Here is a 57,671-nt window from a genome sequence, read left to right as displayed (position 1 = left end):
ATGATAACATCGGTCTCTTCACTGTCAATCTCCGACGTGATCCTCACTCTGTCAGGCTTTATGCCGACAGCTATCTCGCAGTTAAGAAGCGGTGTGAACTTCCTGATCTCATGTTGCCAGTTGTACACAAGTGACGCCGGACACACAATCAGACTGCACCTGTTCTTTCTTCCCTCTTTTAGCGCACATTCTTTTGCACTGAGAAGATATGCAAGAACCTGAATTGTCTTACCAAGTCCCATGTCATCGGCAAGAATGCCGCCAAATCCGTTATGTGAAAGAGCTTTAAGCCAAAAAAATCCTGTCTTCTGATAATCCCTAAGAACATCCTCAAGACTCTCAGGTACCTTAAAGCGCTCATCCGTAGGCGTTGCAAATCCCGACACAAATTCCTTAAAGTTCTTGCTTCTTCCGATGGAAGAACCGCCCTCTTGAATATTTTTTTCCGCGATATCATTGATAAAAAGAGCTCTGTATCTCGGTACCTCTGCGTGACCTTCGACAATCTGCTTCGCCGTTATTCCAAGTCCGTCCTTAAGCGCAAACAGCATCTTGGCGTCATCACTCGCAACGCTCACCACTTCGCCGCTCTTTAATTTATAATACTTTCTCTTTTTGTCGTACTGACTCAGTATCTCACCAAGCTCATCAGGCGTAAGCGTTTCAGGCACCATCGAAAGTTCCAGAAGGTCCGAAACAACAGAGACGCCAAGATTCACCTTGAGCCCCTTCTCGATCCTTACCGCCTTGATCGCATCCGATACGAATACATCGCCTATGGTAGAAAGATATCCCATCTTTTCCGCAAGAAAAACGTAAAGCTTATCATCCGTATATGAATCCGTCGTAAGTACCAGCGCTTTCCTGTCGGAGTCAAGCCTGTCAAAATACGGGCTTATCAGTTTTGCAGTTCTGTTCTCCAGATAACTGTTCCTCTTCACATCGGTCGCCGGCTCATCGCCAAACTTGTCAATGTCCCGGGATTCAAAGATGTCGAAGCTCTCTTTCATTCCGTTTCCCGCATCATAAGCCGCTTTTACATTACAGGTTATGCTATTTTCATCCGGCATATCGATGTATATCTCGAACTTCGGTATGTCGGGCGCGTATCTCGAAGCCTCGAAGCCGTCCGTGCTCACATTGAAGAACTCATTGATCACAGGGAAAAGACCTTCCGAAAAAAGAGGCAGATCTTTTTCAGCTATAAAGAGCTCGTTCTCAGTTCTTCTAGCCGCAAGGAACTTGAGCACCGGAATGATCTCCGCGCAGTCACTTCGGGGAATCATGTGAAGCTTTCTCTTTCTTTCGAAATAAATATTTGAATATCCTTCGAACATGGTAAAAGAGCCGGATTCAAAAACGACTCCAAAGTTCTTTTTCTCAATATGAAGGTCAATGTCAGGGAAAACAGGAACTATCTCAAGAAGGCGCTCTTCGCTGTACCTCGCCCTAAAATCGGAATTAAGGAAAAAAGTCTCTTTTACCGCTTTAAAAAACTCATCAATCTCATTACCACAAAGCTCGATGTTTTTGCTACGGCTCTTTGAACGCGAATAGACCTGATAAGGGTCTCCCGCTCTTCTACCTCTGAAATAGTCAAATAAGAAATTTATTATCTTCTGGGAATCCGCAGAAAATGAAGACATATCATGCGTAAACTCAAGATGCTTACCATAGCTTAAGAAGCTGTGCTTTTCTATAGCATCAAGAAGCTCGGCTATATCCTTAAGAACATAGCTGTGGCCGCCCTTTTCAGACTTTATGCAAAAAGATACCACAAGCTTTTCTCTGTTTAATACGGCATGCGGCTCCAGAACGGCAAGTGAAGTATCTTTGTATAAAAGAGGCGCCTCACTCACAGGCGCATACTCTCTAAGGAGCCTTTTTGTCTCAAATGACGTGTAGTGAAACTCTTTGGGTGCATCAGAAACAAACCGCCTTCCCGAGCCGGTTATGTATTCGCCTTTTTTAGTTTCGTTCGCTCCATTATTCATTCATGCCTTATTATTTGAGTGCTGCGACTAAGTCTGTAACGACCTCTTCCATTGTGTTATCTTTTTCATCGATAGTGATATCGGCATATTTCTCATACAGAACGCTTCGCTCATTATAAAGCGCGATCAGGGACTGTCCGGGTCTCATAACAACCCCGCGCTGTTTTACATCCTTAAGTCGCTTTGTCAGAGCTTCCATTCCGACTTTGAGATACACTACTTTACCGATATTTTTATAATGCTCCATAGCTTCTCTGCCGTACACGACACTTCCACCGGTTGCTATGACGGTTCTCTCCGTCTCAATACCTGCATTTACCTTGTTCTCGATTTCAATAAATCCGTCAACACCCTCCTGCTCTATTATCTCAGAAAGTCTTCTTCCTTCTTTTTTCTGGATAACTATATCAGCGTCAACAAAATTATATCCCAATATTTTGGCGAGTATTACTCCTACCGTACTCTTTCCGGATGTAGGCATCCCAACCAAAATAATATTGTCTTTTTTCATAAAAATCCTTTCAGACTTCCGCTATCTTTCTTACTTCCTCAAGCGCATTCAAAAAAGCCTGTGCAACCTTCGGATCGAAGTGAGTACCGGAACTCTCCTTAATAATCTTAATTGCCTCATCAAACGGGAACGCTTTCTTGTAGCTTCTCTCCGAGATGAGCGCATCAAATACATCGGCTACCGCCATTATCCTTGCGGAAAGAGGAATCTCTTCTCCCTTAAGTCCCATCGGATAACCGGTTCCGTCCCATCTCTCGTGATGGTACATGGCAAGATTCTTGGCTTCTTTCAGATAGCCCGCGTCCTGCTCGGGAAGATTGCTCATAACCTTATCGATGATCACGGCGCCTTCCTTTGAATGAGTCTTCATGATCGTAAATTCTTCGGGTGTGAGTTTACCCGGCTTATTAAGGAAATTATCGGAAATACTGATCTTTCCGACATCGTGAAGCGGTGCCGAATGATAAACATCCGAAACAAACTGCGGTGTCAAAAGATCTGTATATACGCCCTCTTTTATCATCTCATTCATGATGATCTTGGTGTATTCCGCTGTATTCTTAACATGCTCACCCGTACTCTGATCTCTGCTTTCAACAAGATCGGCAAGAGCATAGATGATTGAATTCTGAAGTGCAGTAATGGTCTCGTTTCTACTCTTAAGTGCCTTAACAGATGCAACGTGTGCCTCTATCATCTTAAGAAGCGCATCGTACATGTTTTCAATCTCATCGCCGGTTCCGATTTTGATCTCTTCAAACATCTTCGCCGTCTTTTCAAGATTCTCCTCGCTTCCGTCAGAAAACCGCGACGACGAGAGCGCCATCGTATTGATCGGAAGTATCAGATGATACTCCGACATATAGATACCTACGCCGAGAATGAATATGTATAATCCGATGAAAAGAGATATCTGTCTGGTAGCGAATTTAAAGACCTCTCTTCCCGTCTCTTCTTCCGAGTACGGTGATATTCCGGAAAGGTCAACGCCCGAATAACTGCCTATTTCCTGCGCAATGTGAACAGTATTTTTTCCCGTCTGAACTATCGCATCTCTGAACAACATCGTACTGATAAAAATAGCACAAAAAGCGACGAGTCCCGTTGCAAGAGTAAGAAGGATAACAACCTTCATTCTAAGTGATATACGACGGCTCTTTCCGCTTCTCATAGTCTGCACGGCTTCAGGCGTAAGAGGCGCCTGCTTCCAGTACTTCACATTCAGTCTGTCGCGAACACCGGCAGGAACTATAAATGTGATCAAAAGAGCTATCAACACACTTATCATCTTATCCGCAACATCGACTACATAATCGGCAATCAGAGCTGCCTGAAATGCCGACATCTTACCGGATTCATAGATTATCTTCAAAAAGTTAAGTGACGCAGTCTCAGAGCCAAAGCCGTAGATAATACCCGTGAGTATTGCTCCCAAAACGCCTCCGACAACGCCGTATATAAGTACTGCCAGGATTATTTTATAGAAATCTTTGAACCACTTTTTTTCATAAAAAATAGTGGTAAGTATAGCGATAAGAACATTTATCATGCTGTAGGAGATCGCCACGGAATCAGTAAAAATACTGTTTAAGAACGAACTGAAAAAACCGACAAATATACCGGGAAGAAATCCTCCCAGCATAGATACGGTCATAGTACCTACAGAATCCAGATATAGCGGAATTTCGAAGCGACCGACAAACTTACTTCCACAAATATTCATCAATATTCCGCCAAATACCATTAATGCAAGATAAACTCCTCTTGCCCCGGAGTTAACTTTGCGATCATCAACTATGTTTACCATATCATCCTCGTATAGGTATAATATTAACTAAAAAACGTTGCTATATATAATTTAGCACATATCTTTTAAACTAGAAAGTTCGATAAATTAGTTCATGTCGTGATAATCATCCATATCATCGGTATCAAATCCAATGTTCTGCATGCTTACAGTCTTACGGCGGATTCTTGCTGCCTCGGAAGCGTGAAGAAGGAAATCCTTGATCTCGCGGCCGTGCTTGATATTCTTCATTACGATAGTCTTATCCGTAACATCAGAGGTATAACATATGATCGTTGATAAACCAAAGATTCTCTGCATGAGAGTTCTTGTTATCTCAACATCAGATACTTTGTACATGTAACAGTCGTTTTCGCGCACTGTCAAAAAACCTTTGATGATTGTAAGGTCATTGTCTCTAAGTTCATATTTGGTAAAGGTCCACGGAAGTCCAAAAAACAAAAGTCTCTGTGTCTCTTGATAACGAATTTCGCCTTTGGCGCTCATAGACTCCTGATACTGTTCGGGATTTAAGATTTTTGCCATATTCTCTCTCCTTAAATGAATGAAATGTTACCATTTCAATTTACGCTTTTTTTCATTTAAGGTCAAATATGCAAACATCTTCAAGTATGCACTCAGGTGTTATCCTGCTCTCTTTAAGCGCATCCTCGGCGCTCATTCCATCATAGAACTTCTTGATAAAGCCGTAGTTGAGCACTCTTACATTCTTGCCGCCAAGATAAGATGCAATCTTTTGTCCGAAATGGCCGCCTATCTTGGCCACGGAGCGTTTTATATTTATTCGCGTGATTTCATGAACAATCCAACCTCATCCAAAGTCGGCATAACAGATAGTGCGCCTCTTCTTGTAGTGATGATCGATGCTGCTGCATTTGCAAATGACAGGCACTCTGACAGACCGGCCTCCGAAAGATCGTTAAGGCCATTCCTACGGATATAATCAATTGCACAGGCACAGAATGTATCACCTGCACCGGTAGTTTCTATCGTATCCGGATTCTTATAGCCTTCTTTTTTTACAACAAAGTCCTTATACAGAGCCATACTTCCCTCTGCCCCGAGTGTTGCAAATACAATTGGTATTTCGAATTCTTTCTGTATTTTCTTCGCACCTGCTTCAATATCAGCCATTCCGGTGAACAGTTCAACTTCATTGTCTGATATTTTTAAAACATCACAATTTTCAAAGCCGTATTTCATTGCCTCAAGAGCATCCTCTACAGATTCCCACAACGGCTCTCTGTAGTTCGGATCAAAAGAGATAACGGCACCGCTTTCCTTTGCAATACTAACAGCCAGTTTTGTTGCTTCTTTTGCCGGCTCATCTGTCATAGACAATGTTCCCAAATGGAAGACTTCGGTATTTTCAAGAAGATTTCTGTTTGCCCTGACATCGTCCGCAGTCAGCATCATATCTGCTCCCGGTTTTCTGTAAAAAGAAAAATCCCTGTCTCCGTTTGCGAGCTTATTCACAAAAGCCAAAGTAGTCGGTACTGTCGCATCCTGTACAAGACCTGAAGCTTCTATTCCCTGCTTTTCAATTCTTTCCCTTAGCATTTTTCCAAAAAAGTCATCTCCGACCTTTCCGATAAATGCAGTGCTGTTTCCAAGATTCTGCAGCATGGAAAGGACATTACACGGTGCACCCCCGGGATTAGCTTCAAATAAAGGATTCCCCTGAGCGCTCATTCCATTATTTGTGAAATCGATCAGTAATTCTCCAAGTGCCACAACATTAAATTTGCTCATTTTTCTTCTCCAATTCATTCATCACAACGTCCATGATTAATTCGCCGTTAGCCCTGAAGCTGATTCCTTCAGCCTTAATATCTGTAAAGATGCCCATTGACATTACCTGTTCTCCGTCATTAATGAACAATTCCATGCTGTATCTGTCAAGTATCACGCGCAGTTTGATCTCTCCGTTATTATCAGCCACCTTGCATCTTCTCTGGTGCACGATTGCCCTTCTGTTTCCGGAATGCTTGCGGTCGATCTTCACTATAGATTCAACAGGATCAAATTCTATGCTTGAATATTCTTTACCGTTATCTGCAAAGCGTATTTCAAACTTACCGTATGAAAGGTATGTGCCAGCCGATCTTACATTAACCGTCATATCGATACATCTGCCTTCTAAGCTTGAAAGTACACAATCATCGGTAACGATGACATTTTGTCTGCTTACTCTTTTACCATAGTAATTCTCTATTTCGCGAATAGGCTTTTGAATCAGCCTTCCGTTCTTTATCGATATTTCCCTGGGAAGGCTCATCTGTCCAAACCACGGAAAATCTTCACGTTTTATTGCCAAAGTATCCCAGTTCTGAAGCCAGCCTATCATAACCTGCCTTCCGTCTTTGGTCCGAATAGTCTGAGGCGCGTAAAAATCTATTCCGTAATCTACCGCCTGACAATTCTCCTCGCAGAAATTCCCTTCACCGTCGACACTTCCGATTATGCATAATGTGCCGTTACCGTTGTGAAATTCAAGTCCCTCGGGAAGCATATCCTGCGGGCTTGTGAGAAGTACATGCTTTCCGTCAAGCGCAAAGTAGTCCGGACATTCCCACATGACTCCAAATCTTTTATTATTCTTTATAAGTATTTTATCATATTTCCAGTTAAAACCGTCATCACTTGAATACTGCAAAAGCTGACCGTCGCCGTCTACCGTCTTGTTTCCTACAACAAGATAGTATTTTCCGTTTTCTTTCCAGATCTTCGGATCTCTGAAATCTATTTTTCCCGCTCCCTCCGGAAGCTTATCGCCCGTAATTACCGGATTCATCTCATATTTTTCATAGTCTTTTCCGTCTCCTACAGCAACGCACTGAGTCTGGACATCATAGAAGTTGCCATTCTCATCCTGTTTCCTAAGAACGCCGGTATATAGTATCAGATGTTTCCCATCCTCTGTTTCAATCGCACTTCCCGAAAAACATCCGTCCTTATCATAATCTGCTTCCGGTGCCATAACGGCAGGAAGATACTTCCAATCGATAAGGTCTTCACTCTCTACATGGCCCCAATGCATAGGCCCCCAGACAGTCTCATAAGGATTATATTGATAAAAAAGATGATATTTACCCTTATATATGCTAAATCCGTTCGGATCGTTCATCCATCCGCATCTTGGAGTAAGATGGAAAAGAGGACGAAATTCCTCCGCGATTGTCTTTTCCTTTTTGCACTCATATTCTCTTGCTTTTAATAACTTATCGTTCATAGTATTCCTTTCCTGCCATATATCTTTAAATTGTCTATGCTTGCTCCCTGAAGGCGCACTTTCCAATCCGCGCCCACCGCCGAATAAATGCGATTTGACAATGCTTTTTCGCCGTTAACATAAACCACTGTTATATCTTTTTCCACAACTACATCAACTTGATACTTAACTCCCGCATTAAGGCTCATACTTTGTTCATTGGGATAAGCATCATAGGTAATCTTATCTTCGCCATTGTCGATGGTTATTCTGTATTCCTCATTCTTCTCAGCATTGTTAAATATAATCTCCGACTTGCCTTCGTTTTCCATCTCAAGCTCAAATGTAAGCCTGCAGCTTTCCGGAACATTTCCAAGTTCCGATTCGTCTTTTACACTTTCTGCTTCAAAAATCTGTTTGTCAAAATAATTTATATATTCTTCAGGCATCGCTACGCCAAGCGTTCCGTCTTCCAGTTCCTTAAGTTCATATACAAGGAGATTTCCCGCCCAGGTATAAGGAAGCCTGTCACTTTCTCTTTTCTTTCTATCCAAAAAACCTATAAGATATCTTTTTCCTTTATATTCACAGGTCTTTGCCGCATAAAAACCGTTTCCGTCAAATGTATCTATCTTTGGTGTCTCCCACGGTCCGTTGATACTGTCTGACATTCTGTAATATACAACATTGTTCCAACTGAATGTCAGATAATAATGATTGCCCATCTTAAACAGATCCGGGCATTCCATAAAATATAAATCTTTGTTTGTATATAAGTCGCCTTCAAACTTCCAGTTTTTAAGATCATCGGAACGATAGCATATTATCGCGCTCTCATTCCCGTTTTCTTTTCTCGCTCCCACAAGCATCATATAGCCGTCATCTGTTCGCAGCACCTGCGGATCGCGAAAATCTTCCGTACTGTATCCTTCCGGAGCATGTATAATATTTTCAGTATCCTTGGTATAAGTCTTATTGTCTTTACTTGTTGCATGCATCAGGCACTCTTTATCCAGCCCGTATTCCTCATAATAATCATTATGTCCTGTGTAAAAACAATGATATTTTCCGGAGTCGTCACTAATAAACGATCCCGTTCCCACAGCAAGATCGGGCGCTTCCATTTCTTCCGAATACGCAAGTACCTGTCCTCTGTCTTCAAAACTCACAAAATTCCCTGTATAGAACTGATGTATCGGATGATACCCCACTCCGTTATTATCCGTTTCATAAAGATAATTGAGGTAAACTCCTTTCTCTGTCGAAAGAGCCATGACATCTCCGACGTAACTGTCTTCAGCCCTTGGGAATAAACATTCATTCATTTTTTTACCGGCACATCCTTGTATCATCATTAACGATATAAGTAGCAAACAAATTGTTATTCTTTTCATCTTTTTTAAATGGGGAGGATCATCTCCTCCCCATCTCCAATAAACATTAACCTTCCGATTACTTGTAAAACTCGTCAAAATACTTCTGATAAATTGCAAGATATTCATCAATTCCGTATGCATTAACCTGATTAAGATAAGCCTCCCAATCAGCATCGCTGAGGCCATCCATAACGAACTTACTTCTGCTTGCATTTATATAAGTAATAAGATCCTGCTGAATGGATGTGAGCTTTTCTGTATCTTCCGCTGTCATAAATACATTGGGATATACATACTCATTGTGCATATCATTGGTGTAATACTCCTTGATCCAGTCAAGACGGTACTGAGCATCATCAGGACATGTAACATATTTGCCGTAATACTCATCAAGGATTGCAAGAGGTCCACCTACACACTCTGCTTCACGTACTTCTACAGGAGACGCATCGCCAAGCGCCGCATGCTTAAGCATCTTTTCACCCTGATCATTTGTTGACAACTCAAAGATATCAAACTCATCATCCTCTCCGTATGTTCCCCAGTTATTCTGAGGTGACTGGAACGGATCGTACATCTTATCGAGCCATGCGCATACAAGTGCAGGATTCTCGCACTTTGCAGTTACAACGCATCTTCCGCGATCAAATCCGGAAGTAAAAGAGCTGTTAAGAGGAGTAACATTTTTTGTGTCTGCCTGAAGCGCTGCAAGAGGAACAAAGTCCTGAAGATTATCAATATTTGCAACGTCCCATGTGAAGCAAACGCCATATCTGTGAGACTTACCCTTTGCTACATATGTAGACCAGTCCTGTGTAAAGCACTCAGGATCGATAAGTCCTTCTTCGTAAAGCTTGTGGAGCCACCGGAAGCCTGACTTAAATCCTTCCTGTGTTGCTGTGCAGATAACCTTCTTGTCATTTGTCACAGCAATATGCTGTCCGATATCGTTATCTCCGTATCCCTCTCCAAATCCGTTGATAAGAAGACTGGGATCCTGATCGTTCATTATGCATGACATAGGAATGATGTCACCTTCAATACCAAACTCAGCCTGAAGCTCTGAAGCGTGATCCTTAAATGCTTTCAAAACCTGCTCAAATTCATCAACTGTTGTAGGAGTTGAAAGTCCGAGGAAATCCAACCATTTCTTATTGATATAAGTAAAGTTGTTTCCAACTGTCTGGATAGCAGTCTTATTGGAACCAAGCTGCTCTATCCATGGAAGTGCCCAGATATGTCCCTCCGAGTCGGTACACATCGTGCGGTACTCCGGATACTTATCGAACACGCCTTTTAGATTAGGCATGTTATTGTCGATATAATCTTCTAAAGAAATGATAACCCCCTGGTCAGCATATCTGATAAGATCTGAGTTTCCAAAACTTGCATTGAACACAAAATCAGTAAGAGCATTCTTGTTTGCCATATTCAGCTGGATTTTGTCCCCCCACTGATCGCTTGAAATAGCTGTCCAATCAACATGCACGTTTGTTTCTTCCTCAAGTCTCTTGAAGATTGTCCTATTGTTTGGTTCCGATTCCGTACCGGACGGATAACTTATCGTTCCGGTGATCGTAACCTTTTCCTGAAGCGGAAAGCTCAGATTGTCTGTTGAAACAGATGCAATATCACTTCCCGAAGATGCTTTGCCGCATCCCATAAGTGCGCCTGCAGATACTGTCAAAGCAAGCGCTGCCGCCATAAACTTAGTTTTTTCCTTTCTCATTTGCCCTCTCCTTACTATTAATACTTTATGCCTTCACAAGGATGTTATGCTCTTTTTACCCTCCAAAGTACATTTAAGCTATCCTTGAAAAAACCACTGCAATTCTTCTCATCCCTTTACAGATCCGATCATAATTCCGGAATCAAAGTATTTCTGGAAGAATGGATACATCACTATTAACGGAAGACTCGATACTATTATCGTTGCATATTTCAAAAGTTCGGCCAGCTGTGCCCTCTGTGCTGTACTCTGCATATCTGCTATCATTCCGGGATCGGGTTCGTTCTGTATGAGAATAGCCCTAAGCACCAGCTGAAGCGGTTGTTTTTCAGCCGAATTAAGATAGATCATTGCGTCAAAATAACTGTTCCACATTCCGACAAACTGCCAAAGCACCAAAACTGCAATAAGCGGCGTGCACACCGGAAGCAGGATCTTGAAGAAAAATACAAGTTCATTTGCTCCGTCAACATCGGCTGCCTCCCTAAGTTCGTTAGGAACTCCCTTATAATAGGTTCTTGCAATTATCATGTTCCATACACTGAAAGCATTCGGAAGTATTATCGCCCACATGCTGTCAAGAAGTCCCATGTTGCTTATAAGAAGGTATGTAGGGATAAGTCCGCCGCCAAAAAACATAGTTATGATGAAAATTGTGTTGAATATCTTTTTCCCTTTAAAATCATCTCTGGACATAGGATATGCACAAAGAAGAGTTATAAATACCGATATGACGCTGAATAAGACCGAGTAAAGAACTGCATTGCCAAATCCAATCCATATCTGGGAATTGGACATTACTCTCTCATATGCTGTAGTGGTCCACTTGCTGATATCAAAGACAATTCCCTTGTTCTGAAGTGTTATCGGATCCATAAAGGAGGCAATAACGATGTATACTACAGGTCCGATTATTGCTACAACAAATAGTCCCAAAAGTATATATCCGATCAAAAGGAAGATCTTATCTCCCATGGAAGCTCTTGCGAACTCACTTTTCTTAACTGTAAGTGTTTTTTCCATCTCTATTTCTCCTTATAATCCCTGACCGTCATTGAGCTTTTCAACAACTTTATTGACTGCTATCAGAAGTATTACATTTATGATCGTGTTGAAAAGACCTACCGCCGTAGAATAACTGTAATCACCATTCAAAAGACCTTTCTTATAAACATAAGTTGCAATGATCTCCGATGAAGCGAGATTCATATCCGACTGAAGAGCATAAGCTTTTTCAAATCCGATGCTCATTATGTTTCCGGCCTGAAGTATGAACTGTATAACTACCATATCCTTTATGGCAGGCCATTCAACCGCTTTGATCTGCTGCCAGATATTTGCTCCGTCAATCTGTGCCGCCTCTTTTAACTCATTGCTTGCATTTGAAAGTGCCGCAGTGTACATGATGGATGCCCATCCCGCGCCCTGCCAGATACCGCTTATGATGTAAATCGGTCTGAATGCTGCAGGGATGGTAAGGAAGTTTATGTTTGTTCCCAAGAACATATTGAAAGGTCCTGTTACCGAAAGCAAAATCCTTACCATACCGCAAAGAACGATTACTGAAATGAAGTTAGGCATATACAGGACCAACTGAATCTTCTGCTTTATCTTGCTGCTTGTTATTCTGTTGAGAAGAAGTGCCAGGATAATAGGAATCGGGAATCCCCACAACAGTCCGTATACACTTAACTTAAGCGTATTCAGCAAGTACTGCATAAAATCCGGCGAGGATAAAAATTGTTCAAAATATTTAAGTCCTACCCACTCACTTCCAAGTATTCCTCTAAATGGGTTGTACTTCTGAAACGCGATCAGGATTCCTCCCATAGGAATATATTTGAAAATAATGGTGAGTATAAGTGCAGGTCCTAAAAAGAATACATACAACTGCCAGTGCTGCCTGATATATACGAGTGTGTTATGCAGCGTATTATCCTTCGTTTTAGCATTCATATTAGTTCCTCCATTACTTTTACATTTGTAACATTCATTTTGTATATGTAAAAATTATCACATATATGTTTATATGTCAACAGATTAATTTTGTCATTTGCACAATTTTAATTTACATTTGACACTTTCTCTCTGACATCTTATAATCTAGGTATTCTTGGATGAAATTGCAGAAATTCGTATTTGCTGCAAATCTAATATCCAAATGTGCTAAATGTGCAAATGTAACATTTGTGCACAACATTTTTACCAACGGAGAATAATTATGGCTACAAAAGTTACTATTCAGGATATAGCCGATGCACTGGGATTATCCAGAAATACAGTATCCAAAGCAATCAATAATACCGGCGTGCTGGCTGAATCCACCAGGCAGAAGGTTCTTGAGAAAGCACTGGAAATGGGATATAAACAGTTCTCATATGCCAATTCCATTGCGGATATAAAGAATCCTTCTTTTACAAAAAATAAAGTTTCAGGCGAAATAGCTCTTTTCACCGGAAACTTCCTTAATAATTCACATTTTGCATCAACTATGCTTGATAAGTTTCAGCATGAGATTTCTCTTATGGGATATAGTCTCACCATACACAGAGTCGATGCCAACAATATAGAAGACCTTAGTCTCCCACTAACATACAGGCCAGAAAATACTAGAGCAATCGTATGTATAGAAATGTTTAATCAGCAATACTGTGAAATGATCTGCAATCTCGACCTCCCCGTCCTGATGATAGACGCTCCGGTTGCCAGTTACTGGCGTAAATTGAATGCCGACATTTTACTGATGGACAATTTTTCAGATATATACCGCGTAGTAAGCGATATGAACAAAAAAGGCATAACAAAGATTGGCTTTGTCGGACAGGTAACCCACTGCCGCTCTTTTTACGAACGCTTTATAGCATTTAGAGAAGCAATGTATATCAACAATCTTACATTTGAAGATAAATACTGCCTTTCAGAGGTACATCCTCACGGCTCGGATTACAAAGACTACTTATTTAGGGCTCTTGAAAAAATGAAAGAACTTCCCGAAATGTTTATTTGTGCAAATGACTTTGTCGCACTCGATCTATTGTACGGACTTAGAAAAATAGGCGTTGAATGTCCCAAAGATATAAAGTTGTTTGGCTTTGATGATTCACCGGAATCAAAAATAATGACTCCTTCATTATCCACGAGCCATATTCACAGTCAGATAATCGGATATTCCGCAGCAAATCTTGTTATTTCACGAATAGAACAGCCCAATCTGAACTATCGTACCACATACACCGAAACCGACCTTATTTACAGGGATTCAACAAGTTCGAAGAAATTTCCTCAATAAAAACCGCTCCGCCACCGATAGCTTCGGTAACAGAACGATTCTTTTGATCAGTTGTTATCATAAATATCTTCCGTAAATGTAAGGCTTCCTCTGTAACCCGCATAGGTTCTGTTAAAAATAAGCCTTTCATTTATGGGAAATGCTCCGAGGATGAACTGAATCTCTTTTTCAAGCGCAATTTCTCTCTCGTTGCTACTTCCTACAAGAAGTGTTATCTCTTTTTCCTCCTCACGGATTGCCTTGTTGATCTCGTACTGATCCGTCAGGAAAAGAACTTTCGGAGGCTTTGCGTATTCAAGGTCCCGGATTTCTTTTTCTACCCTGTCCTTGTCCTCCTGTCTGAAGATCGGCTCGGATACTATCACCAGAACAGGCGTAAAGCTGTAATCGTTCGCAAGATATCTTGTGTATCCGACAGCACTGTTTGCATCTGCAACAACAGCAAATCTTTTCCAGCTCACAACACCGATTGACTGTCCCAGATAGCTGTAGACATAGTCCTCTTCCGCCTCGATCACATCCTCTACAAGTTTTTCATCAAGATTAAGTGCTTTCTGCACTGCTCTGATAAAATTAGTGGTATCTGTCGCGCCGACAAAGAGTCCCGGAATCCTGATACTTGGAACGCCGAATTTCTCCTCATACTTCTTGGCAGGCCCGTTGAAGAGCCACGGATTTACAATGATATTGAGCGCCGCACCGGAGCTCTTTTTAATATCTTCAATTCCCTGATGTTTTGTAAAAAAGGTATTGACCTTAAGTCCGAGCTTCGAAAGAATCCTATCGATCTCTTCAAGCGTGCCGCTCCAGAACGGATCGTGGTAGGGCACAATTCCAAAGATATTCACAAGCTTATCGTCCTTTGGAACATCTTTTTCAATAACCTTATCGATAAACGTGTTCCAGATTACCTCATATCCGAGGTTACTGTCGCCCGCAAATCCGGGCGTATCAATCGCATAGACTTCGTGACCTTCTTCCCTAAATTTACTTGTGACGCTTTCGATATCATCTCCGATAATACCTGCGGTACATCCCGTCAGGACAAAAAAAGCATCGGCATCCATTATGTCAATCGAGCCCTGTATTGTTGTTCTTAATTTATTAACTCCGCCGAATACTACTTCTTTTTCAAGCATATTACTTGACGGGATTGACACTCCGCTTACAAAGCATGAGTGTTTATGTCCCGACTGTCCCTGATCTGCTGCCGTAGTCTGCATGCAGCATCCGGGACCTGAATGTAATATCGGGCAGACTCTGTCTATCGCACCAAGAACGGCGTTGATTCCCGCAAGAACGCATCCGCCCTTAGGATTTTCCATAATATGTGACATTAATCTTCTCCCCCTAAAATATATTTGAATGCATTTTCTTTGTACCATGAATCCTTGTAAGGGAGTTTTACATGCTTTGCAAGTTTCCTGTTAAATCCCGGATTTTCAAGCTGATCCGCGATCTTGTTTCCAAGAAAAAGAAGTCCGTCATATCCCATCGTAGGTCTTTTTCCGTCAAGAACGTGTGTAGTCGGAATTCCAAGCTTTGCCGCCCATTCGGGAACTCCTATAAATGCATCGGGTTTAAGTTTGTTTAAAAGATTAACCTGCTCAAATGGCTGCATGTTGGCAATATCAACCACAAAATTCTTGTGAATATCGTTGAGGTACTCTATGTCAACCTGCGCATCAGCGTCATATGTCGGTGTTTCGAGTCCCACAAGTTCCATGCCAAAATCATCTATAAGAGCCGCTGCCGCAAAAGACCTTCCTGTTCCTCCGCATATGAATACTCTTTTTCCCTTTAGTCTTTCCTTAAGTTCCGCAACAAGCGGTTCTATTCTTTTATGTTCGGAAGCGATGATTTTCTCAACTTCCTCTTCCTTGCCGATAACCTTAGCTATGCCTCTGTACCACTTGTCGGTATTTCTTATTCCGATAGGCATTACTGTGTGTGAATAAGGTATCTCGTAGTCTTCCCAGAGAGTTTTCATAAACTCATCCGCAAATACTTTACAGATAGAAGTCGAAGCCTCCGCTGCCGGTATTCTTTTTATCTTTTCAAGAGAGCTGTAAAAAGGAATATAGTTGACCTTTGCACCCAAAAGATTTATCATTCGCTCCATTTCTTTCTGATCGGCGAAACTGACTGTCGTAGGGGCAAAAAGATTTATGAGTCCTTTTTCTTTTTCAACTTTCTCTTTTTTCAAAATATATTTATTGATCGAAATAAATGCCGCATCAAACCCGGACGCACAAACTTTGGATTTGAAGCCTTCGCAGTGTATCGGAACCATTATAGTGTCAGGATAATCAGTCTGAAGATCCTGTGCTATCGCGTCAATATCGTCTCCAATGATACCTGATGCGCAGGAAGCATATATAAACGCAAGCTTCGGATTGTATCTCTCGACTGCTTTCTGAACAGCCTCTCTAAGCTTCTGCTCACCGCCAAATACTACACTCTTCTGATCTATATTTGTAACAATAAGTCTGGGATTTTTGACAACCTTGATTCCTCTGTGAATCTGTCCGACGCGGTACATATCTACCGCCATGATCGCACATCCGACACACCCCTGCGGAGAATGTGAAATAAAGACAGAATCCTCCAAAGACATAAGCGCCGCCATACTGTTTATCTGCTGACACTGCAGTCCCTGTGCAAAGCTCCTGTCTGCCCTTTTAAGACATCCCTTTTTGTAGTTTTCCGCAACTTCTTTTCCGGTTGTACCAAGATCGTTTATTCTTCCCGGGATGCTCTCCCTGACTCCCGAATACTGTATGTTTGGCATTTCTTCACCTCTCCCGAAAGATGCCGACATTTTATAGAAAAACCGGAGGTATATCATAACACCTCCGGCTCACCGGTCAGCATCGCATTTCTGTGATGCTCAAATCTTATCATAGTATGTCTTTCGTGAGAATTTGAGAAAACTTATCAGTGCCAATCAGCTGAGGTTATCGCTTAGGTCAATAATCGCTGTAATCTTCTGCTCAATCTAAGACAAATTTCCTTGACGCGTTGACTAAAGCATTGCTTTCCCTATCTCTTAGTCAATTTTCCTGAAATTTCTTTAAAGCAAAAAGCGACGCAAAAGATGAAATCATCTTTTGCGTCGCCTATAAATTTTACAATAATGGCAGTTTATTCCGTAAAATTGGATGTTCTGCTCTCGCACCAAAGGTGCTCGCCGGAACAAAGTAGTACATTATGCATTAACAATCTTTCCGAAGTCAGCCTTAAGGCTTGCTCCGCCGATAAGTCCGCCGTCGATGTTGGGCTTTGAAAGAAGCTCAGCAGCGTTTCCTGCATTCATAGATCCGCCGTACTGGATACGAACCTCATCAGCTGTAGCCTGATCGTAAAGCTTAGCAATAAGCTCACGGATAAGCTTGCATACTTCTTCAGCCTGATCTGCTGTAGCTGTCTCGCCTGTTCCGATTGCCCAGATAGGCTCGTAAGCGATAACAAGCTTCTTAACCTGATCAGCTGTTACGCCGTCAAGATCCCATGTGATCTGTCTCTCGATCCACTCTTTGTATGTGTCAGCCTTACGAAGTGCAAGTGACTCACCGCAGCAAAGGATAGGTGTAAGACCTGAAGCAAATGCTTTCTTTACTTTCTGGTTGATAAGGATATCGTTCTCTCCGAAGATATCTCTTCTCTCTGAATGTCCGATGATGATGTACTCTACACCTGCATCCTTGAGCATAGGAGCTGAAATTTCTCCTGTGAATGCTCCGTTATCTACGATGTAGAAGTTCTCTGCACCTACGTGTACGTTTGTGCCCTTAACAGCGTTAACTACGGGTACGATATCGATTGCAGGTACACAGTAAACTACGTCTACAGCATCATTCTTTACAAGATCCTTGAGCTCTTCGCAAAGAGCTACAGCCTCGCTGGGAGTCTTGTTCATCTTCCAGTTTCCGGCGATTATTCTTCTACGTGCCATGTTTTCCACCTCTATATTTTGTAATATTTACTTCTTGATTTTCACAAGGAAGTTCTGCTCTCGCACCTATCGGTGCTCGCCAGAACTAAGTTCGAACTACCGACTCGAAAAAACCTCGTCGGAGTCTCACTTATCATCAGCTGCTACTACTCCGGGAAGTGCCTTACCCTCAAGGAACTCAAGAGAAGCTCCACCACCTGTTGAGATGTGGCTCATCTTGTCAGCAAATCCAAGCTGGTTAACAGCTGCTGCACTATCACCACCACCGATGATTGTTGTAGCTGTTGTCTCTGCAAGAGCCTTAGCTACTGCCTTTGTTCCTTCAGCAAGAACAGGGTTCTCGAATACACCCATAGGTCCGTTCCAAACAACTGTCTTAGCTGACTTAACAGCATCAGCGAAGAGGTCACGTGTCTTAAGACCGATATCAAGACCTTCCTTATCAGCAGGAATCTGATTTGAAGGAACGATTTCTGTCTCGATGCTGGGGTTATCGATAGGATCAGGGAATCCTGCTGAAACTACAGTATCGATGGGAAGAAGAAGCTGCTTGCCGTTAGCCTTAGCCTTCTCAAGCATTTCCTTACAATAATCAAGCTTTGTATCGTCTACAAGAGACTTACCAACCTCATAGCCCTGAGCCTTGAGGAATGTGAATGCCATACCACCACCGATGATAAGTGTATCGCACTTCTCGATGAGGTTATTGATAACGTTGAGCTTATCAGCAACCTTAGCACCACCAAGTATAGCCACGAAAGGTCTTACAGGGTTCTCAACTGCATTTCCGAGGAAATCGATTTCCTTCTGCATGAGGTATCCAACTGCGTTGTTTCCGCCCTTCTCTGTGATGAACTTTGTAACGCCTGCTACAGAAGCGTGTGCTCTGTGAGCTGATCCGAAAGCATCGCATACATAGTCATCAGCAAGCTCTGCGAGCTCTTTTGCAAAAGCATCGCCTGCCTCTTCGGGCTTTGTCTCTTCCTTTCCTCTGAAACGAGTATTCTGAAGAAGAACAACATCTCCCTCGTTCATAGCTTCTACTGCTGCTGTTGCATCAGCGCCAGTTACATTGTAATCAGAAATGAACTTAACCTCTTTGCCGAGCTTCTCTGAAAGTCTCTTTGCAACAGGTGCAAGTGACTCACCCTCGTTGGGGCCGTTCTTTACTTTTCCAAGGTGTGAGCAAAGAATAACCTTGCCGCCATCCTTTATAAGCTTGTTGATTGTAGGAAGAGCTGCTACTACTCTTGTCTCGTCTGTGATCTCACCGTTCTTGAGAGGAACGTTGAAGTCGCAACGAACGAGTACGCGTCTGCCCTTTACGTTAATATCGTCTACTGATTTCTTATTAAGACTCATTTTTGTTCTCCTTTGTAATAAAAATTGATGATAAAGAGTCGCTTGCGACTCTTTCGCGCACGAGCGGATTGCGTAAGCAATAATTTCATTTCCGCGAGTTGCGCATCCATAGCGGAGCGTTTTTATTGAATAGGGAATTTCAAAGAAATTTCCTATTCAATAAAATAGAGGGCCTGGTCCAAACGGACCGGACCCTCTTAATGGTTTCTATTAGGTTCTACTTGCTCCCCGCGAGTTTTCACAAGGAGGTTCGACTCTCGCACCGAAGGTGCTCGATCGAACTAAGTAGTACACTAGACTCGACAAAACCTCATCAAGTGATTACTTAACGAACTTCTCGAAGTACTTGATTGTACGAACCATCTGTGATGTGTATGAGTTCTCGTTGTCATACCATGAAACAACCTGAACTTCATAGAGATCATCACCGATCTTGTTAACCATTGTCTGTGTTGCATCGAAGAGTGAACCATATGTCATTCCAACGATATCAGATGAAACGATCTCATCCTCGTTGTATCCGAATGTCTCAGGATCAGAAGCCTTCTTCATAGCCTCGTTGATAGCTTCCTTAGTTACCTCTGTGCTTGACTTAACAACTGCGAAAAGAAGAGTTGTTGAACCTGTAGGAACAGGAACTCTCTGAGCAGCTCCGATGAGCTTTCCGTTAAGTTCAGGGATAACAAGGCCGATAGCCTTTGCAGCACCTGTTGAGTTAGGAACGATGTTAACAGCGCCTGCACGTGCTCTTCTAAGGTCACCCTTTCTCTGAGGTCCGTCAAGGATCATCTGATCACCTGTGTAAGCATGGATTGTTGCCATGATACCGGACTGGATAGGTGCGAAATCGTTAAGAGCCTTAGCCATAGGTGCAAGGCAGTTTGTTGTACATGATGCAGCTGAGATGATGTTGTCATCTGCTGTAAGTGTCTCGTGGTTAACATTGTATACGATAGTAGGAAGATCATTTCCTGCAGGAGCAGAAATAACTACCTTCTTAGCACCGGCATCGATATGAGCCTGTGCCTTAGCCTTTGATGTGTAGAAACCTGTACACTCAAGAACAACGTCTACACCGATCTTGCCCCAAGGAAGGTTCTTAGCATCTGCCTCTTTGTAGATTGTGATTTCCTTGCCATTAACTGTGATTGAATTCTCGCTGTAAGAAACCTTATCAGCATACTTGTACTTGCCCTGTGATGAATCATACTTAAGAAGATGAGCAAGCATCTTAGGATCTGTAAGATCGTTGATTGCTACGATCTCTGTTCCTTCATGCTCAAACATCTGTCTGAAAGCAAGACGTCCGATACGACCAAAACCATTGATTGCTACTTTAACTGCCATTTTAAGTTCCTCCTAAAATGAATATAATATTTAATTGCTGCTTAATATCACACTTATTGATAATTTTTTATCAGCAACTCTAATTCTAATAAAAAATGTAGCATAAATCAAGTAAGAATATTATGATATAGGTGTCAAAAAGTCAAAAATGCGTACATGCTTGCATGTTAAGCTTTTTGACCTTTTGACCCTAACAATCATGAGGAATTAGCGATTTGCTTTGCAAATCCGCGGTTTCCGAATGATTGTAGAATTGCGAGAATGACGTCAGTCATGGAGCAATTCGTATATCATAATATTCGCATATCATATTATAGATACAAAAAATCAAAAATGCGTACATTCATCATTTAATAAATCACGGAGAACCCCATATGATCTTACCGGCAGACTACCATTTACACACTCACAATTCGGGCGACAGCGAAGCACCCATGGAAGACATGATCAAAAGTGCCATAAACAAAGGCCTTGAAGAAATCTGTTTTACCGACCACATGGACATGGACTATCCGATAACCGAAGACACCCCGAAAGATTATTTTTTATTGGACACTCCTCCTTACAAAAAAGAGCTATATAAGTATAAGGAGATGTACAAAGACAAGATTTCTATAAAATTCGGTGTTGAAGTAGGCATGCAGGATCATATAGCCAAAGAAAACACAGCCTATGTCCGCTCGGAATCTTTTGACTTCGTCATCGCATCCATGCATCTTATTGACGGGCAAGATCCCTACTACCCTGAATTCTGGGAAGGCCTTGATGTAAAAGAAGTTTTCAGGCACTACTTTGAACTTACGCTTGAAAACTTAAAACTCTTTGATGACTACTGCGTCCTCGGGCACCTCGACTATCTCGCCCGCTACGCTCCCGAAGGCAACAATCCATATTCATATGAAGCTTATTCAGATATCATCGACGCCATTTTGATTCATCTTATAAAGAACGACAAAGGCCTCGACTTTAACACCAGCCGTCTTTTCAGATCGGGCGGCCCCACGAATCCAAGTCCCGATGTCTTAAAAAGATACAAAGAACTTGGCGGAAAGATAATCACCATCGGCTCCGATGCTCATAATCCCGAAGGCGTTGCCGGCGCATTTGAGAAGGCAAGTATCATTGCAAAAAAATGCGGCTTCGACGAATACTGTACTTTCGAAAGACTGAATCCTACATTCCATAAATTATAAAAAAACTTCTTGCACCGCCTACAGCTTTGTAGCACTGCGTGGGCGGTGCTTTTTCACGCCAAATATAAGCTTATAGCAAGTGCTTCTGCCTGCCACAAGTGATGTGGAAGTTTTTGTTTATAAGATGAACGAAATATAGTAAAATATACATGATATTGATGTATCGTTTAGAAAGAATGGATATTTTCTCTGTATCGCCAGTGAAGATTACCGATTCCTTTCTTTTCTCGATGCACCCGCGCGAAGCTTTGGAGGCTATATGAGGGAAGAATTCTACACCAGAGGTAAACAAACTAACGTATATAATTTCATATTCATGTACAAGTCTGTTACTCTTTGCTGTTTATGCGTTGTTACTGCGATTCTGGCATTTTATTGTCGAACAGACCTCTTAAAAATGACGTTTTCCAAGGACAAAACTTCGCAAAGGCTCTTGCTATCTGTCTTAATCTTTGTTTTAATGGTATTTATTTCCGTTATAATAGACTTTTATATATTAAAAAAGACTACAAATATCGGCTACAGACTAAACAGACTTGCCTACCTCGACAGGCTCACGGGACTTCCCAACAGATTCAGTTGCGACCTTCTGTTTGAAAGTTTCAATGGTTCGGAACGACTCCCCGGGGTCGGCTTTGTTGTTATGAAAATAAATAATCTTCCGACCGTAAATCAGACAACAAGTCATGATAACGGCAACAACCTAATTACCGAGTTTTGTTTTATTCTTGAGGATGTCGGCGAAAAATATGGTTATGTCGGAAGAAACGGCGGAAATGAATTTATTATTCTGATTGAAAATTGTTCGGACACCGACTGCGATATGTTCCTTTCAGATCTCACAAAAAGAATCCGCGGCTACAACGAGATGGCTGTCGGAACACCTCTTGAGATAGCATACGCATGCGTACTCAACTCTAACGAAAAGAGATCCGTAATGTCCGAACTAATCTCTTTTGCCTATAAGAAACTTAAGGATGCACCACAAATACTCTCATGAAAATTATGATTGAAAAAAGCTTTTTTAAAAATCGTATATTCTCTTTAATCTGTCTTTTCACCTGCTCGGTTTTATTTCTCACATCATGCGGCTCCAAACACGGCGTAACGCTCCTTGACAGAGCCGGCCACAAAAAAGATGCGCAGATTGATGAGACCGTAAGGGGAAGTCGCGACAACACGCCTCTTTGCCTTGTCCCTACAGCTCCCGGAACCGATACATTTGAGAACGAATATGCCCGTATCGACTATTCAAACATGTCTGAGGGCTATATTTTCGTGACTTATAAAGGAAGTTCTCCCAAAGTTAAGCTTCAGATCACAGGCCCGGATACGGTTACCTATACTTACGACATCTCAAGCAATTCAAAAGACGGCGAGGTCTTCCCTCTTCAGGCAGGAAACGGGCAGTACATGATAAATGTATATGAGAACATCACAGAGACCAAGTATTCAATGGTGTTCTCGTTCCCGATAGATGTAACTCTTTCAAACGGATATAAGCCTTTCCTGTATCCAAACCAGTTCATCAACTTCGCCCCCGACTCTCTGGCTGTCAGAAAAGGTGCGGCACTTGCTTATCCTTGCAATTCCGACATCGAGGTCGTTGCAGAAGTTTATAACTTTATGATAGAAAATATCACTTACGACTATGAAGAAGCTGAAACCGTGCAAAGCGGCTATCTTCCAGATCTTGACGAGATTCTTATAACCCAGAAAGGAATCTGTCTCGACTACGCTTCGCTTATGGCTGCGATGCTTCGAAGCCAGAACATCCCGACAAAGATGGAAGTCGGCTACGCGGGAACCGCTTATCACGCATGGCTCAGCACTTATATAAAAGATGTAGGCTGGGTAAACGGAATGATCGAATTTGACGGAAAAGACTGGTCACTTCTCGATCCCACTTTTGCATCAAATACGGAAGAGAGAAAGCTCGAAAACTTTATCGGAGACGGATCCAATTACTCTGTTAAATACGTTTATTGATACAGGAAAGCGCTGATTAGACCAGTGTTTTCTTAGGTGAAATCTTTCACCCGTACCATATTATTTTTCTTCGGAGGCACCATGAAAAAAACAGACAAACAAAAAAGTCTCAGCAGTTATGAGATTGCAAGCTTTTGCAGGCAGATGGCTCTTCTTATAAAAGCAGGCATCGCTCCCGCAGACGGAATCGATATTCTGACAGAGGATTCCAAAGACAATTCGGCAAAAAAGATTCTTGGAAGTATCAGCCAGACTTTGCGAAGCGGCGAAAAATTCCACATAGCTCTTGCCATGAGCAATGTTTTTCCCGATTACGTGGTACATATGGTAACGATCGGTGAAACTTCAGGAAACATGGACGTAGTTATGGATTCACTTGCCGATTACTACGAAAGGGAAGACTCCATTCAGGAGAGCGTAAAAAATGCGATCAGCTACCCTCTCATCATGATCTTTATGATGATGGTCATCGTAACTGTCCTTGTTGCCAAAGTTCTCCCGATATTTGAGCAGGTATTTGCACAGCTCGGCACCGGAATGAGTGGTTTCTCACAGTCGCTTTTGAATCTGGGAAATCTTTTGAACAAATACTCTTTTGCCCTTGTAATACTGCTTGTGATAATAGCCATGCTGTTCCTCTACTTCTCTCTTACTCCGAGCGGAAAAAGGAACTTCAAAAAGTTCATGATCAAATTCGCACCCACAAGAAGACTTATGCAGGAACTTGAAAGCGAGCGTTTCGCAAGCGGAATGGTGCTCACTCTTTCAAGCGGTATCGATACTTTCGAAGCTCTTTTACTTGTAAAAAAACTTGTTGAGAGCAAGGAGATGAAGGATAAGATCGAGGAATGCAGAAATTTCCTTATTGACGGCGACAGCTTCCCCGAAGCACTTGAAAAAGCTTCGATATTCTCTTCTTTTTATGCTCAGATGATATTGGTAGGCTTTAAATCAGGATCGATGGACAAGGCCATGAAACAGGTCGCAGAGAGATACGAAAGAGACACGGGAAGAAGAATCTACTCTCTCATCTCAGTTTTGGAACCGACGCTCGTAATAATCCTTTCAGTTATCGTAGGAATGATTCTAATGTCAGTAATTCTTCCTCTGATGGGAATTATGACAAATATTGGATAAAGTATTATGACAAACAGATTTGAAGCTAAAAACGGCATATTTTCACATATTTCGGATACTTTTTACAGATGGTCTTCGCTTGTGATACTCATCGCAATATGTATCCTTTTTTACATTGCGATCGACGCATCGGGAAGAAACACGATCGAGAAGCAGCAAACCTCACTTGAAAATGCGATCAACAGAGACATTGTTCAGTGTTATTCGATTGAAGGCAGGTATCCCCCCAGTCTTTCATACATCGAGGAACACTACGGTCTTGTTTACGACGAATCTACTTTTTTTGTCGACTACCAGCCAATCGCATCGAACATGTACCCGGATGTAACAGTTATCAAAGTACGATAGAGGAACTATTATGGATTTTGAAGGAACAAGAAGTCACATCATAGACATGGTCTTCGTTATATGTCTGATGTTTCTTTTTATCTTTTCCGCACTCAGCGTTATAACCATAGGCGCGAATATATATCAGAAGAATGTCACTGCTGTTGATGACAATTACCACAAGCGCACTGCCTGTGCATACATAACGGAAAAGGTCAGACAGTCCGACGTAAAGGGCGGAATTTTTATAAAAAAAATATTCGATCAGAATGCTCTTGTTCTGCAGAACGAGGAAGACGGCATTCTTTACAACACCTACATATATGACTACGAAGGCAATCTCATGGAGCTCTTTGCCATGGATGAACTCAAAGACCTTTATCCCCAGACAGGACAAAAGATACTTGAACTGACCAAGTTTGATATCGAATATGTAGGAGATGATACCCTTTCCGTCTACGTTATTTTAAAAGATGGAACGGAAGAATCATTTCTTGTCAAAACAAAAAGTGTCAGTGAGGAATAAACGATGCCTGAAAATAATTCGAGAACAAGCTTGTTCCTGATGGAACTTATAATAGCGGTATTTTTCTTTTCCCTCGCCGCAGCGGTTTCTATAAGACTCTTCGTCGGCGCGCACAAACTTACGGAAAAGTCCACCGCACTCAGCAATGCAACAATCTGGTCCCAGAACCTTGCGGAAGCTTTTTACGAAAGCAACGGCGACGTTTCAAAGATTGCAGAACTATACCCCTACGCATACGTCACTGAAGACGCCGTAATTCTCTTTTTCGACAAAGAATGGAATGTATTGCAGGAAGCTCACTCAGGCGCCTCATATGAGGCTCTGCTGGTGGCTGAAAAGGCAGATGCTTCTTCAGTTTACTCTGATGTCAAAGACTACGGATCCACATATTCCGGAAAAGTGATTAAAGGTAACGTGGCAATACTTAATGTTAAGGAAACCGATGAAGTAATTTCTTCGATTCCAAACGACCAAGATCTCATAATAGTTAGTTATTCGGTTGACACACCGCTCAGCCAAAAGGAGTCCAAGTGAAAAAGAAAGGTAAACACGGCATAAATATCGGAACAGCCTCTATTCTTCTGGTTTTTTCCGTTTTGTGTCTTATCTCATTTGCAACGCTTACGCTCGTAAATGCGAAAGCGGATTACAACTTAAGTAAAAATCTGTCCGACAGACAACTTGCGTACTACGAAGCATGTCATAAAGGCAATGCTTTTGTCACCGCTGTAAATTCGGGCTATCGCAAAGGAATATCAGGTGATATAATGAAGGAAAGCATACCATTAACCGACAAACAATCGCTTGAAATTGCGATAATTGCTAATAGTGCAAAAAAATCCTTCAATTCAAACAATACTTGTAGTATAATTCAGTGGCAGGTCGTTAATCACGATGATACAGAGTATGACTACTCTCTGCCGGTAATGAAATCAAGGTAACAGATAAGTTTAGCCGGTTAGAAAACGAAATTTTATCAAATTTTTATTTTTTAAATAACGTTTTAACTCGCTTTATCATAATCATGTGTTACAATATATTATGTACCGAATTACTTAATTTTGAAAAAAATTGCTTAAATTTTTTTAGCAACTAAAAATACTTTTTGGAGGTTCAATATGGGAAAAAGAATACTCATTACTGATGACGCCGCTTTCATGCGTATGATGCTTAAGGATATCCTTTCCAAGAATGGATATGAAATTGCGGGTGAAGCTGAGAACGGCAAAGTCGCAATCGAGAAATATAATGAGTTGAAACCCGACCTTGTTACTCTGGATATCACAATGCCTGAGCTTGATGGAATTGGCGCACTTAAGGGAATTAAGGCTGCAGATCCTAACGCTGTATGTATCATGTGTTCCGCAATGGGTCAGCAGGCGATGGTTATCGAATCAATTCAGGCGGGTGCTAAGGACTTCATCGTTAAGCCTTTCCAGGCAGACCGTGTTCTTGAAGCCGTTAAAAAAGCTATCGGATAATATTTACATAATGTCAAAGCGTAAAATCAAAGGGGCTGTCGCACTAATTAGTGTGACAGCCTTTCCTTACGCCCAGCCCTAAGGTATCCGTTTGAAAATGCTTGTTTTCGTCTGCGGTGTAATTTTCTAAGATTCATAAATGAAAATCATCATCCTCGTCCGAGAACTGCACATTTTTTGCGCTCATTCTCCTATTCTTTCCTGACATATATGACCTTAAAAAGCACTTCCTGCTTCTAGAGTCATATCTTTTGCTTTAATTCTTCTCTATTTTCCCTGATATGTATGACCCTAGAAGGCATTTTCCGCTCCTAGGGTCATATCTTACGCTATTATTCTTCTCTTTTTTCCCTGATGTATATGACCCTAGAAGGCATTTTCCGCTCCTAGGGTCATATCTTACGCTATTATTCTTCTCTTTTTCCTCTGATATGTATGACCCTAGAAGGCATTTTTTGCTCCTAGGGTCATATCTTGTACTCTTATTCTTCTCCTTTTCCTCTGATATGCATGGTCCAAAAAGGCAAAATTTACTCTCAGGGTCATGTACTCAGTTTTAGTCACATATATTCTCAATTATTTGCTTCCCATACTTGCAAGGACATCGTTTCTCATATCGTAATTATCACCTATGATAAAAAACACAAATAGCCAAACCAGTAAGACAATTCCCGCGAAAGCATGGTATATTCCTATACTGTTTCCAAACACCATCAATGTAATTAATGCTGACATACTGACACTCCTCTCGATCATTCAGTGTTTTAATTATTCAAGTCGTTATCTCCTCTCATCTTCAAAATCATATCCATGTAATTTGCAGAATCATCCGCAAGATATTCTTTAAGAATACTGTTATTTGATTCCCGTAGTTGCTCATCCCATCTTGCATCACTCTCAGAAGTCAAATTGCCATCCGCTATCTGTTCCCGCCTCGCCAAAACAACGTAATTATCATCAGAAGCAATCATGCCCCAATCCTCTCCGTCACTCTCAAGAACTTTAAGGGCGGCTTCAGGACTTTCGAAAATATTTTTCATATTATATTCATAAGAAGTTGTGTCCTGCTTTGGTTGCTGTTTTTCAAGAAGAATACAATCACCTGCGGCTGCAATTCCATACCACTTCCCATCTACACTCTGTTTTCCAACATTTTCCGCCTGTGCCTGAGAAGCTTTTTCATCTACTTTCGCTTCTTCTGTTCCTCTGCTGGTGGCAAAACATACTCCGACGCCGACACAAACCATAATGGATGCCACTGTAATCCAAAACGCCGGCTTTTTGTAATTTGCAACATTTTTTATCCTACTCTTCACGTCTATTCCTCCAAATGCCACCGGGCACGCTGCAATCATACTTCTTGGTATGCTGTATTCCAGCAATACTCTGCAGTATTCTGCCTTCTCTATCTTTTCAATATTTCTTGCCACCTTTTCATCACATGCATATTCAATATCCCTGCAAAGAAGGATATATGCAATCCAACACAGAGGATTGAACCAGTATACCGATAAAATCACGAATCCAAGAGGTTTCCATACATGATCGTATCTGCTCAGATGCGCAAACTCATGCTTTAATATGTATCCTTTCGCATCTTCCGATAATGTAGATGGCAAATATACTCTCGGAGATATTATTCCGAGAATGAAAGAGTCTGAAATATCATCACACTCATAGACACCTGATGCAGTCTTCACTGATGCGCTCACTCTTTTTCTTGTAAGAATGTAGGTTATTACGGCATACATCAACATCACGCCCATGCCTGCAGCCCAAACAATCCAGCCAATATACAGATAAAACATTACCTGTTCTATCTTCGCCAATATGCTGTCATTATCTACCGAACCGGCATTTCCCGTGAGCTCTGCATCCGATATCTGAGTAACGTTTCCATATGAATTGTCTGTCATCGTATCGGAAGCAAAATCCTTCTCATTATCAAGACTACTTACTCCACTATCGTCCTTCGCACTTTTTTCCATAACAATTTCCGTCGGAATCGGTTCTCTTGTAGGAATAAGACTGAATCCGCTTTCGAAATGCACAGGAACGATCAGCTTTACTGCAACAATCAGCCATAGCATGCATATAATCCATTTAGGCATCTTTTTTCCAAGTGCCCTAACAGCGATTATCGCAACGATAAGCGCATTTACTGTGATAGCATTATTTAATACGAACAAAAATATTTGTTCCATGCGCTATACTCCCTTTATCTCGTCAATTGGATTCTGAATTATTAGCATCCTTCTCCGAACCAATGTTTACATAATCACTTTTTATATAGCCTTCGCCGTCTTCGAGTCCAATCTTGTACCAGCCATCAGCATCTTCAATAATCTCAACTTCATCATCCGGAGCTAAAAAGCCGATACATTCAGCATCATCATCGGGAGCTTGGCGAACTCTGAGAACACCTTCGGAAGTTTCAATCACTCCAACCAATTTAGTTCCTTTCGGAATCGCTTCAACAGAAGCAACTGCTACTTGCTGCTCATCTACAGTTTTTGAGCCTTTATTTGTTGCAAAGCACACTCCCACTGCAACACACACCATAATGGATGCGATTGTAATCCAAAAAGCAGGTTTCTTATAATTTACAACATTCTTTATTCTATCCTTCACGTCTATACCTCCAAATGCCACAGGACATGCGGCTATCAATTTTCTTGGCATACTGTTTTCAAGCAGTATTCGGCAATATTCTGCCTTTTCGCCGTTCTCGATATTCTTAGTTACTTTTTCATCACAGGCATACTCTATATCCTTGCAAAGAAGGATATATGCCACCCAGCACAAAGGGTTAAGCCAGTATACCGATAAGATTGCAAATCCAAGCGGTTTCCATATATAATCGCGCCTGCTTAAATGTGCAAATTCGTGTTTTAATATATACTTTCTTGCTTCTTCGGATAACGCCGACGGTAGATACACTCTCGGAGATATAATTCCAAGAATGAACGAATCCGAAATATCATCGCATTCATACACCTTTGAATCAATTTTCACCGAAGCACTGACTCTTTTCCTTATTAACATATATGTTGTCACGGCATACGTCAGCATTACCGCCACTCCGACAAGCCACAAAAGTGCGCCTGCATGAAGCATTTCATGAAGCAAATCTGTACCCGTCGAGCCGACCTGCAGGCTTTTTCCCACAACAGCGCTTGCAGAGATTGGTTCTCCCGTAGGAATAAGACTTAATGCGCTTTCAAACTTTATAGGAACAATCAGCTTTACAGCAACGACTATCCATAGCAGGCATGTAATCCATTTAGGCATCTTTTTTCCAAGAGCCCTGACTAGGATAATTGCGATTATAAGCGCGCTCACGGTAATTGCATTATTTAATACAAACAAAAATATTCGTTCCACGTTTCTCACTCCGTTCATTTATAAAAAGCCTAAAACATCATGTTCCTATCAGCTGTTTTCATTAAGATATGTTGTCACTCTGTTCTGAATTATATCCGCTACTTCCTCTGCAGTCTTTTGTCCTGCAAAGAATGCCAAAGACTCTTCAGTTATGATATTGTCGATTTCGCTGTCGCTACACTCCAATGTTTTGATAGAGGCAGCATAATCATATAACTTCTTGATTTCCTCTTGAGACAAAGGTTTCATCTTTACATATTTATGAGTTAAACTGTCCCAAAGATATGCATCCTCATCATTATCATCTTTCTCTTTTGCTGCATCTTGGAGCTCTGCTTCAAATATATTTTTCACGGTAGAAAAGCCGCTTAAACTATTATGCCCTGATGTAATGAGTGACATACTATTTCTTTCTTTTAATGAATCTCCACTCAGATTATCAAGTCCAGCTGTAAGTAAACTCCTTATGAAATCGTATACAGCATCCTGATGCTCGGTTCTACTGTTAACCGCAAATATATCGCCTGTGACTGCTGCCATATTCTCGTCACCGTTACCGGGGTATCCTATAAGTTCAATATCTTCGCCGAAAACTATCTGTTTTAGCCTTGCATACTCTGAGACGGAAGAAAGATATGTCTTATAAAAAACACCTTTATCTTCGACATAGTAACTTTCCGGATCTACCCAGTTTTCAAAATCAACCTTGTATTCCGCCGGGAACTTATTCACAAAATTTAAAAAATCAGCAAATTCAATACCCTTAAAATCACACTTCCTATTTTCAAAATCAATAAACTTATCCTTGTATATCTCAAAAAGATAAGAAACAAGATTATCCTTTGTATTTATCATGACTGTACCGGAGCCGAACCCAATTCCATAATCAGTACTTTTGCTCTGAATAAGATCGTCAACTTCCTTATACGTCATAGCCTTTTTTCCATTAGCATATTTAGCCCTTGTCACAGCCGATTCAATAGAAAAGGAAGGCATAAAGGTATATATCTTACCGTCAATCTTCATCATCTCCGTTATGTTTGGAAGAAGCTCTATATCCGCCAAACTTCCACCTTTATCAAACGCAGACGATAAATCCAGTAATATTCCTTTATCGGCATACTTTTTAGCCTCGCCGCCAACGCAGATGATATCAGAACCTTTTCCGGAAATAATATCGAGGTCAAACTGTTTTTCAGCCGTTTCAAAGTCATCAGGATACAACTCATTATATTCGTTTATTTTTATCGTATACTTCTCATTGTTCCTGTTGAACTTCATAATCGCGCTTACAACATCCGAATTCAGGTACATAGCTCCGATTGTGACAACAGTCTTATCTGCCACATCTTCCGGATTTACCTTGGTAAGCCTTGCAAACGAAGTATTATCACTGTCATCAAGAGGAATGTCTGCCAAAAATTCCTTATCACTTAAAGCAACGGCTCTAAAATGAATACCGCCCATCCACCTGGTTGCCGAATCAATGTTTGAGCTGTTATAATCAAGCAATTTATCCAGCTTATCCGAATCAGAATCATATTTATATATTCCGTCCGTTCCGGATGCATATAATTTTTCGTCTGCGCCTTTAAAGAAAGAATATTCATCGTTGCCACTTACATCATGAAAATTTTTGACAACATCTTTCTTCTCAAGATCGATTATTTCAAAAGAATCACATGCATTTTGTTCATCATAAAAATATGAAAGTATCTGATCGTTCGCCAGTTTCTCAAACTCAAAAATATATGAAAACTCACTGATATCTATTCTATCCGGCTTATCCAGTAGCATCTCAAAGCCGTTTTTCTCATTATAAGCCTGAATACCTATAGGAGTATTGCATATAAGGCCATACTTTTCGGTCCATGCTAAGCCGGTGACATTATCATCTTCATCCGCAAACTCTTTTGCAAGATCTACTTTAAACAGTTCTTTTCCCGTATCATCATATTTACCGAGAAAATAACTCCCCGCTTCATCACCTGCATCTTCTGACACCATATTATTGAAGCCAAATCTGTCAGCCTGATTCCCATCATAGTATTGTATATAGGTATTTCCGTCATTATCGAATGCACAATCCATTACATAGCACTTATCGCCACCCGCAAAATCAAATGACCTGACGTCCGAACCATCCGTTTTAAAAGAGACGCATCTACTCTTTAGGTCTTTTGACTGAGCAATAAGTTTTATCCTGTCCCCCACATAATCGATAGAGCTAACCTTTTCACCTTGTCTAATAATCTCATCCAGATCCTGTTGCTTATAAACATGCTCTTTATCAATCTGTGATGTTTCGGTAGCTACGTCGTTTTTACTTCCACCTGCAGCAACTTCTTTCTTTTTTCCGCATCCGGTAAAGGAAATCACGCATAGCGAAAGCGCAAGACCGAATGCAATTCCCTTTCTGATTCCTCCCATGCGCTAGTCCCCTTTTTCGCATCGATCATAATTCTTTTCCTCATACACTCTAAAATTAACTTCTGCTGCCTACTTCCGTCTTAATTTTCTCAGCAACATCATCTTTTATGCTTTTAATGATTCCTTCCAAATTTGCATCTTCTTCATACATCTGGCTTTCCTCAGCATAACACTTATGATTAAGCTCTAACACACTGGGCTGAAGATCCGCCTTTTGAAAATATGAATTCTCTTCGCCTGTCATATCCATACTTATCGTGCCATGAATATATAAGTTACCGCTTTCATCGGTGCACAAATAATACCAAGCCAGCTCCGGAATCGGTTTGTCATACTCTTTGTACTTAATGCTACCATCGCAATGCACAATATATGTTCCTTCATGAGGTCCGGGCTGAGTGTATATCTTGCCGGGGTCATAGTTCTCAATATGATCTGCCATTGCTATTGTGCTTAACTCAGTATATTCACTGCAATAATTGTTCATGCATTTGAACGTTTCAATATCGCCTGTTGCTACGGCTTCATAATACTTCTTGAAAAAATCTATGATCTCAGGGTCTGTATTTTCTTTCACTTCAAGCTGCGGATCAGCTGCAGTCTCATCACCTTCAGCAAGCCTGGTCACCACACTTTTTTGAACTTCAGCTTTATTCACCGTCTGTCCTGTCTGCGTCTGTTCATTTTCTACTGCCTTCTGCACAATTGTAGTTGCAGAACCTTTGCTTGTAGCAAAGCATACTCCCACTGCAACACACACCATAATAGATGCGATTGTGATCCAAAAAGCCTGTTTCTTATAATTTACAACATTCTTTATCCTATTCTTCACGTCTATACCTCCAAATGCCACAGGACAAGCTGTTATCATCTTCATAGGAACACTGTTTTCAAGTAGTATCCTGCAATATTCAGCTTTCTCGCCCTTCTCAATATTTCTTGTCACTTTCTCATCACAGGCATACTCTATATCCTTACAAAGAAGGATATATGCAATCCAACACAATGGATTGAACCAATATGCCGCTAAGATCATGAAACCAAGCGGTTTCCATATATAATCGCATCTGCTTAAATGCGCAAATTCGTGCCTTAAGATGTATCCTTTTGCTTCTTCCGACAATCCTGACGAAATATATACTCTCGGAGAAAAAAATCCAAGTATAAATGAATCCGATATGTAATCGCATTCATAAACCTTTGGTGCCGTCTTCACCGAAGCGCTGACTCTTTTTCTAATTGCCACATAGCTCGTCACAGCATATGTAAGCATTATGATCACTCCGGCAATCCACATATATCCGGCCAGGTCAATGCATATCTGCAACGGATTTATACTTGCTACAGGGTCCGGTGTAAAATTCTGCCTGATTATTGGATTCACAAACTCGTCCACACTGCTTATTCCTGAATTTATCTGAGGATTTGTTTCCACAGCAATATTTGCGGGAATCGGATCTCTTGTGGGAATCAGGCTTAATACACTTTCAAATTGCAAAGGAACTATCAGCTTTACGGCGACAATCCCCCACAACATACATGTTATCCATTTAGGCATCTTTTTTCCCAGTGCCCTTACTACAATAATCGCTATGATAAGCGCGCTTACAGTGATAGCATTATTGAGCACGAACAAAAACACTCGCTCCATACGCTATTCCCCTTTTATTGCATCGATCATCTTCTGTATCTCATCAACATCTTTTTCGGAAAGCTTTTTTCTTGAAGTAAATGCAGCAATGAATGCAGGAAGTGAACCATCAAACGTATCCTCAATTATCTTTTCGCTTTGTGCCGCGCCAAATTCCTCTTTGGTGAGAACAGATGATACAACACCGTTTTCATTTTTGAATATGCCACGCTCACACAAGCGCTTGAGCATTGTATATGTCGTTGATTTTTTCCACTCCAATTTTTGCTCACATAGTTTTACAAGTTCGCCTGAAGGAATCGGCTCATTGCTCCAAATGATATCTGCAAATTGGCTTTCTACAGCGCCTAATCTCAGTTCTTCCATTGTTACCTCCGTAACTTTAAAAAATTTAATCCCAATCGAATTTATTGTAATTTACAGTATTTCTATATTCAACTGTCATTACCTTATCATTCTCAACAGTAAAAGCAATCCTGTAATCGCCAAAGTCATATGTACTTTCTTCGACGGTATGATCTACAGCTTTTTCTTCATTTGTGCCTTCTTCAAAAACATATTCGGTATACGAATATGGCTTTGTTTCAGTTGGTGTTCCATAAGCAGCTGCGAGTTCATCTTTTGTACTTCCGACTTGAATTTTTCGTGAAGTAGTAATGCCCGGTTTACGTGTGCCGATAGTGATTACTGATTCAGTTCCTGAATCATTTCGCGTAATCATGACGACATCATCATCTTTTCCATATGAGTAAAATGACTGCTCACTCTTTATATTTGAATTTGAAGCATTATATCCTCCCAAAGCTTTATCTACTGCTTCAAAACTATCCATTACAGATGCAGAATTTCCGTTATACGTAAACCCGGCATCCTTAAGATCTCCCGAAGCCGCTTCAGATGATTCGGAATCTGTATTGACGTCATCTGTATCCGAAGAAGCTGCATCTTCTACTTCCCCGTTTTCTGCCAAAGCATCATTATCACTACTTGTACTATCCAAAATACTTGCGCCTGCTTCAGATGCATTTGATGAAACTGTGCCACACCCAACAAGTGTGGAAATCATAAGTGTTGCTAAAAGAATCGCTGTCGTTTTATTTTTCATTTCGGTCTTCTCCTATTATCTTTTAACCAATCATGTTATGACCACTTGAACTTATTGTAATTTACATTGTTTTTGTACTGAATTGATGCCACCTTATCATTCTCAACAGTGAAAGCAATCGTGTAGTCACCCATATCGTAGTCGAATTCTTCACCAAAAATCTGCTTGTATTCTTCTTCAGTCAATTCTCTTCCTGATTGAGCGTCATATGCGGTCGGGTGCTTACCGTTTGGCGTTCCGTATGCAGCCATGAGTTCATCTCTGGAACTTCCGATTGTGATACCACGTGAAGTAGTCATACCCGGTTTACACGTGCCGATAGTGATCGGTGTTTCGATTCCGTTATCATTTCGCGTGATCATATCAACTTCTTGTTTATCTCCGTATGAATATAATGACTGCACATCCTGTATATTTGAATTTGAAGCATTATATCCTCCCAAAGCCTTATCTACTGCTTCAAAATTATCCATTATAGATACAGTCTTTCCGTTATATGTAAAATCAGTATCCTTAAGATCGCCCTTGCTTGTATTTTCTGTACCGGCTGCCACAACTGAATCACCGGCTGCAGCTTTTACATCTGCTTTTTCCTCAAGTTCGGCAACGCCGTCAGATGATATAACTTTGTTTTCAACTTCGGTCATCTGTAACTTCTGCTCATCACTTTCAACTTTCACGTCTCTGCTTGTGGCAAAGCACATTCCAACCGCAACACACACCATAATAGATGCCATTGTAATCCAAAAAGCAGGTTTCTTATATTTTGCAACATTCTTTATTCTATTCTTCACGTCTGTTCCTCCAAATGCCACCGGGCAAGCTGCTACCATCTGTCTAGACATACTGTTTTCCAACAGTATTCTGCAATATTCAGCTTTCTCGCCCTTATCAATGTTGTTAGTTACTTTTTCATCACATGCATACTCTATATCCCTGCAAAGAAGGATATACGCCATCCAGCACAACGGGTTAAACCAATATACCGATAAGATCACGAAACCAAGCGGTTTCCATACATGGTCGAACCTGCTCAAATGAGCAAATTCATGCTTTAATATGTACTCTCTTGCCTGCTTAGATAACGCTGACGGTATATAAACTCTCGGAGATATTGTCCCAAGAATAAATGAATCCGAAATATCATCACATTCATAAACCTTTGAATCAATCTTCACCGAAGTACTGACTCTTTTCCTTATAAACATATATGTCGCTACAGCATAAGTCAGCATTACCGTCATGCCCACAAGCCACGCAAGTGCACCTATATGGAAAAAAATCTGCAACGGATTTATACTTGCTGCCTTATCCGGTGTAAAATTTCGGCCGATCACAGGATTAACAATCTTATCAAAACTGCTTATCCCTGAACTTATCTGCGGATTAGCTTCCATAACGATGTTCGCCGGAATCGGTTTTCCCGAAGGTATCAAACTTAAAACACTTTCAAACTGTATGGGAACAACCAGTTTTATCGCAACTATCATCCATAACATGCATGAAATCCATTTAGGCATCTTTTTCCCAAGTGTTCTGACTATGATGACCGCAACGATAAGTATGCTCACAGTAATGGCGTTATTTAAAATACCTATAAATAATTGCTCCATACCTCATCCCCTTATTCTTCTCTTTCATCTTACGTATATCGCTTATCTTTTATGACCATGAGAACTTATCATGATTCTTGTTGTTCTGATATGCGATCGAAATAACTTTTCCTTCTTCAACATAAAAATTTATCTGACAGTCGCCAAGGTTATATATAAGGTTTTCACCAAACATTTCAATGTACGCATCCCTTGTCAGCTCATTCCCGTCAGGGCCATAAGCTTTAGGCGGCTCAACATTCGGATCCCCATAAGCGGCCAAAACTTCTTCCTTGGTACTGCCAACCTTGATCTTACGCGAAGTAGCAGCCATATCACCCTCTATAGTGAGTGTTATCGGCAACTTGCTTCCATCTTTCTCGAGTACATATACTCTAATATTACTTTTCGTACCATCTCCGTACTCATAGCTTTCTGCTGCAGAACGACCCTGATCATATCCCCCCAATGCCTTGTCCAAGGTTTCAAAGTCATCCATTGCAGAAATTACGCTACCGTTATAAACAAACTGAAAATCCTCAAGATTATCCGGTACTTCCACCGATGCATCCGAAGATGATGCATCCTCATCAGTATCAGCAGCTGCTGCCGCATTCTCTGCATCTGTTTTGGCAAAAAGATCTAAAGAACCGTCTTCAGTACTGATAGAACTTTCACCTGTTTCAGATGCACTTGCCGGAATTGAAGCACATCCGACAAGCGTTGGCATCAATAGTGATATAAATAGAGTTACTGCTGCCATTGATTTAACTTTCGTTTTCATTTCTGCCTCCTCCTAAACTCACTTACTTCACCCCTCTTTTCGAGTGGTCTACTTACTGTAAACCTTTAACCATAGTCTACTGTTATTAGACCATATTGTCAACCCCAATTTCTTGCCTTTTTTATATCCGCCGAGTTTGCGATGGAGATATGATCTAAGAGGATTGGCTGAGGCTTTTAGTTACACTCGTTGACAGTCATGGCATAAAAAAGCAGAACCCTACATTCTTCGCTCCAAACTCGCCCATAAATGGGCTCAAACAAGTGGAGCGAAAACAGAATGTATGATTCTGCTTTTTCATGCTCATGGCTGTATCAACTCGTGTAAATAAAAACCTCAGCCAATCCTCTTTAGATATATACTCTCCATTCGCAAAATCTCAGAAAAAAAACAAAATATAGCCTTGAATGTCAATACACGCGACGATTTCGAAAAATATTCTCAAAAGCCCGATCGCCGGTTCTACGGCGTGGCTACTTTACGCTGTCTCGGATTTCATGCCGGTGTAGAGCTGGTAATATCTCTGCTTCTTGGCGATGAGTTCGTCGTGCGTACCCTGCTCTACGATGCGTCCCTGCTCAAGGACAATTATGCAATCACTGTTCTTGACGGTTGAAAGCCTGTGTGCAATTACAAAGGTCGTTCTGCCCTTCATAAGCCTGTCCATACCGTCCTGAACAATCTTCTCTGTTCTCGTATCAATCGAAGATGTAGCTTCATCAAGGATAAGTACCGGAGGATCTGCAATAGCTGCTCTTGCAATAGCAAGGAGCTGACGCTGTCCCTGTGACAGATTGGCTCCATCACCTGTAAGCATAGTGTCATAACCCTCGGGAAGCCTCTTGATAAAGCTGTGTGCATTTGCAAGTTTTGCTGCTGCGATTACTTCCTCATCAGTTGCATTAAGCTTGCCGTATCTGATGTTGTCCTTAACCGTACCCGTAAATAAATGCGTATCCTGAAGCACTATTCCGAGCGAGCGGCGAAGGTCCGCTTTTTTTATCTTATTGATATTGATGTTGTCATATCTGATCTTACCGTCCTGAATGTCATAGAATCTGTTGATCAGGTTTGTTATCGTGGTTTTTCCTGCTCCCGTAGAACCTACAAAAGCAATCTTCTGTCCGGGTGTTGCATGAAGAACGATATCATGAAGAACCATCTTTTCATCCGTATACCCAAAGTCCACGCCGTTGAAAGTTACATCACCCTCCATCGGCTGGTAAGTTGTCGTATCGGTAGCCTTGTGATAGTGCTTCCAAGCCCAGTGACCCGTATGATGATCGGCCTCTTTTATCTCGCCGTTCTCCTCAATCGCATCGACAAGCATTACGTAGCCGTCATCTGTCTCAGGCTGTGCATCGAGAAGCTTAAAGATACGATCCGCACCGGCAAGAGCCATAACTATCGAATTAAGCTGCATGCTGACTTGGTTAATCGGCATACTGAAATTTCTGTTAAATGTAAGGAAGGATGCAAGCGCACCAACTGTAAAGCCTACGGCAATATTATCAGAAAGAGCTATCGCACCGCCGACCATCGCACAGATAACATAACTTGTATTTCCAAGCTGTGCGTTTATAGGACCAAGAGATCCCGAAAAAGCATTAGCCTTAAATGCACTGCTGCAAAGAGCTTCATTAAGCTCATCAAACTTCACAATACTCTCAGACTCGTGATTAAATACCTTAACCACCTTCTGTCCCGTCATCATCTCTTCAATGTAACCGTTAAGCGCACCGAGGTTCTTTTGCTGCTCCACAAAGTTTTTTCCCGAAGCCTTGGTAGCCATAGCTGAGCAAAAAAGCATAACTCCGACCATAACAAGAGTCACAAAAGTAAGCGGTATGCTAAGAATAAACATTGAAACAAGCACGCTGACAATCGTAATTCCGCTGTTGATAAGCTGGGGAATACTCTGGCTTATCATCTGTCTGAGCGTGTCGATATCGTTTGTATAAATTGACATGATATCGCCGTGCGCATTTGTATCAAAATACTTGATGGGAAGGCTTTCCATATGGGTAAAAAGCTCCTCACGAAGTCTTCTGAGCGTTCCCTGATTGATATATACCATTACTCTTGACTGAACGTATGCCGACAATGCACCGAGAGCATAGAAAATCGCAACTCTTCCTATAGCACCAAGAAGCGGCCCGAAATCATTGCTTCCGCTGTCGAGCATTGGCTGTATATACGAGTCAATAAGACTTTTTGTAAAAAATGTTCCCTGAATATTTGAGGCAACCGTTATAAGTATGCACACCAAAACAGTAACCATGTGCACAGGATAATATCTAAACACATAACCCATGAGCCTTTTAAAAAGAGCTCCGGGATTTTCAATCTTAGGCTTTGGCATGCCGCGTCTGTTACCGCCGCCCGGCCCTACTTTTATCTCTTTTGCTTCTTCTGCCATAATGAATCCTCCTTAAGCCTGCTTATCAAAGTCTGCATTTGCACCACCGGTCTGCGATTCGTATACTTCTCTGTAAATAGTGTTATTCTCAAGAAGCTCTTTGTGTGTTCCAAAACCGCTGATCTGACCGTCATCCATGACGATTATCCTGTCGCATTCCTGAACGGACGCGATTCTCTGTGCAATGATAAGCTTGGTAGTTCCGGGTATTTCCTCTGCGAACGCCTTTCTGATCTTGGCATCCGTAGCTGTATCAACCGCACTTGTTGAATCGTCGAGAATAAGTATCTTGGGCTTTTTAAGAAGCGCTCTTGCAATACAAAGTCTCTGTCTCTGACCGCCTGATACATTGGCACCGCCCTGCTCTATATATGTGTCATATCCATCGGGCATTCTCTCAATAAATTCATCTGCACAAGCCATCTTGCAGGCTCTTATGCAATCCTCTTTTGTCGCGTTCTTATCGCCCCATCTGAGGTTTTCTATTATAGTTCCGGAGAAAAGAACATTCTTTTGAAGCACCACGGAAACCTGATCCCTGAGTGTCTCCATATCATAATCTCTTACGTCGATTCCACCTACCTTAACGGCACCTTCAGTTACATCATAAAGTCTGCTGATAAGGTTAACCAAAGAAGACTTGGCAGATCCTGTTCCACCGATAATTCCGATTGTTTCACCTGACTTGATATCAATATTGATGTCTTTTAAAACAGGCTCTTCCGAAGTCGTATTGTATGCAAAAATTACATGCTCAAAACTGATGCTTCCATCGGGAACTGCTGTGATCGCGTTTGGCTTATTTGTGATATCGGGTGTCTCTTCCAAAACTTCTGCGATACGCTTTCCGCTTGCCTGTGCCATAGTGAGCATAACAAAGATAATTGCAAGGAACATCATACTCATAAGGATATTCATGCAATAAGCCAAAAGTCCCATGAGTTCACCTGTTGTAAGGCTTCCCGCAACGATCATGTGCGCGCCGACCCAGCTTATCAGAAGGATGCACACATAAACGGTAGCCGTCATCATAGGTCCCATCTTAATAACGTTCATCTCAGCTCTTACAAACATGTTGTAAATGTTTCCGGCAGCTTTTTTGAACTTATCATTCTCATAGTCCTCACGAACATAAGCCTTTACCACTCTGATCGCGGAAACATTCTCCTGAACACTCTCATTGAGTTCATCATATTTTTCAAAAACTTCTTTGAAATAAACAGTCGCCTTACTCATGATAATAGCCATGAACGTGGCAAGAACACCTACAGCCACGAGATAGATCGTAGCAAGCTTGGGGTTGATCATAAATGACATGATCATCGCGCCAATAACGGTCGCCGGCGCTCTCATTGCCATTCTGAGAAGCATCATATATGCATTCTGAATATTGGTGACATCGGTTGTAAGCCTTGTTACAAGGCCCGATGTAGAGAATTTGTCTATATTGGAAAAAGAAAAAGTCTGAATATTATCGAACATAGCCTTTCTGAGGTTCTTTGCAAGACCTGTAGACGCCTTCGATCCGTAATACGCTCCTCCAAGTCCCGCAGCGAGTCCAAACAGAGCGATCAAAAGCATCATAATGCCCACTCTGAAAATATACGCCATGTTCTCTCCGTATATACCGTTGTCGACAATCTTTCCCATAAGCTTTGGGATGATCATCTCCGCCGCAACTTCACCGATCATACAAAGCGGCGTCAAAACGGATACGAGCTTATATTCTTTTAGTTCTTTACCTAACGTTTTTATCATAGTCTCTCTCCTGTTGTAATCTTCAATCAAGTATTATATAACTAAAAAAAATTGTGTTCAATTGATTTTATAGTTATTTAAGATTAAAAAAGCACCTTCTTTCATCACCGGATCTGGTTTAGAACCATCATCCAAGAAAGAGGTGCTTTCTATTTTTAATCGTAAATCAATTTTTTAAAGCTGAGGATCAGGAGTATTCGGTGTTCCTTCAGGCTGTGGTGCAAGAACAACCGGTGTTCCTTCAGTTTGAGGAGCAGGTGCGACAGGCATTCCTGCAGGCTGCGGTGCAAGGATATCAAGATGATATCCGGTTTCATCGTAAGCTGCCTGTATCATAACATCATGGTCAAATATATTCCTGAACCTGAAGTCTTTTCTGGTTTTGTATGCAATAGCTGCATCATCTCCCTGCTTATAGTAGTCAACAGGTTTTGAATGATTGTGTCTTTCAACAATCTTGCAACCGGCATTCATTGCTGCGTGGTAAAGAGCGCTGCTTATCTTACATACGCCTCCGCCGTAATCATATCCTCCGACAACATGTGCTATAACATATCCTTTTTCAGGTGGTGTTCCCCTTCCGATCGTGCTTGCGTATGAGAATGTCTCTCCCGGTTTTACAATATATCCGTTTATATATCCGCATGCGACTCTCGCATTTACGTTATTTGCATCCTCATTAGCGGGATACAGCATGATATCTTCATGACCGATGCTTGCCCAAGCTATATTTTCAGGTGCCGGAGCCGGAGCTTCAGCAACAGGTGCTTCGCTTACAACTTCCTCTGTAACTGCATTATCTTCAACAGGATTCACCACTTCTGCGCCGGCTTCAACTGTTTCAGTAATTCCTTCCTGATCTCCCGGAGCAAATGTTTCTTCCATATGTACAAAAACTTCTTCAGGTGATGATGAATTATTTCCATATCCGATGATTGTTGCGCACAGCACCGGCACTGCGATTGCCATAGTAATACTTTTCTTTCTCATTGCTTGCACGTAATTCCTTTTTTCTAGATTTTTCCAAATAAAAAATAGCGATACTTACGCATCGCTATCAGATCAATTGCAACTGGCTGTCCTTTCGGACCCTATAGCTTTGCGTCATTAGATTTCTCTAATTTTGCCAATAATTATCTATATATAGTTCTTTTTTTATTAAAACAGAGTAATTATACCGTAAGGTCCGATTAAAGTCCATAATGAAATTTATCATTCTGCAATTTCACTTCAGCTATATTTCACTCAACGCACTTTACATAAAAAGATTAATTATACCTGTCAAAATTAAAGCATATGAAAGCAACCGCAATAACATTGATAATATTCCCCTCGCCCCTCTTAGCAATCCAAGTGTAGCAGCTCCAAATAGAATCAAACCTATCCCACCAGCCAATCGACCAACAATATTTATATCAACAATTGATAATTGAGATATATATATTACAAACAAGCATGCTTCGATCGCAGCAACAAAAAAAAGTATCCTTTTAATAATTTCGAAAGAGTTACCTTCTTTTTCGCCGGATAAAAGCTCATATGAAACACATTCATATATCCCTTTTTTTATTCTTATACATGTAAATGCACAATCTTTTTCCTTTGCAGGCATATTTTGTGTAAATAAAATTCTGCCTCCTTCAAATTCGCAATAAGATTTTACATTCGGCATAAAAGCATAATTTCCCAGCATTAAATCCGTATATTTTATTATCTTGTATTCTGTGGCTTTTAGTTCAAAAATCTTTTCTTTATTATTCCTTATATTTTTTTCTGAGAAATATCGATATACAGATCCCGCAAACAATATAAAATATAAAAAAAAGAATGTTCCTGCAAGCTCTATATCCCACCTGCTCTCATCAAACATTGATGGATTAGAAGTAGTCATTATATATATACAAACAAACGCTCCCAGTAAAGAAGCTATTCCCAGTAAGGCAATCTGTACTTTGGCAATATTTTTATGGTAATTCTTTAACGGAATAACTCTAAGTATAAAAGCAAATGTAGCTATTAGAAGTTCCAATGCTATTATTGTTGCTATCGTTACTATATACATAACTTAACCCCCAAATACTTCTGATGTAAAACTTACCACTGCTTTTGGAGCATCACACAATGCATCAGAAGCAAGTTCTGCTATATCTTTTCCGATTGCCATCTCCATGAGAGAATTTGCCGCCCAAACCACACCTACGCTAACAGCTCCTACTGCCAAGACCGGTGCACCTGACCCGAGTATAAATCCTGCCAATGCAGTTCCACCAATTGATAAAACTACATCTACTCCTGTTTCAATTACTGACTCAGCCACTACTCTTCCATTTGTCATCTCAACACCTGATATGCGTGCCTGTTCCTGTTCTTCAAAATTATCAACCACATTAAATGCAAAATCCGCAATGGCTCCAGCCCACTTTACTCCTGCTTTAAAATTCTTTAGTTTTGCAGCACGTTCTGCTTCTCTTCCTACATTTTTTAATGCTTGTCCAGTTAAGTCATCAGCATTTTCTATAGCTTCAGCCCCAGCTTTTTTTACATTCTTGAATAAATATGACTCTGCATCATACTTTAAAGATCTTTTTGCAACTTCTCCTCTGCTTACGTTTTTTAATTCAGCACCTTTTTCAGAAATAAGTTCAAGAAAACTTCCCTTTTTAGCACTCGAAAAAAGCATACCATTTGCTTTTTTTATATCTCCACTGTAAACTAGTGTGCTCGCCCAAGTCGCGAACGTAGTCTCAACATCCTGCACTAGCTTAAACCCTGCTACTCTTTTAGAACCTTTATCATTATCTGAAGTTGCAATATCATATACATCAACGCCAAATTTACCTTCGGCTCCGACAGACTTAGTAATCCCCTTAATAAGACCTTTTATGTCAGCATCTCCGGCAACGGCACGTCCGATAACCTTCTTCTGTGCCTCTGGATGTAGTTCCTTAAGAACCTCCTCGAAAGCCGTAACTTCAGGTGCAGATAGCTCATCCATCCTATTATTTAATATATCTTTTAAAACATCAAGATTATATGCACCGTTTCCATCTTTCCACTTTTCCTTGCATTTATCAACCATGGAAACCTGATTACACAGTTTTTCTATGCCGTTTTTCCAAAGCGGGTTATAAAAGAATACAAATGATTTAGTAGAAAAATCTCTTGAAAGTTCCTTAAGTCCATTTGTTGCTGCTGTCCTAATAGACACACTATCCTTAAATAAACCTTTTGAGTCAGTTTCTATCTGATCAAACTTCTCTTCGAGTCCTTTCCAGTAATTGTATTCTTCCTCATAAATATCTGCCCTATTCAAATGATTATGATATTTTGAATCCCAATACCCTTTTTCATCTTCAGGCGCAGAATCTCTTCTCCTTTTTGCTTTATCGGCTTCATGACGTTCATGCTCTTCATTTTGCTTTGCTTCTCTTTTTTTGGGTAAAATAACACTGCCATCAAGAATATCAAAGCCAAGCATAGCCCACAGAGTTTTATTATCTGCAATATCACAATCATTTGCAGTCATGATGGCATCTATAAGAACAACATAATTATCACAATGTCCAAAAAAACTTTCTGATCCCTTACCTGTAAAAGTAACATCTCGTGACGAATTATATATTCTTCTTAATGCTGAGAGCTTCCCGTTATTTGCTGTAAAAACGGAAATCGCTGTATGACACTGCATTTTCAGCTTTCCCTGATCTAAATAATCACTTTCTACCATTGTTTTTCCTCACTTACGTTTTTCACTCATAATCTTATACTTTTCTTTAATCAATGCCCTTTAAACAGTTTATCAAAAGCTTCTTTTCTAGCTTTTTTCTTTGCTTCATCTGCCATAATTTCGTCATATATCTCCTGCAACTCAGCCTGATCCAGCGTATTTGAGTTTTTAGTATTGTACTTATTATAATCGGGTATGTTTGCAGTTAAGTCCACTGTTATATAATTGCTTGCCTGCTGGTCGGCATCTTCATAGTTCTCTTTCATAGTTGCAATATTTTTACATTCATTAATTGCCGAATCCTGTGTATTTTTCCGCAACTCTTTCTCCTCAGCGAATCTCATATGTGCACTTTTATTTGCTGTTATATTACTTTTATGATCTTTCTTAGCCTCGTCGATGTCTTCTCCAAGATAACATCCTGCTACGAAAAGACGTTTCCTAAAACTTTCTATTTCATCGCCTTTAATCTTTATTTCCATTCCATCAGCCATTTTTCATACTCCTAATCACTCATTTTTTTTTCGTCGCTGCTCATTTCCTTTTTGATTCTATATTCCTTTTTATCAAGTTCATCCATTATTTTTCGTTCTTTTTGTTCTATAGAATCATAAAAATCTGAAATATCGTTATTACTCCTTCTAAAATATGCTGCACGCCTTTCGTACATGTCCACGAGTACAGGATCGTTATTTATGTTTGAATACTCTAAATCTCTGTATTCATTATTCATCCTATGAACCAGCTCCTCGTTTTGACTTTCAAGTTCTTTTCGCAATCCGGCGTATCTGCTTTGCACTTCTTCTCTCTCAATCCGAATTGCATTAAGCTCCTTCCTGTAGTCACGCTTTTCTTTTTCCATGCATAGACCTCGTATTTTCTATATTCTTTATCTCTTTTTTCTTATATCGTAGTATTCATTATTAAAGCCATAAATATACTATCATTTGCACTTTTCTGTTTCAGCAAACATATAAAGATGTGGCATGTGATACGATACTTTTATCAAAACAGATTATTAAAAACGTTTTATACAACACAAAAAAAGCTCAATAAACAGTGAAAAAAATAAATCTATTCCGCAATTTATTCCATAAATCAATTCACATAATATCCGATATCCTTTAAATCACTTCCGCTCACGGGCTTCATAAAGTTGATATTGGGAAGCACTCCGTTTGCGCCTCGAGGCGCTGAGAGTTGGGAAGCATCAAGGCTCTCGAAATCGTCGTTAGTGCAGTTATATCCACTGTTCCATGAGCAACTTCCAACTTTTGTTCCTCTACCGATATTTGTAACCGCTCCATTTAAAGAAATATTGCATCTAAGGAACTCTCTTGTTCCCGGAATATCCTTGGAATCCGAAGGACTCACTCTTTCAAGCATGTTATAGTTGCCTCTTGCATTACCGTAAGCCACATTGTTGGTCCAGTTTGCTGCCTGTCCGGGCTGGTGGTTTGCATAGAATCCGTTGGATGCATTATTTACAGCAATGCAATGTGATACGGTATGTACAGGAACTGTGTTCGGAACCTTGCCCGTGCCGTAGCCACCAATCTTGAATCCATTGGAATCTCCGCCTTTATTCATATTAAATGCCCAGCAGTTCTCGAAAGTGTTGGCACCCTTGGATGTAATGCAGTCAAATCCGTCATCACCGCATGACCATGCCCTGCACTGCTGGAAAACAACGCCCTGACCGTGCGCGCCGAAACCGTCGGTATTCGAATTGGAATTTCTATTCGAAGTGAAAAGATTATAAGCATCGCACTTTATGCACTTACCGCTTCCGTTGTTGCAGAAATAAAAACCGTTTGCCTGTGAATCACAGCATGTGATCTGATTAAACGTGGCATTTCCCTCTACTCTGAAACACTCAGACTGCTTCTGGTTTCCCACGGGAACTCCCGTAACTTTAAAGCAGAGGAAATACACTCCCTGCACTCCGCTCTTGATATGAAAAGCCGCCACTCTCTTATCCGTAGGCACTCTTGAAAAATCAAATACAGGTACATCCTTGGATGTGTAAGCTCTGTAAGTGATGTTGCTCTTTGTAAACTCATTTACATAATTGTAGTTGTTGTCTTTGGCCGCAATACCAAAATCATTGTATGTGCCGCCCATAATATACACGGTGTCTCCCGCCGAAGCCGCCTCCTGAGCTCTCATCAGGCTCTTAAACGGTGCCGATACAGACGTGCCGGCGTTTGAATCGTTACCCGACGGTGAAATATACCAGTCAGCAACATAAGCCTTACAGTCTGTTTTAACAAATAAAAAAATACAAAACGCCATGATCACAGCGTATTTTAGCGCATCAAAAACTTTTCTCATACAAAATTCTTCTTAACATATTGTTAATAATATTGTAATAATCAAGCAGGCAATTTTCAATCATAAATTACATACATAAAGTGGCAAAAATGATATAATGTTTCGGATTTACTTATTTATAAAGGAGATATCTTAGAAATGCTTTGGGCCGGACTTGTTTTGTTCTACGGAATCGTGAAGGGATTTCGTGATGTTGTAAAAAAGAAAGCGCTGACTAAAAATACCGTAATGGAAGTGCTTTTTGTATATACCTTCCTTACTTTTTTATTCTGTATACCGGAGGCGCCCGCGGCATTTAAAGGATTTCCTCCGAAATATTTTTTTCTGATCGCGATAAAGAGTTTTGTAATATTCATAGCGTGGATATGCTCGTTTAAGGCACTCGACAATATCCCCATCAGCTTATACGGAGTTCTTGACCTCTCAAGGATTCTCTTTTCAACCGCATTCGGAATATTTGTGTTAAAAGAAAAAGGCTCAATATATTCAACTGTCGGCCTTCTACTCATACTCTTCGGGCTCTTGTTCTTAAAGATCTATCCCGAGATGAAAAAGCGTTCCGACACCCTCGGAACATACAAGGCAGAAAAAATACCACCCATATATGTATGGATGGTACTTGCTTCCTGTATTTGCAATGCGATATCCGGATGCCTCGATAAAATATATATGAGAGATATCAATTCCTCTCAGCTTCAATTTTGGTACATGTTTTATCTTGTGATCTTCTACGGCATGTATTTTGTCGTAAGACGCATCAAGATAAGTTCTTCCGTGTGGAAGAACGGCTGGATCTGGATACTCAGTTTCCTGTTCTTTATTGCGGACAAAGCGCTGTTTATCGCCAATTCCTTCGCTGATTCGAAAGTCATAATAATGACTTTACTTAAACAATCCGCCTGCATCGTCTCTATCATATGCGGAAAGTTTATCTTCAAGGAAAAAAATATCGGCTACAAGATCTTTTGTGCGGCTATCATACTCGTAGGTCTTGTAATAAGCATGATTGGGCAGTAAACAATATAGTTTTTCCATTAACAAAAAGAAGATTCGCACTAAGTGATCAAATTAGTGCGAGTCCTCTTTTTCGTGCAGAGCACTTACCAAAGTATTAAAAAATTTGTGCAAACTATGCAAAGCTTATTCACAGCGCGTCCTTCATTGACTTCACATACTCTCCGACATACTTCGGAGCTTCTTTTCCATACTTCTCAAGAATCTTGATTATCGCAGAACCAACAATTGCGCCGTCAGATATCGCTGCCATCTTCGCTGCCTGCTCGGGTGTTGAGATTCCAAAGCCGATAGCGCAAGGAATATCGGTATTCTCGCGAATGACTTTTACGATCGATGCAAGGTCTGTCTTAATCTCAGATCTTGTTCCCGTTACGCCAAGACTTGATACGATGTAGATAAAGCCCTGTGCCTCTTTAGCGATCATTGAAATTCTGTTCTCGGATGTGGGCGCGATAAGCGAAATGAGATCTACTCCGTATTTATCGCAGACAGGAGAAAACTCCTCTTTTTCCTCAAACGGAAGATCGGGAAGGATGATTCCGTCTACACCGGTCTCTTTGCAAAGCGAGATGAATTTCTCAGAACCATATGAAAATACTACGTTTGCGTAAGTCATAAACACGAAAGGTGTATCTGTTTCTTTTCTAAGTTCCCTTACAAGATCAAAAACTTTATCTGTTGTAACTCCACCTGCCAGCGCGCGGATATTTGCACCCTGAATTACAGGTCCCTCGGCTGTGGGATCGGAAAAAGGTATTCCGAGCTCTATAAGATCTGCACCGTTTTTGCATGCTTCAAGAACAACTTTTTTGGTGGTCTCAAGGTCGGGATCTCCACATGTGATGAAGGCGATAAATGCCTTGCCGTTTTCAAATGCTTTCTTAATGTTACTCATGGATATCCTCCCCTCTGTAGCGAGCGATTGCTGCGCAGTCCTTATCTCCTCTTCCCGAGATTGTTACAACGATGATCTTGTCTTTGTCATACTCTTTTGCGACCTTCATAGCATAGGCAACCGCATGAGCAGACTCAATTGCGGGGATGATTCCCTCTGTGCGTGAAAGATATTCAAAAGCATTAACGGCCTCATCGTCAGTCACAGGCACATACTCAGCTCTCTTGATATCATGAAGGTATGCGTGCTCAGGTCCGACACCGGGATAATCAAGTCCTGCGGATATCGAGTAAACAGGCGCAATCTGGCCGTACTCATCCTGGCAGAAGTATGACTTCATTCCGTGGAAAATTCCCACTCTTCCTGTATTGACGGTCGCTGCAGTCTCGAAAGTATCTATTCCGCGTCCTGCTGCCTCGCAGCCGATAAGCCTGACTTCCTTATCTTCTATAAAGTTATAGAAACTTCCGATAGCGTTTGATCCGCCGCCGACACAGGCAATAACAGCATCGGGAAGTCTTCCCTCTTTTTCAAGAATCTGCTGTTTAGTCTCCTTAGAGATAACAGACTGGAAATCTCTAACTATTGTTGGGAACGGATGAGGTCCCATGACAGATCCGAGGCAGTAATGTGTATCATCGATTCTTGAAGTCCACTCTCTCATGGCCTCCGATACGGCATCCTTAAGTGTTGCAGTTCCTGACTTAACAGGGATAACTTCTGCGCCAAGAAGTCTCATTCTGTACACGTTAAGAGCCTGTCTCTTCGTATCCTCTTCGCCCATGAATACAACACATTCCATTCCCATAAGAGCTGCTGCCGTAGCTGTCGCAACACCGTGCTGTCCTGCGCCCGTCTCAGCTATGAGCCTTGTTTTTCCCATTTTTTTGGCCAAAAGAGCCTGTCCGAGAACGTTATTTATCTTATGAGAGCCCGTGTGGTTGAGGTCCTCTCTCTTAAGATAGATCTTTGCTCCGCCAAGGTCTTTTGTCATCTTCTCTGCGTAGTAAAGGCGTGAAGGTCTTCCCGCATATTCATTCAAAAGTTCTGTGAGCTCTGCGTTGAACTCAGGATCGTTCTTGTAATGATTGTAAGCTTCTTCAAGCTCTATTACTGCATTCATAAGTGTCTCGGGTATATACTGTCCGCCGTGTATACCGAAACGTCCATTTTTATTGGTCATGGTACATCCTTTCACAAAAAATGTTTTTTATTCATATAATCGCAGATTCCTGCGCATTAGCGTGCTGATACGATAGATCTTTCGCAATTTATTTATCTGATTGCCATCGTGTCTTTATACTAATTTCTTGCGTTTCCGACAAATCTTTCCATCTTGCTTCTGTCTTTTTTGCCGTCTGTCTCTATCCCCGAACTTACATCAACCGCATAGGGTGCAACCACCCTCACAGCTTCCGCAACATTATCGGGATCAAGCCCTCCGGCGAGGAAAAAATCTCTTTTCACCCCTTCAAGTATCTTCCAGTCAAACGCTTTTCCCGCTCCCTGACCGGAATCGATAAGCACATAGTCGGCATCGGATTTCTCGATATCAGCTATATCTTCGCTGCCCTTAACCTGAAAAGCCTTGATGACAGGCTTATCTGTCAGCTTCCTAAGTTTTGCGATATAGCTGTTATCTTCGCTTCCGTGGAGCTGCGCGATGTCTATAATACCATTATTTAGAAGATCTGCGACAACTTTCGCATCTTCATCGACAAAAACTCCAACCGCCTTGATCTGCGGATCAAGAAGCTTTTTAAGCTCTGCCGCCTTGTCCTTAGTAACATTTCTCTTACTCTTTTGCCACAAGACAAAACCGATAAACTCAGGCTTTAAAGCATTCGCGGCTTCTATATCCGAAACCGATGAAAGCCCGCAAAGTTTTATCTTGGGGCGCTTGTATCTATTATCTGTCATAGCTCTTTTCCTTATTAAAGACATCATATGCCTTTAAGTTCATTCAGCTTAGCCTTCTTATCTGCTGCTCTCATAAGTGTCTCGCCGATAAGAACCGCATCCGCGCCGATTTTTCTAAGCTTTGCTACATCTTCCGCCGTCTTTACACCGCTCTCGGAAACAAAGACCGAACCTGAAGGGATTATCTTTCTGAGCCTCTCGCTGTTTGATGTATCAACGCTAAAGTCCTTAAGATTGCGGTTGTTTACTCCGATTATGGAAGCTCCGAGCGCGACGGCTCTTTTGACCTCTTCCTCATCATGAGTCTCGACAAGAGCAGAAAGTCCAAGGTCGTTACATATTCCAAGATACTTCTCTATAGCCGCATCATCAAGGATCGAGCAGATGAGAAGAACCGCCGAAGCGCCGAGTACTTTTGCTTCGTAGATCATGTACTCATCTACCGTGAAATCTTTTCTGATGCAGGGAATTCCCACCATCTCGGTGATTTCCTTAAGATACTCATCTTTTCCCAGGAACCACTTTGGCTCTGTTAATACGGAAATGCAGTCAGCGCCTGCTTTCTCATACTCTTTTGCAATCTCCAGATAAGGAAATTCCTCAGCGATTATACCCTTTGAAGGAGAAGCTTTTTTACACTCGCAGATAAAAGAAATATCATCACGCCTAAGGTTCTTCTCAAACTGGAAATCTCCTTTGGGCATCGCAAGTGCCTTCTGCTTTACCTCTTCCAAAGAAACTTTCTCTTTGGCTATATCAACTCGTTTTCTCGCATATGCTGCGAGTTCATCCAAAATAGTCATAGTTATTTACCTGTTACTTACTTCAATAAGTTTCTCAAGTGTCTCGTATGCTTTGCCTGAATCAATAAGCTCTGCCGCAAGCTTAACTCCTGCTTCGAAGGTGTCTGCCTTTCCACCGATGTAAAGAGATGCACCGGCATTTAAAAGAACCGCATCGCGCTTGGGTCCCTTCTCGCCCTTTAAGATCTTTCTTGTAATCTCGGCGTTCTCATCGGGTGTTCCGCCTACAAGGTCCTCTTTCTTGCATGTTGTAAGTCCGAAGTCCTCAGGCTTTATAACATATGATTTGTACCATCCGTCTCTGATCTCGCAGATTGTTGTCGGAGCGCTGAGTGAGATCTCATCGAGCTTATCCTGTCCGTAAACTACCATACCTCTCTCAACTCCGAGGCTTACAAGAACTCTTGCAAGGGGTTCAACGAGATACTCATCGTAAACACCAAGAAGCTGCATCTTGGGTGATCCGGGATTTGTAAGGGGGCCGAGGATGTTGAACACTGTTCTGAATCCGAGTTCTTTTCTGATTGCGCCTACATACTTCATTGACGTGTGATATTTCTGGGCAAAGAAGAAGCACATTCCTGCTTCCTTTAAAAGTTCGATACATTTCTCGGGATCCTGCTGAATGTTTACGCCAAGTGCCTCAAGACAGTCAGCTGTTCCGCACTTTGAAGAAGCCGCCCTGTTTCCGTGCTTTGCAACTTTCATTCCGCCTGCTGCCGCAACAAGTGCAGATGTAGTTGAAATATTAAAGCTCTGAGCGTTGTCTCCGCCTGTTCCTACGATCTCGAAGATATCCATTCCGGTGTCAACTTTGGTCGCATGGTCTCTCATAGCTGCTGCACAACCTGCGATCTCATCTGTTGTCTCAGCCTTTGCTGACTTTGTGGAAAGAGCTGACAAAAAAGCTGCATTCTGTGTAGGTGTTGTCTCTCCTCCCATGATCTCATTCATTACTGCATAAGCCTCATCATATGTAAGGTCTTCTTTGTTTACGATCTTTACTATTGCTTCTTTTATCATTGCTGTTGCCTCCTGTTATATCTTATTTATTTGATTATGATATATGAATTGCTCCGTTTCTTCGAAACTTTCGCAATTCTACAAACATTCGGAAACCGCTAATTTACTACGTAAATTGCTAATTCCTCATATTTGTTCGGGTCATAAAGTCAAAATGCTTAACATACAAGCATGTACGCATTTTGGACTTATGACGCCTATATCATATAAAGTTTCTTAACATCTCTTTTCCCTCGGGAGTCATTATTGACTCGGGATGGAACTGCACTCCGTAGATTGGATAATCCTTATGCTGAACTGCCATTATCTCTCCGTCGTCAGTCTTTGCGACAACTTCAAGGCACTCAGGCATTGTCTTTTCATCTGCTGCAAGTGAGTGATATCTTGCAACGCTCACCTTTTCGGGAAGCCCTTTGAACAAAGGACATTCCGCATAAAAAGATATTGTCGATTCCTTGCCGTGCATCAGCTCTTTTGCATATGTGATCGTAGCACCAAACGCCATGCAGATTGCCTGATGTCCGAGACACACGCCAAGTGTCGGGATTTCTTTTCCAAGCTCTTTTGCCGCTTCAACTATAATTCCCGCATCCTCAGGTCTTCCGGGCCCCGGCGAAATGATAAGTCTGTCCGGCTTAAGCGCCCTTATCTCATCAATCGTTAGTTCGTCGTTTCTGATCACTTTGATGTCAGGCTCTATCTCACCGATCATCTGATACAGATTATATGAAAAACTGTCATAGTTATCTATCAATAAGACCATCACTCCACCTCCTGTGAAAGCTCAAGTGCTCTGAGTGAAGCCTTTGCCTTGTTGAGGCACTCCTCATACTCTTTCTCCGGATTGGAATCGGCTACGATGCCGGCTCCGCTTCGAACGAACACTTTGCCGTTCTTCTTATAAACAATCCTTATGGCGATACATGTATCCATGTTGCCCGTAAAATCTATATATCCAACAGCGCCGCCGTAAATTCCGCGCTTGTTGTTCTCAAGTTCTCCGATAAGCTTGCACGCCTTGATCTTTGGCGCTCCAGAAAGTGTACCTGCGGGAAGTACCGCATTTACCGCATCTATGGCATCGAACTCTTTTCTTATAACTCCGCGCACTGTTGAACCGATGTGCATTACGTGTGAGTATCTTGTGATCTCGTGGAGCTTTTCAACTTCTACGCTTCCAAACTCGCTTATCTTGCCAAGATCGTTTCTTCCAAGGTCAACAAGCATGTTGTGCTCTGCAAGTTCTTTTTTATCCGCAAGAAGCTCTTTTTCAAGGGCCTTGTCCTCTTCCTCGGTCTCGCCTCTTTTCCTTGTTCCCGCAAGAGGGAATGTATGAAGCACGCCATTCTCAAGTTTAACCAGCGTCTCAGGCGATGCTCCCGCAACTTCCACGTCTGTTCCGGAAAAATAGAACATGTAGGGCGAAGGATTGATTGTTCTGAGCATTCTGTATGTATTTAGAAGACTTCCTTCGTAGTCGGCCGAGAGCCTGTTTGAAAGGACTATCTGGAAGATGTCGCCTTCTTTGATATGATCCTTAGCTCTCTCAACCATGTCACAGTATTTTTCTTTGGTAAAAAGAGGTGTCACTTCGCCAAGAAGCTTTCCGGGCTTTTCGGTACTCTTTTCTCCCTTGTACAAAAGATCTTTTATCTTTCCAAGTTCTTCTTTTGCACTGTTATAATTCTCTTCAATGTTGCCTTCTGTCTTGATATTTATGATAAGAATTATCTTCTGTCTTACATTATCAAAGGCAATGACCTTGTCAAAGAGCATGAGGTCCAGATCCTTGAATGCATCGGTGTCCTCTACATTGCATTTTGCAGTCGGTTCGCAATATCCGAAATAGTCATAAGAGAAATATCCGACAAGTCCGCCTGTAAAAGAAGGAAGGTAATCAAATCTCGGGCTCTTGTACTTTGAGAGGATGTCTCGAAGGTATGCATCAGGCTTATCCGTTGTCACCTTGAGATCTCCCGCAACAAGCTCATTGTCCTTGCAGGTTATTTCCATCTTGGGATCATACCCCATAAATGTATATCTTCCCCAGGTCTCGTCCGCCTGCGCCGACTCAAGCATATAGCAGTGAGTCGATACGTTCTTAAGTTTTCTCATTGCTTCGATCGGAGTGATGAAATCCGACAAAAGTTCGCAGCTTACAGGAATAACGTTGTATTCCTTTGTCGCAGCTATGCTCTTTACTTGTTCCAATGTAGGTGTAATGTTCATAGTACTGTCCTTTCGTGGTGATGAATTGTGTCGGTGATGAATTGTATCGGTTTACTAAGGGTTGATACTCTGCTTATGTTTTGCTTTGCTTATGTTTTTGCGTGGTCTCGCTTGCGAAATCCCTGCGCGTTAGCTACGCCTATTTTGCGCGGTTGCGCGATATTTGAATTGCTCCGAGCATATAAAATGCTGTTATAAATCCTTTTTATATACCTCCGAAATAAAGTCATGGTATAAAATTCAAAAAACATAAGGTTTTATATGCCTTTTTGCCTATATTTTTTCAGCAAAAACATATAGATAATATGTGCAAGAACCGATTTATATGCTTTTGAGCCTTTTCTTACGGTAAAAAAACATATAAAAAGTGCAAGGATTAAAACCTTTATATGCCGCAATCCCAATCTCAACAAATCCGTTATCACGGAACAAAGAGTAGCAATCGAGCGGTATTACAAAGCAATTATTATCATTACCACAAGGTGTGCTTATTGCATAGGATTTCGATTGCGAAATCCCTGCGCATTAGCTGCACTTATTTTGCGTGATATACGGATTGCTCCGCTTCGCTCCCGCAATCCTTCATCCATTCGGAATCCGCACTATCGTGCTACTTCCTCATGTCTGTTCGGGTTATCAATGCAATCATTTGATCATGCAAGCATGACAAATGATTGTATTGTAACACCTATATCACGCAAAAAAGTCCTTGATAGAGCCTAAACTCTATCAAGGACGAATACTTAAACTTTATCCGCGGTGCCACCTTGAATTCATGTGTTACCATGCAACTTAGCGAGATACCAACATATCCCCGGCAAATCACGCATGCCTTACGTCGTAGAATACTGGGTGAATATTTATGCGGTAGTTACATACCCAAAAATCACTTTCATCGGAAGCCCTGCTCTCGTGCTTAGCACTCGTCAGAACAATGTTCGATGAAGAAAACCATAGATTTCCTATCTCACTTTTCACTACGCCCTCAGCGGTCCATTTGACAACTTGTTTCATGCCTGATTCTCAGCACCTCAGACTCTCTGTATTGGCATCATTGCCGTTATCTCCGCTTCAACGGTTTATTGAATATTTATTTAAAAAGATATTATACCAACGTCTCGTTCATGTCAAGTATTTCCAGCTAAACGTTCATCTAATTGAAAACTATACTTCTAATTATTATTAGAACCATTGCATCTGCCACCGTATACTTTCCTTCCGTATCTTCTGTACGGTACCATTTCCTGCCTTTATACCGTACGCTTTCCTTTCAGCCTTTATGTACGGTGTCATTTCCTGTTTTTACACCGTACACTTTCCTTTCAGCCTTTCTGTACGGTGTCATTTCCTGTTTTCACACCGTACG

The 57,671-nt window shown here is 41.3% G+C and carries 51 protein-coding genes and 1 riboswitch (1 of these 52 running past the window's edge); of the genes, 11 read left to right on the top strand and 40 right to left on the bottom strand.

What is annotated here, in order from left to right:
* The 11 genes from DL92_RS19660 to DL92_RS0115250 form a co-directional block, all read right to left on the bottom strand.
* Positions 1-1,994 carry the 5' portion of a DEAD/DEAH box helicase gene (locus DL92_RS19660; RefSeq protein ID WP_051625385.1) on the bottom strand. It extends 1,084 nt beyond the left edge of the window, so 1,994 of the gene's 3,078 nt are visible here — the first part of the coding sequence; its start codon is at positions 1,992-1,994; its stop codon lies off the left edge, out of view.
* 10 nt (positions 1,995-2,004) lie between these two features.
* On the bottom strand, positions 2,005-2,505 hold the full coding sequence (locus tag DL92_RS0115295; protein WP_026654175.1) for a shikimate kinase: 501 nt from the start codon (positions 2,503-2,505) through the stop codon (positions 2,005-2,007).
* A gap of 10 nt (positions 2,506-2,515) precedes the next feature.
* On the bottom strand, positions 2,516-4,312 hold the full coding sequence (locus DL92_RS20495) for an HD-GYP domain-containing protein (RefSeq protein ID WP_051625384.1): 1,797 nt from the start codon (positions 4,310-4,312) through the stop codon (positions 2,516-2,518).
* A gap of 87 nt (positions 4,313-4,399) precedes the next feature.
* Positions 4,400-4,837 (bottom strand): PH domain-containing protein, encoded by a 438-nt coding sequence (locus DL92_RS0115285; protein ID WP_026654174.1) that lies wholly within the window; start codon positions 4,835-4,837, stop codon positions 4,400-4,402.
* A 52-nt stretch (positions 4,838-4,889) separates the two neighbouring features.
* Positions 4,890-5,078 carry a hypothetical protein gene (locus tag DL92_RS0115280; protein ID WP_026668204.1) on the bottom strand — a complete coding sequence of 63 codons (189 nt, stop codon included), beginning with the start codon at positions 5,076-5,078 and terminating at the stop codon, positions 4,890-4,892.
* 14 nt (positions 5,079-5,092) lie between these two features.
* Entirely contained in the window at positions 5,093-6,064 is a 972-nt protein-coding gene (locus DL92_RS0115275; RefSeq protein WP_026654173.1) for a carbohydrate kinase family protein, read from the bottom strand.
* Positions 6,051-7,544: a glycoside hydrolase family 32 protein gene (locus tag DL92_RS0115270; RefSeq protein ID WP_026668203.1), complete on the bottom strand. Its 1,494-nt coding sequence runs from the start codon at positions 7,542-7,544 to the stop codon at positions 6,051-6,053. Before DL92_RS0115270 ends, DL92_RS0115275 begins: the two co-directional genes overlap by 14 nt.
* Positions 7,541-8,848 (bottom strand): family 43 glycosylhydrolase, encoded by a 1,308-nt coding sequence (locus tag DL92_RS0115265; protein WP_197027270.1) that lies wholly within the window; start codon positions 8,846-8,848, stop codon positions 7,541-7,543. Before DL92_RS0115265 ends, DL92_RS0115270 begins: the two co-directional genes overlap by 4 nt.
* Positions 8,849-8,975: 127 nt before the next feature.
* A complete protein-coding gene (locus DL92_RS0115260; RefSeq protein ID WP_026668201.1) occupies positions 8,976-10,628 on the bottom strand; it encodes an ABC transporter substrate-binding protein in 1,653 nt (550 codons plus the stop codon).
* A 108-nt stretch (positions 10,629-10,736) separates the two neighbouring features.
* Positions 10,737-11,651, bottom strand: coding sequence for a carbohydrate ABC transporter permease (locus DL92_RS0115255; protein ID WP_026654169.1), 915 nt, complete (start codon positions 11,649-11,651; stop codon positions 10,737-10,739).
* Positions 11,652-11,663: 12 nt separating this feature from the next.
* Complete coding sequence (locus DL92_RS0115250; protein ID WP_026654168.1) at positions 11,664-12,584, bottom strand: ABC transporter permease; 921 nt, start codon at positions 12,582-12,584, stop codon at positions 11,664-11,666.
* A gap of 265 nt (positions 12,585-12,849) precedes the next feature.
* On the opposite strand from DL92_RS0115250, the gene DL92_RS0115245 reads away from it, so the two are divergent.
* Positions 12,850-13,917: a LacI family DNA-binding transcriptional regulator gene (locus tag DL92_RS0115245; protein ID WP_026668200.1), complete on the top strand. Its 1,068-nt coding sequence runs from the start codon at positions 12,850-12,852 to the stop codon at positions 13,915-13,917.
* A gap of 47 nt (positions 13,918-13,964) precedes the next feature.
* On the opposite strand, the gene DL92_RS0115240 is transcribed toward DL92_RS0115245, so the two are convergent.
* The 5 genes from DL92_RS0115240 to gap form a co-directional block, all read right to left on the bottom strand.
* Positions 13,965-15,254 carry a nitrogenase component 1 gene (locus DL92_RS0115240; RefSeq protein WP_026668199.1) on the bottom strand — a complete coding sequence of 430 codons (1,290 nt, stop codon included), beginning with the start codon at positions 15,252-15,254 and terminating at the stop codon, positions 13,965-13,967.
* Positions 15,254-16,708, bottom strand: a complete 1,455-nt coding sequence (locus DL92_RS0115235) for a nitrogenase component 1 (protein ID WP_026668198.1) — start codon at positions 16,706-16,708, stop codon at positions 15,254-15,256. Before DL92_RS0115235 ends, DL92_RS0115240 begins: the two co-directional genes overlap by 1 nt.
* A 417-nt stretch (positions 16,709-17,125) precedes the next feature.
* Complete coding sequence (gene tpiA, locus DL92_RS0115230) at positions 17,126-17,872, bottom strand: triose-phosphate isomerase (protein WP_026668197.1); 747 nt, start codon at positions 17,870-17,872, stop codon at positions 17,126-17,128.
* Between the two features lie 126 nt (positions 17,873-17,998).
* Positions 17,999-19,234, bottom strand: a complete 1,236-nt coding sequence (locus tag DL92_RS0115225) for a phosphoglycerate kinase (protein ID WP_026668196.1) — start codon at positions 19,232-19,234, stop codon at positions 17,999-18,001.
* A gap of 321 nt (positions 19,235-19,555) precedes the next feature.
* Entirely contained in the window at positions 19,556-20,581 is a 1,026-nt protein-coding gene (gap, locus tag DL92_RS0115220; protein WP_026654163.1) for a type I glyceraldehyde-3-phosphate dehydrogenase, read from the bottom strand.
* Between the two features lie 374 nt (positions 20,582-20,955).
* On the opposite strand from gap, the gene DL92_RS0115215 reads away from it, so the two are divergent.
* The 9 genes from DL92_RS0115215 (at position 20,956) to DL92_RS0115175 (ending at position 27,234) form a co-directional block, all read left to right on the top strand.
* The gene (locus DL92_RS0115215; protein ID WP_026668195.1) at positions 20,956-21,774 is read left to right on the top strand and encodes a histidinol-phosphatase HisJ family protein; all 819 of its coding nucleotides are present in this window, start codon (positions 20,956-20,958) and stop codon (positions 21,772-21,774) included.
* Positions 21,775-22,033: 259 nt separating this feature from the next.
* Positions 22,034-22,774, top strand: a complete 741-nt coding sequence (locus tag DL92_RS0115210) for a GGDEF domain-containing protein (protein WP_026654160.1) — start codon at positions 22,034-22,036, stop codon at positions 22,772-22,774.
* A complete protein-coding gene (locus tag DL92_RS0115205; protein WP_026668194.1) occupies positions 22,771-23,763 on the top strand; it encodes a transglutaminase-like domain-containing protein in 993 nt (330 codons plus the stop codon). The genes DL92_RS0115210 and DL92_RS0115205 overlap by 4 nt, the downstream gene beginning before the upstream one ends.
* A gap of 81 nt (positions 23,764-23,844) precedes the next feature.
* Positions 23,845-24,900, top strand: a complete 1,056-nt coding sequence (locus tag DL92_RS0115200; protein ID WP_026654158.1) for a type II secretion system F family protein — start codon at positions 23,845-23,847, stop codon at positions 24,898-24,900.
* Between the two features lie 6 nt (positions 24,901-24,906).
* Positions 24,907-25,248 carry a hypothetical protein gene (locus tag DL92_RS0115195; protein ID WP_026654157.1) on the top strand — a complete coding sequence of 114 codons (342 nt, stop codon included), beginning with the start codon at positions 24,907-24,909 and terminating at the stop codon, positions 25,246-25,248.
* Positions 25,249-25,258: 10 nt separating this feature from the next.
* Positions 25,259-25,753 carry a DUF4860 domain-containing protein gene (locus DL92_RS0115190; RefSeq protein WP_026668193.1) on the top strand — a complete coding sequence of 165 codons (495 nt, stop codon included), beginning with the start codon at positions 25,259-25,261 and terminating at the stop codon, positions 25,751-25,753.
* Positions 25,754-25,756: 3 nt separating this feature from the next.
* A complete protein-coding gene (locus DL92_RS0115185; protein WP_026654155.1) occupies positions 25,757-26,287 on the top strand; it encodes a hypothetical protein in 531 nt (176 codons plus the stop codon).
* Positions 26,284-26,694, top strand: coding sequence for a hypothetical protein (locus DL92_RS20490; protein WP_051199050.1), 411 nt, complete (start codon positions 26,284-26,286; stop codon positions 26,692-26,694). Before DL92_RS0115185 ends, DL92_RS20490 begins: the two co-directional genes overlap by 4 nt.
* A gap of 177 nt (positions 26,695-26,871) precedes the next feature.
* Complete coding sequence (locus DL92_RS0115175; protein WP_022764589.1) at positions 26,872-27,234, top strand: response regulator; 363 nt, start codon at positions 26,872-26,874, stop codon at positions 27,232-27,234.
* 576 nt (positions 27,235-27,810) lie between these two features.
* Here DL92_RS0115175 and DL92_RS19645 read toward each other — a convergent pair.
* From DL92_RS19645 to DL92_RS0115090, 17 genes are all read right to left on the bottom strand, one after another.
* Positions 27,811-27,969, bottom strand: a complete 159-nt coding sequence (locus DL92_RS19645; RefSeq protein WP_155841196.1) for a hypothetical protein — start codon at positions 27,967-27,969, stop codon at positions 27,811-27,813.
* A 29-nt stretch (positions 27,970-27,998) separates the two neighbouring features.
* The gene (locus DL92_RS19640) at positions 27,999-29,438 is read right to left on the bottom strand and encodes a M56 family metallopeptidase (protein WP_051625383.1); all 1,440 of its coding nucleotides are present in this window, start codon (positions 29,436-29,438) and stop codon (positions 27,999-28,001) included.
* Between the two features lie 22 nt (positions 29,439-29,460).
* On the bottom strand, positions 29,461-30,618 hold the full coding sequence (locus DL92_RS19635) for a M56 family metallopeptidase (RefSeq protein WP_051625382.1): 1,158 nt from the start codon (positions 30,616-30,618) through the stop codon (positions 29,461-29,463).
* 48 nt (positions 30,619-30,666) lie between these two features.
* Positions 30,667-33,048, bottom strand: coding sequence for a type 2 periplasmic-binding domain-containing protein (locus tag DL92_RS0115155; RefSeq protein ID WP_026668192.1), 2,382 nt, complete (start codon positions 33,046-33,048; stop codon positions 30,667-30,669).
* Between the two features lie 55 nt (positions 33,049-33,103).
* On the bottom strand, positions 33,104-34,699 hold the full coding sequence (locus tag DL92_RS20485; protein WP_051625381.1) for a M56 family metallopeptidase: 1,596 nt from the start codon (positions 34,697-34,699) through the stop codon (positions 33,104-33,106).
* A 3-nt stretch (positions 34,700-34,702) separates the two neighbouring features.
* Positions 34,703-35,065, bottom strand: coding sequence for a BlaI/MecI/CopY family transcriptional regulator (locus tag DL92_RS0115145; RefSeq protein WP_026668191.1), 363 nt, complete (start codon positions 35,063-35,065; stop codon positions 34,703-34,705).
* A 25-nt stretch (positions 35,066-35,090) separates the two neighbouring features.
* Positions 35,091-35,804 carry a hypothetical protein gene (locus DL92_RS0115140; protein WP_026668190.1) on the bottom strand — a complete coding sequence of 238 codons (714 nt, stop codon included), beginning with the start codon at positions 35,802-35,804 and terminating at the stop codon, positions 35,091-35,093.
* Between the two features lie 35 nt (positions 35,805-35,839).
* Positions 35,840-37,417, bottom strand: a complete 1,578-nt coding sequence (locus tag DL92_RS19625) for a M56 family metallopeptidase (protein WP_051625380.1) — start codon at positions 37,415-37,417, stop codon at positions 35,840-35,842.
* Positions 37,418-37,466: 49 nt separating this feature from the next.
* Complete coding sequence (locus DL92_RS0115130; RefSeq protein WP_026668189.1) at positions 37,467-38,180, bottom strand: hypothetical protein; 714 nt, start codon at positions 38,178-38,180, stop codon at positions 37,467-37,469.
* A gap of 478 nt (positions 38,181-38,658) precedes the next feature.
* Positions 38,659-40,599: an ABC transporter ATP-binding protein gene (locus tag DL92_RS0115125; protein WP_026668188.1), complete on the bottom strand. Its 1,941-nt coding sequence runs from the start codon at positions 40,597-40,599 to the stop codon at positions 38,659-38,661.
* A 12-nt stretch (positions 40,600-40,611) separates the two neighbouring features.
* Positions 40,612-42,357: an ABC transporter ATP-binding protein gene (locus DL92_RS0115120; protein WP_026668187.1), complete on the bottom strand. Its 1,746-nt coding sequence runs from the start codon at positions 42,355-42,357 to the stop codon at positions 40,612-40,614.
* A 174-nt stretch (positions 42,358-42,531) separates the two neighbouring features.
* The gene (locus DL92_RS20480; protein ID WP_051625379.1) at positions 42,532-43,347 is read right to left on the bottom strand and encodes a VanW family protein; all 816 of its coding nucleotides are present in this window, start codon (positions 43,345-43,347) and stop codon (positions 42,532-42,534) included.
* Between the two features lie 74 nt (positions 43,348-43,421).
* A riboswitch (cyclic di-GMP riboswitch) is annotated at positions 43,422-43,495 on the bottom strand.
* 117 nt (positions 43,496-43,612) lie between these two features.
* On the bottom strand, positions 43,613-44,419 hold the full coding sequence (locus tag DL92_RS0115110; protein WP_026654146.1) for a hypothetical protein: 807 nt from the start codon (positions 44,417-44,419) through the stop codon (positions 43,613-43,615).
* A gap of 3 nt (positions 44,420-44,422) precedes the next feature.
* Positions 44,423-46,084, bottom strand: coding sequence for a hypothetical protein (locus DL92_RS0115105; RefSeq protein WP_026668186.1), 1,662 nt, complete (start codon positions 46,082-46,084; stop codon positions 44,423-44,425).
* Between the two features lie 50 nt (positions 46,085-46,134).
* Positions 46,135-46,578, bottom strand: a complete 444-nt coding sequence (locus DL92_RS0115100) for a TIGR04197 family type VII secretion effector (protein WP_026654143.1) — start codon at positions 46,576-46,578, stop codon at positions 46,135-46,137.
* A gap of 11 nt (positions 46,579-46,589) precedes the next feature.
* The gene (locus tag DL92_RS0115095; protein WP_026668185.1) at positions 46,590-46,946 is read right to left on the bottom strand and encodes a hypothetical protein; all 357 of its coding nucleotides are present in this window, start codon (positions 46,944-46,946) and stop codon (positions 46,590-46,592) included.
* Between the two features lie 236 nt (positions 46,947-47,182).
* The gene (locus DL92_RS0115090; RefSeq protein WP_026668184.1) at positions 47,183-48,418 is read right to left on the bottom strand and encodes a right-handed parallel beta-helix repeat-containing protein; all 1,236 of its coding nucleotides are present in this window, start codon (positions 48,416-48,418) and stop codon (positions 47,183-47,185) included.
* Between the two features lie 138 nt (positions 48,419-48,556).
* Here DL92_RS0115090 and DL92_RS0115085 point away from each other — a divergent pair, with 138 nt between their 5' ends.
* A complete protein-coding gene (locus DL92_RS0115085) occupies positions 48,557-49,435 on the top strand; it encodes an EamA family transporter (RefSeq protein ID WP_026668183.1) in 879 nt (292 codons plus the stop codon).
* Between the two features lie 127 nt (positions 49,436-49,562).
* Here DL92_RS0115085 and trpA read toward each other — a convergent pair whose 3' ends face one another.
* The 7 genes from trpA to trpE all read right to left on the bottom strand — a co-directional run bounded on the left by trpA (position 49,563) and on the right by trpE (position 56,305).
* On the bottom strand, positions 49,563-50,330 hold the full coding sequence (gene trpA, locus DL92_RS0115080; RefSeq protein ID WP_026668182.1) for a tryptophan synthase subunit alpha: 768 nt from the start codon (positions 50,328-50,330) through the stop codon (positions 49,563-49,565).
* The gene (trpB, locus tag DL92_RS0115075; RefSeq protein WP_026514971.1) at positions 50,323-51,513 is read right to left on the bottom strand and encodes a tryptophan synthase subunit beta; all 1,191 of its coding nucleotides are present in this window, start codon (positions 51,511-51,513) and stop codon (positions 50,323-50,325) included. Before trpB ends, trpA begins: the two co-directional genes overlap by 8 nt.
* Positions 51,514-51,632: 119 nt before the next feature.
* Positions 51,633-52,250: a phosphoribosylanthranilate isomerase gene (locus DL92_RS0115070; protein ID WP_026668181.1), complete on the bottom strand. Its 618-nt coding sequence runs from the start codon at positions 52,248-52,250 to the stop codon at positions 51,633-51,635.
* Positions 52,251-52,273: 23 nt separating this feature from the next.
* On the bottom strand, positions 52,274-53,053 hold the full coding sequence (trpC, locus tag DL92_RS0115065) for an indole-3-glycerol phosphate synthase TrpC (protein WP_026668180.1): 780 nt from the start codon (positions 53,051-53,053) through the stop codon (positions 52,274-52,276).
* A 6-nt stretch (positions 53,054-53,059) separates the two neighbouring features.
* Positions 53,060-54,076, bottom strand: a complete 1,017-nt coding sequence (trpD, locus tag DL92_RS0115060) for an anthranilate phosphoribosyltransferase (RefSeq protein WP_026668179.1) — start codon at positions 54,074-54,076, stop codon at positions 53,060-53,062.
* 202 nt (positions 54,077-54,278) lie between these two features.
* Positions 54,279-54,839 (bottom strand): anthranilate synthase component II, encoded by a 561-nt coding sequence (locus tag DL92_RS0115055; protein WP_026668178.1) that lies wholly within the window; start codon positions 54,837-54,839, stop codon positions 54,279-54,281.
* Entirely contained in the window at positions 54,839-56,305 is a 1,467-nt protein-coding gene (gene trpE / locus DL92_RS0115050) for an anthranilate synthase component I (RefSeq protein ID WP_026668177.1), read from the bottom strand. Before trpE ends, DL92_RS0115055 begins: the two co-directional genes overlap by 1 nt.
* Positions 56,306-57,671 lie beyond the last annotated feature (1,366 nt).

The organism is Butyrivibrio sp. AE2005 (assembly GCF_000686965.1).
In the GTDB taxonomy this organism is placed as follows: domain Bacteria; phylum Bacillota; class Clostridia; order Lachnospirales; family Lachnospiraceae; genus Butyrivibrio; species Butyrivibrio hungatei_A.
The sequence above is the reverse complement of the archived record's forward strand: the minus strand, read 5'-3'. Positions and strand labels throughout refer to the sequence as shown.

Bases quoted from the DNA above. Each gene is read 5' to 3' on its own strand.
- DL92_RS0115195 (WP_026654157.1), top strand. From the start codon at position 24,907: ATGACAAACAGATTTGAAGCTAAAAACGGCATATTTTCACATATTTCG.
- DL92_RS19640 (WP_051625383.1), bottom strand. From the start codon at position 29,438: ATGGAACAAATATTTTTGTTCGTATTAAATAATGCTATCACAGTAAAT.
- DL92_RS0115130 (WP_026668189.1), bottom strand. From the start codon at position 38,180: ATGAAAACGAAAGTTAAATCAATGGCAGCAGTAACTCTATTTATATCA.
- DL92_RS0115100 (WP_026654143.1), bottom strand. From the start codon at position 46,578: ATGGCTGATGGAATGGAAATAAAGATTAAAGGCGATGAAATAGAAAGT.
- DL92_RS20495 (WP_051625384.1), bottom strand. From the start codon at position 4,312: ATGGTAAACATAGTTGATGATCGCAAAGTTAACTCCGGGGCAAGAGGA.
- trpA (WP_026668182.1), bottom strand. From the start codon at position 50,330: ATGAGTAACATTAAGAAAGCATTTGAAAACGGCAAGGCATTTATCGCC.
- DL92_RS0115145 (WP_026668191.1), bottom strand. From the start codon at position 35,065: ATGGAAGAACTGAGATTAGGCGCTGTAGAAAGCCAATTTGCAGATATC.
- DL92_RS0115270 (WP_026668203.1), bottom strand. From the start codon at position 7,544: ATGAACGATAAGTTATTAAAAGCAAGAGAATATGAGTGCAAAAAGGAA.
- DL92_RS0115140 (WP_026668190.1), bottom strand. From the start codon at position 35,804: ATGAAAAATAAAACGACAGCGATTCTTTTAGCAACACTTATGATTTCC.
- DL92_RS0115210 (WP_026654160.1), top strand. From the start codon at position 22,034: ATGAGGGAAGAATTCTACACCAGAGGTAAACAAACTAACGTATATAAT.
- DL92_RS0115265 (WP_197027270.1), bottom strand. From the start codon at position 8,848: ATGAATGAATGTTTATTCCCAAGGGCTGAAGACAGTTACGTCGGAGAT.
- DL92_RS0115205 (WP_026668194.1), top strand. From the start codon at position 22,771: ATGAAAATTATGATTGAAAAAAGCTTTTTTAAAAATCGTATATTCTCT.
- DL92_RS0115070 (WP_026668181.1), bottom strand. From the start codon at position 52,250: ATGACAGATAATAGATACAAGCGCCCCAAGATAAAACTTTGCGGGCTT.
- trpB (WP_026514971.1), bottom strand. From the start codon at position 51,513: ATGACCAATAAAAATGGACGTTTCGGTATACACGGCGGACAGTATATA.
- DL92_RS0115215 (WP_026668195.1), top strand. From the start codon at position 20,956: ATGATCTTACCGGCAGACTACCATTTACACACTCACAATTCGGGCGAC.
- DL92_RS0115185 (WP_026654155.1), top strand. From the start codon at position 25,757: ATGCCTGAAAATAATTCGAGAACAAGCTTGTTCCTGATGGAACTTATA.
- DL92_RS0115105 (WP_026668186.1), bottom strand. From the start codon at position 46,084: ATGGTAGAAAGTGATTATTTAGATCAGGGAAAGCTGAAAATGCAGTGT.
- trpE (WP_026668177.1), bottom strand. From the start codon at position 56,305: ATGAACATTACACCTACATTGGAACAAGTAAAGAGCATAGCTGCGACA.
- DL92_RS0115275 (WP_026654173.1), bottom strand. From the start codon at position 6,064: ATGAGCAAATTTAATGTTGTGGCACTTGGAGAATTACTGATCGATTTC.
- DL92_RS0115295 (WP_026654175.1), bottom strand. From the start codon at position 2,505: ATGAAAAAAGACAATATTATTTTGGTTGGGATGCCTACATCCGGAAAG.
- DL92_RS19645 (WP_155841196.1), bottom strand. From the start codon at position 27,969: ATGTCAGCATTAATTACATTGATGGTGTTTGGAAACAGTATAGGAATA.
- DL92_RS0115175 (WP_022764589.1), top strand. From the start codon at position 26,872: ATGGGAAAAAGAATACTCATTACTGATGACGCCGCTTTCATGCGTATG.
- DL92_RS0115055 (WP_026668178.1), bottom strand. From the start codon at position 54,839: ATGGTCTTATTGATAGATAACTATGACAGTTTTTCATATAATCTGTAT.
- DL92_RS0115190 (WP_026668193.1), top strand. From the start codon at position 25,259: ATGGATTTTGAAGGAACAAGAAGTCACATCATAGACATGGTCTTCGTT.
- DL92_RS0115235 (WP_026668198.1), bottom strand. From the start codon at position 16,708: ATGCCAAACATACAGTATTCGGGAGTCAGGGAGAGCATCCCGGGAAGA.
- DL92_RS0115125 (WP_026668188.1), bottom strand. From the start codon at position 40,599: ATGGCAGAAGAAGCAAAAGAGATAAAAGTAGGGCCGGGCGGCGGTAAC.
- DL92_RS0115285 (WP_026654174.1), bottom strand. From the start codon at position 4,837: ATGGCAAAAATCTTAAATCCCGAACAGTATCAGGAGTCTATGAGCGCC.
- DL92_RS0115110 (WP_026654146.1), bottom strand. From the start codon at position 44,419: ATGTATATAGTAACGATAGCAACAATAATAGCATTGGAACTTCTAATA.
- DL92_RS0115255 (WP_026654169.1), bottom strand. From the start codon at position 11,651: ATGGAAAAAACACTTACAGTTAAGAAAAGTGAGTTCGCAAGAGCTTCC.
- DL92_RS0115155 (WP_026668192.1), bottom strand. From the start codon at position 33,048: ATGGGAGGAATCAGAAAGGGAATTGCATTCGGTCTTGCGCTTTCGCTA.
- trpC (WP_026668180.1), bottom strand. From the start codon at position 53,053: ATGACTATTTTGGATGAACTCGCAGCATATGCGAGAAAACGAGTTGAT.
- DL92_RS0115120 (WP_026668187.1), bottom strand. From the start codon at position 42,357: ATGATAAAAACGTTAGGTAAAGAACTAAAAGAATATAAGCTCGTATCC.
- gap (WP_026654163.1), bottom strand. From the start codon at position 20,581: ATGGCAGTTAAAGTAGCAATCAATGGTTTTGGTCGTATCGGACGTCTT.
- DL92_RS0115095 (WP_026668185.1), bottom strand. From the start codon at position 46,946: ATGGAAAAAGAAAAGCGTGACTACAGGAAGGAGCTTAATGCAATTCGG.
- DL92_RS0115085 (WP_026668183.1), top strand. From the start codon at position 48,557: ATGCTTTGGGCCGGACTTGTTTTGTTCTACGGAATCGTGAAGGGATTT.
- DL92_RS0115250 (WP_026654168.1), bottom strand. From the start codon at position 12,584: ATGAATGCTAAAACGAAGGATAATACGCTGCATAACACACTCGTATAT.
- DL92_RS19625 (WP_051625380.1), bottom strand. From the start codon at position 37,417: ATGGAGCAATTATTTATAGGTATTTTAAATAACGCCATTACTGTGAGC.
- DL92_RS0115200 (WP_026654158.1), top strand. From the start codon at position 23,845: ATGAAAAAAACAGACAAACAAAAAAGTCTCAGCAGTTATGAGATTGCA.
- DL92_RS0115225 (WP_026668196.1), bottom strand. From the start codon at position 19,234: ATGAGTCTTAATAAGAAATCAGTAGACGATATTAACGTAAAGGGCAGA.
- DL92_RS0115090 (WP_026668184.1), bottom strand. From the start codon at position 48,418: ATGAGAAAAGTTTTTGATGCGCTAAAATACGCTGTGATCATGGCGTTT.
- DL92_RS20480 (WP_051625379.1), bottom strand. From the start codon at position 43,347: ATGAGAAAGAAAAGTATTACTATGGCAATCGCAGTGCCGGTGCTGTGC.
- DL92_RS0115245 (WP_026668200.1), top strand. From the start codon at position 12,850: ATGGCTACAAAAGTTACTATTCAGGATATAGCCGATGCACTGGGATTA.
- DL92_RS20485 (WP_051625381.1), bottom strand. From the start codon at position 34,699: ATGGAGCGAGTGTTTTTGTTCGTGCTCAATAATGCTATCACTGTAAGC.
- tpiA (WP_026668197.1), bottom strand. From the start codon at position 17,872: ATGGCACGTAGAAGAATAATCGCCGGAAACTGGAAGATGAACAAGACT.
- DL92_RS0115240 (WP_026668199.1), bottom strand. From the start codon at position 15,254: ATGTCACATATTATGGAAAATCCTAAGGGCGGATGCGTTCTTGCGGGA.
- DL92_RS0115260 (WP_026668201.1), bottom strand. From the start codon at position 10,628: ATGAGAAAGGAAAAAACTAAGTTTATGGCGGCAGCGCTTGCTTTGACA.
- trpD (WP_026668179.1), bottom strand. From the start codon at position 54,076: ATGATAAAAGAAGCAATAGTAAAGATCGTAAACAAAGAAGACCTTACA.